Annotated in this window: 49 protein-coding genes and 1 tRNA gene; 32 read left to right on the top strand and 18 right to left on the bottom strand. The window is 64.9% G+C overall.

Features of this window, described 5'->3' with window-relative positions:
* Positions 1–107: 107 nt before the first annotated feature.
* Together JHD67_RS11765 and JHD67_RS11760 are read left to right on the top strand one after the other, a co-directional pair.
* Positions 108–353: a type B 50S ribosomal protein L31 gene (locus JHD67_RS11765; RefSeq protein ID WP_199099371.1), complete on the top strand. Its 246-nt coding sequence runs from the start codon at positions 108–110 to the stop codon at positions 351–353.
* 251 nt (positions 354–604) lie between these two features.
* On the top strand, positions 605–1,900 hold the full coding sequence (locus JHD67_RS11760; protein WP_199099370.1) for a citrate synthase: 1,296 nt from the start codon (positions 605–607) through the stop codon (positions 1,898–1,900).
* Between the two features lie 105 nt (positions 1,901–2,005).
* Here JHD67_RS11760 and JHD67_RS11755 read toward each other — a convergent pair whose 3' ends face one another.
* Both JHD67_RS11755 and JHD67_RS11750 read right to left on the bottom strand, forming a co-directional pair.
* Positions 2,006–2,680: a hypothetical protein gene (locus JHD67_RS11755; RefSeq protein ID WP_199099369.1), complete on the bottom strand. Its 675-nt coding sequence runs from the start codon at positions 2,678–2,680 to the stop codon at positions 2,006–2,008.
* Between the two features lie 85 nt (positions 2,681–2,765).
* Entirely contained in the window at positions 2,766–5,264 is a 2,499-nt protein-coding gene (locus tag JHD67_RS11750; protein ID WP_199099368.1) for a penicillin-binding protein 1A, read from the bottom strand.
* A gap of 250 nt (positions 5,265–5,514) precedes the next feature.
* Here JHD67_RS11750 and JHD67_RS11745 point away from each other — a divergent pair, with 250 nt between their 5' ends.
* The 11 genes from JHD67_RS11745 to JHD67_RS11695 all read left to right on the top strand — a co-directional run bounded on the left by JHD67_RS11745 (position 5,515) and on the right by JHD67_RS11695 (position 17,867).
* Positions 5,515–6,573, top strand: coding sequence for a pilus assembly protein PilM (locus JHD67_RS11745; protein WP_199099367.1), 1,059 nt, complete (start codon positions 5,515–5,517; stop codon positions 6,571–6,573).
* Positions 6,573–7,328, top strand: coding sequence for a PilN domain-containing protein (locus JHD67_RS11740; protein WP_199099366.1), 756 nt, complete (start codon positions 6,573–6,575; stop codon positions 7,326–7,328). The genes JHD67_RS11745 and JHD67_RS11740 overlap by 1 nt, the downstream gene beginning before the upstream one ends.
* A complete protein-coding gene (pilO, locus tag JHD67_RS11735) occupies positions 7,325–7,990 on the top strand; it encodes a type 4a pilus biogenesis protein PilO (protein WP_199099365.1) in 666 nt (221 codons plus the stop codon). The genes JHD67_RS11740 and pilO overlap by 4 nt, the downstream gene beginning before the upstream one ends.
* Positions 7,987–8,526, top strand: a complete 540-nt coding sequence (locus tag JHD67_RS11730) for a pilus assembly protein PilP (protein WP_199099364.1) — start codon at positions 7,987–7,989, stop codon at positions 8,524–8,526. The genes pilO and JHD67_RS11730 overlap by 4 nt, the downstream gene beginning before the upstream one ends.
* A 20-nt stretch (positions 8,527–8,546) precedes the next feature.
* Positions 8,547–10,709, top strand: a complete 2,163-nt coding sequence (locus JHD67_RS11725) for a type IV pilus secretin PilQ (RefSeq protein ID WP_233171828.1) — start codon at positions 8,547–8,549, stop codon at positions 10,707–10,709.
* Positions 10,710–10,862: 153 nt separating this feature from the next.
* Entirely contained in the window at positions 10,863–11,858 is a 996-nt protein-coding gene (locus JHD67_RS11720; protein ID WP_199099363.1) for a MoxR family ATPase, read from the top strand.
* On the top strand, positions 11,855–12,787 hold the full coding sequence (locus JHD67_RS11715) for a DUF58 domain-containing protein (protein WP_199099362.1): 933 nt from the start codon (positions 11,855–11,857) through the stop codon (positions 12,785–12,787). The genes JHD67_RS11720 and JHD67_RS11715 overlap by 4 nt, the downstream gene beginning before the upstream one ends.
* Positions 12,784–13,323, top strand: a complete 540-nt coding sequence (locus JHD67_RS11710; protein ID WP_199099361.1) for a DUF4381 family protein — start codon at positions 12,784–12,786, stop codon at positions 13,321–13,323. Before JHD67_RS11715 ends, JHD67_RS11710 begins: the two co-directional genes overlap by 4 nt.
* Positions 13,316–14,296, top strand: coding sequence for a VWA domain-containing protein (locus JHD67_RS11705; RefSeq protein WP_199099360.1), 981 nt, complete (start codon positions 13,316–13,318; stop codon positions 14,294–14,296). Before JHD67_RS11710 ends, JHD67_RS11705 begins: the two co-directional genes overlap by 8 nt.
* Positions 14,293–16,185, top strand: a complete 1,893-nt coding sequence (locus tag JHD67_RS11700; protein WP_199099359.1) for a VWA domain-containing protein — start codon at positions 14,293–14,295, stop codon at positions 16,183–16,185. The genes JHD67_RS11705 and JHD67_RS11700 overlap by 4 nt, the downstream gene beginning before the upstream one ends.
* Positions 16,182–17,867 carry a BatD family protein gene (locus JHD67_RS11695; protein WP_199099358.1) on the top strand — a complete coding sequence of 562 codons (1,686 nt, stop codon included), beginning with the start codon at positions 16,182–16,184 and terminating at the stop codon, positions 17,865–17,867. Before JHD67_RS11700 ends, JHD67_RS11695 begins: the two co-directional genes overlap by 4 nt.
* Here the strand turns inward: JHD67_RS11695 and JHD67_RS11690 are convergent.
* On the bottom strand, positions 17,851–18,375 hold the full coding sequence (locus JHD67_RS11690; protein ID WP_199099357.1) for an O-acetyl-ADP-ribose deacetylase: 525 nt from the start codon (positions 18,373–18,375) through the stop codon (positions 17,851–17,853). The two genes, JHD67_RS11695 and JHD67_RS11690, sit on opposite strands and share 17 nt — an antisense overlap.
* An 88-nt stretch (positions 18,376–18,463) precedes the next feature.
* On the opposite strand from JHD67_RS11690, the gene JHD67_RS11685 reads away from it, so the two are divergent.
* The 3 genes from JHD67_RS11685 (at position 18,464) to JHD67_RS11675 (ending at position 23,391) form a co-directional block, all read left to right on the top strand.
* Entirely contained in the window at positions 18,464–18,928 is a 465-nt protein-coding gene (locus JHD67_RS11685) for a MarR family transcriptional regulator (protein ID WP_199099356.1), read from the top strand.
* 213 nt (positions 18,929–19,141) lie between these two features.
* The gene (locus JHD67_RS11680; protein WP_199099355.1) at positions 19,142–20,272 is read left to right on the top strand and encodes an efflux RND transporter periplasmic adaptor subunit; all 1,131 of its coding nucleotides are present in this window, start codon (positions 19,142–19,144) and stop codon (positions 20,270–20,272) included.
* 17 nt (positions 20,273–20,289) lie between these two features.
* Positions 20,290–23,391: an efflux RND transporter permease subunit gene (locus tag JHD67_RS11675; protein WP_199099354.1), complete on the top strand. Its 3,102-nt coding sequence runs from the start codon at positions 20,290–20,292 to the stop codon at positions 23,389–23,391.
* Positions 23,392–23,455: 64 nt separating this feature from the next.
* On the opposite strand, the gene JHD67_RS11670 is transcribed toward JHD67_RS11675, so the two are convergent.
* The 3 genes from JHD67_RS11670 to JHD67_RS11660 all read right to left on the bottom strand — a co-directional run bounded on the left by JHD67_RS11670 (position 23,456) and on the right by JHD67_RS11660 (position 26,195).
* Positions 23,456–24,895 (bottom strand): M20/M25/M40 family metallo-hydrolase, encoded by a 1,440-nt coding sequence (locus JHD67_RS11670; RefSeq protein WP_199099353.1) that lies wholly within the window; start codon positions 24,893–24,895, stop codon positions 23,456–23,458.
* A 109-nt stretch (positions 24,896–25,004) separates the two neighbouring features.
* On the bottom strand, positions 25,005–25,415 hold the full coding sequence (mscL, locus tag JHD67_RS11665) for a large-conductance mechanosensitive channel protein MscL (RefSeq protein WP_199099352.1): 411 nt from the start codon (positions 25,413–25,415) through the stop codon (positions 25,005–25,007).
* Positions 25,416–25,508: 93 nt separating this feature from the next.
* Complete coding sequence (locus tag JHD67_RS11660) at positions 25,509–26,195, bottom strand: fumarylacetoacetate hydrolase family protein (protein ID WP_199099351.1); 687 nt, start codon at positions 26,193–26,195, stop codon at positions 25,509–25,511.
* Positions 26,196–26,436: 241 nt separating this feature from the next.
* On the opposite strand from JHD67_RS11660, the gene JHD67_RS11655 reads away from it, so the two are divergent.
* From JHD67_RS11655 to JHD67_RS11640, 4 genes are all read left to right on the top strand, one after another.
* Positions 26,437–27,684 (top strand): efflux RND transporter periplasmic adaptor subunit, encoded by a 1,248-nt coding sequence (locus JHD67_RS11655; protein WP_343214352.1) that lies wholly within the window; start codon positions 26,437–26,439, stop codon positions 27,682–27,684.
* A gap of 77 nt (positions 27,685–27,761) precedes the next feature.
* On the top strand, positions 27,762–28,448 hold the full coding sequence (locus JHD67_RS11650; protein WP_199099349.1) for an ABC transporter ATP-binding protein: 687 nt from the start codon (positions 27,762–27,764) through the stop codon (positions 28,446–28,448).
* Between the two features lie 10 nt (positions 28,449–28,458).
* A complete protein-coding gene (locus tag JHD67_RS11645; protein WP_199099348.1) occupies positions 28,459–29,625 on the top strand; it encodes an ABC transporter permease in 1,167 nt (388 codons plus the stop codon).
* 10 nt (positions 29,626–29,635) lie between these two features.
* Complete coding sequence (locus tag JHD67_RS11640) at positions 29,636–30,952, top strand: ABC transporter permease (protein WP_199099347.1); 1,317 nt, start codon at positions 29,636–29,638, stop codon at positions 30,950–30,952.
* A 48-nt stretch (positions 30,953–31,000) separates the two neighbouring features.
* Here JHD67_RS11640 and JHD67_RS11635 read toward each other — a convergent pair whose 3' ends face one another.
* The 4 genes from JHD67_RS11635 to JHD67_RS11620 form a co-directional block, all read right to left on the bottom strand.
* Complete coding sequence (locus JHD67_RS11635; RefSeq protein ID WP_199099374.1) at positions 31,001–32,389, bottom strand: TIGR00366 family protein; 1,389 nt, start codon at positions 32,387–32,389, stop codon at positions 31,001–31,003.
* Between the two features lie 110 nt (positions 32,390–32,499).
* Entirely contained in the window at positions 32,500–33,423 is a 924-nt protein-coding gene (yedA, locus tag JHD67_RS11630) for a drug/metabolite exporter YedA (protein WP_199099346.1), read from the bottom strand.
* 138 nt (positions 33,424–33,561) lie between these two features.
* Positions 33,562–34,443 (bottom strand): methylated-DNA--[protein]-cysteine S-methyltransferase, encoded by an 882-nt coding sequence (locus JHD67_RS11625; protein WP_199099345.1) that lies wholly within the window; start codon positions 34,441–34,443, stop codon positions 33,562–33,564.
* A gap of 88 nt (positions 34,444–34,531) precedes the next feature.
* Positions 34,532–34,804 (bottom strand): hypothetical protein, encoded by a 273-nt coding sequence (locus JHD67_RS11620; RefSeq protein WP_199099344.1) that lies wholly within the window; start codon positions 34,802–34,804, stop codon positions 34,532–34,534.
* A gap of 78 nt (positions 34,805–34,882) precedes the next feature.
* On the opposite strand from JHD67_RS11620, the gene JHD67_RS11615 reads away from it, so the two are divergent.
* A complete protein-coding gene (locus JHD67_RS11615) occupies positions 34,883–35,227 on the top strand; it encodes a Rieske (2Fe-2S) protein (protein ID WP_199099343.1) in 345 nt (114 codons plus the stop codon).
* Between the two features lie 120 nt (positions 35,228–35,347).
* A complete protein-coding gene (galE, locus tag JHD67_RS11610; RefSeq protein WP_199099342.1) occupies positions 35,348–36,322 on the top strand; it encodes a UDP-glucose 4-epimerase GalE in 975 nt (324 codons plus the stop codon).
* 12 nt (positions 36,323–36,334) lie between these two features.
* On the opposite strand, the gene JHD67_RS11605 is transcribed toward galE, so the two are convergent.
* The 5 genes from JHD67_RS11605 to JHD67_RS11585 all read right to left on the bottom strand — a co-directional run bounded on the left by JHD67_RS11605 (position 36,335) and on the right by JHD67_RS11585 (position 42,557).
* Entirely contained in the window at positions 36,335–38,152 is a 1,818-nt protein-coding gene (locus JHD67_RS11605; protein WP_199099373.1) for an SLC13 family permease, read from the bottom strand.
* A 258-nt stretch (positions 38,153–38,410) separates the two neighbouring features.
* On the bottom strand, positions 38,411–39,136 hold the full coding sequence (gene trmB / locus JHD67_RS11600) for a tRNA (guanosine(46)-N7)-methyltransferase TrmB (RefSeq protein WP_199099341.1): 726 nt from the start codon (positions 39,134–39,136) through the stop codon (positions 38,411–38,413).
* A 73-nt stretch (positions 39,137–39,209) separates the two neighbouring features.
* On the bottom strand, positions 39,210–40,010 hold the full coding sequence (locus tag JHD67_RS11595) for a thiazole synthase (RefSeq protein ID WP_199099340.1): 801 nt from the start codon (positions 40,008–40,010) through the stop codon (positions 39,210–39,212).
* Positions 40,011–40,070: 60 nt separating this feature from the next.
* A complete protein-coding gene (thiS, locus tag JHD67_RS11590) occupies positions 40,071–40,271 on the bottom strand; it encodes a sulfur carrier protein ThiS (protein WP_199099339.1) in 201 nt (66 codons plus the stop codon).
* 108 nt (positions 40,272–40,379) lie between these two features.
* A complete protein-coding gene (locus JHD67_RS11585) occupies positions 40,380–42,557 on the bottom strand; it encodes a DUF6600 domain-containing protein (protein ID WP_233171827.1) in 2,178 nt (725 codons plus the stop codon).
* Between the two features lie 352 nt (positions 42,558–42,909).
* Here JHD67_RS11585 and JHD67_RS11580 point away from each other — a divergent pair.
* From JHD67_RS11580 to JHD67_RS11550, 7 genes are all read left to right on the top strand, one after another.
* Positions 42,910–42,983 (top strand) — tRNA-Gly (locus tag JHD67_RS11580).
* Positions 42,984–43,041: 58 nt separating this feature from the next.
* Positions 43,042–43,497, top strand: coding sequence for a RimK/LysX family protein (locus tag JHD67_RS11575; protein ID WP_199099338.1), 456 nt, complete (start codon positions 43,042–43,044; stop codon positions 43,495–43,497).
* Complete coding sequence (rimK, locus tag JHD67_RS11570; RefSeq protein WP_199099337.1) at positions 43,494–44,372, top strand: 30S ribosomal protein S6--L-glutamate ligase; 879 nt, start codon at positions 43,494–43,496, stop codon at positions 44,370–44,372. Before JHD67_RS11575 ends, rimK begins: the two co-directional genes overlap by 4 nt.
* Positions 44,373–44,487: 115 nt before the next feature.
* A complete protein-coding gene (locus JHD67_RS11565) occupies positions 44,488–44,940 on the top strand; it encodes a hypothetical protein (RefSeq protein WP_199099336.1) in 453 nt (150 codons plus the stop codon).
* Between the two features lie 196 nt (positions 44,941–45,136).
* Positions 45,137–45,625: a hypothetical protein gene (locus tag JHD67_RS11560; protein ID WP_199099335.1), complete on the top strand. Its 489-nt coding sequence runs from the start codon at positions 45,137–45,139 to the stop codon at positions 45,623–45,625.
* A gap of 320 nt (positions 45,626–45,945) precedes the next feature.
* On the top strand, positions 45,946–46,632 hold the full coding sequence (locus tag JHD67_RS11555) for a response regulator transcription factor (protein WP_046972192.1): 687 nt from the start codon (positions 45,946–45,948) through the stop codon (positions 46,630–46,632).
* The gene (locus JHD67_RS11550; RefSeq protein WP_199099334.1) at positions 46,616–47,899 is read left to right on the top strand and encodes a HAMP domain-containing sensor histidine kinase; all 1,284 of its coding nucleotides are present in this window, start codon (positions 46,616–46,618) and stop codon (positions 47,897–47,899) included. Before JHD67_RS11555 ends, JHD67_RS11550 begins: the two co-directional genes overlap by 17 nt.
* A gap of 81 nt (positions 47,900–47,980) precedes the next feature.
* Here JHD67_RS11550 and JHD67_RS11545 read toward each other — a convergent pair whose 3' ends face one another.
* The 3 genes from JHD67_RS11545 to metF form a co-directional block, all read right to left on the bottom strand.
* Positions 47,981–48,898 carry a branched-chain amino acid transaminase gene (locus JHD67_RS11545; RefSeq protein WP_199099333.1) on the bottom strand — a complete coding sequence of 306 codons (918 nt, stop codon included), beginning with the start codon at positions 48,896–48,898 and terminating at the stop codon, positions 47,981–47,983.
* 82 nt (positions 48,899–48,980) lie between these two features.
* A complete protein-coding gene (locus JHD67_RS11540) occupies positions 48,981–49,592 on the bottom strand; it encodes a DUF4124 domain-containing protein (RefSeq protein WP_199099332.1) in 612 nt (203 codons plus the stop codon).
* Positions 49,593–49,620: 28 nt separating this feature from the next.
* A complete protein-coding gene (gene metF, locus JHD67_RS11535; protein WP_199099331.1) occupies positions 49,621–50,448 on the bottom strand; it encodes a methylenetetrahydrofolate reductase [NAD(P)H] in 828 nt (275 codons plus the stop codon).
* A gap of 149 nt (positions 50,449–50,597) precedes the next feature.
* Between metF and JHD67_RS11530 the strand changes: the two genes are divergently transcribed.
* The 3 genes from JHD67_RS11530 to JHD67_RS11520 form a co-directional block, all read left to right on the top strand.
* The gene (locus JHD67_RS11530) at positions 50,598–51,506 is read left to right on the top strand and encodes a LysR family transcriptional regulator (RefSeq protein WP_199099330.1); all 909 of its coding nucleotides are present in this window, start codon (positions 50,598–50,600) and stop codon (positions 51,504–51,506) included.
* Between the two features lie 137 nt (positions 51,507–51,643).
* A complete protein-coding gene (locus tag JHD67_RS11525; RefSeq protein WP_199099329.1) occupies positions 51,644–52,483 on the top strand; it encodes a type 1 glutamine amidotransferase domain-containing protein in 840 nt (279 codons plus the stop codon).
* A 269-nt stretch (positions 52,484–52,752) separates the two neighbouring features.
* Positions 52,753–53,631 (top strand): M23 family metallopeptidase (locus JHD67_RS11520; protein WP_233171826.1); only part of this gene is annotated, 879 nt, incomplete at its 3' end.

The following is a 53,631-nucleotide window of genomic DNA, read 5'->3' as shown; positions in this document are numbered from 1 at the left end:
ACGCCCCTTTTGGCGGGTTGAATCGGCCAAGTCACTGACCGACTTGCCAATGGTGCCTGCCTATGGTTAAAATGCCGCTCTTTTCACCCACCGCTTTCGAGTTAGTCATGAAGCCCGATATCCATCCGAATTATCGCCCGGTGGTATTCCAGGACCTGTCGTCGGACTTCGCGTTCCTGACGCGTTCCACGATCTCCACCAAGGAAACCGTCAAGTGGGAAGACGGTAACGAGTACCCGCTGGTCAAGGTGGATATCTCGAGCCATTCCCATCCGTTCTACACCGGCAAGCAGAAGACGCTGGACACCGGCGGCCGCGTCGACAAGTTCCGTCGTCGCTACGCGCAGAAGTAATCGCGCGAACCGCTTGCGGTCACGTCGTGGCAACGCGACGTTCGCGAACGAATCACACGGGGCGAGCCCAGGCTCGCCCCGTGCTTTTTTGCACCTGCAATCCGACCATCCGCTAGGGCATGTTGGCGGGGTGATATGTGATAATGGGCGGCGAGGTGTTGCAGCCATCCCCATTTGCGACATCAACCCTACTTCGCCGGCCTTTGGCCCTAGGCAAGCCGGCGATGACCATACGTGTAAGGAGGTTTTCCGTGTCCGATTCCAAGATCGTCAAGTTGGTGGATGAGTCGACCAACCGCAGCAGTGAACTGCCCCTGCTCAGCGGCACGCTCGGTCCCGCATGCATCGACATCGGAACGCTGTACAAGGACACGGGGCATTTCACCTACGACCCGGGTTACGGCAGCACCGCTAGCACCAAGAGCGCCATCACCTATATCGACGGTGACGAAGGCGTGCTGCTGTATCGCGGCTACCCGATCGAGCAGCTGGCTGAGAAGTCCAATTTCCTCGAGACCTCGTACCTGCTGCTCAATGGTGAGCTGCCGAACAAGGATCAGTTCGCCAAGTTCGAAGACCAGATCACGCATCACACGATGATGCACGAGTCCCTGAAGGACTTCTTCAAGGGCTTCCATCACGACGCGCACCCGATGGCCATGCTGGCCGCTTCGGTGGCCTCGCTGTCGGCCTTCTACCACGACGACATCGACGTCGATAACGCCGAAGACCGCAAGCTGGCCGCGATCCGCCTGATCGCCAAGATGCCGACCATCGCCGCCGCCTGCTATCGCTACTCGATCGGCTGGCCGTTCCGCTATCCGCGCAACAACCTCGAGTACGTCGAGCGCTTCCTGCACATGATGTTCGAAGTGCCGAGCGAGCCGCTGGAAATGAATCCGGTGGCCGCCAAGGCGCTGGACCTGCTGTTCATCCTGCACGCCGATCACGAGCAGAATGCGTCCACCTCCACCGTGCGTCTGGTGGGTTCGACCGGCGCCAACCCGTATGCTTCCATTGCCGCGGGCATTACCGCGCTGTGGGGTCCGGCACACGGCGGCGCCAACGAAGCCGTGCTGAAGATGCTGGAAGAGATCGGCACCGCCGATAAGGTGGAGACGGCCGTCAAGCGCGCGAAGGACAAGAACGACAACTTCCGTCTGATGGGCTTCGGCCACCGCGTGTACAAGAACTTCGACCCGCGCGCCAAGATCATCCGCGAGATGTGCCACAAGGTGCTCAACGAGCTGGGTGTGAACGACCCGCTGCTCGACGTGGCGATGAAGCTGGAAGAGGCGGCGCTGAAGGACGACTACTTCGTCGAGCGCAAGCTGTACCCGAACGTCGATTTCTACTCGGGCATCATCTACAAGGCATTGGGCATCCCGACCGAGATGTTTACCGTGATGTTCGCCATTGCGCGCACGTCCGGCTGGATCTCGCATTGGATCGAGCAGCATGAAACCCCGGGTTCGCGCATCGGCCGTCCGCGCCAGATCTATACCGGCGCCGATGTTCGCAACTACGTGCCGACCGATAAGCGCTAATCGGTCCGCAAGACGCAACAAGAAAACGCCCCGGTGATGCCGGGGCGTTTTTGTTTGTGCGGTGACGAAGCGAAGCGAGCGATCGCTACGGGTCTCGCGGATGGCTTACTTCAGTGCGGCCGAAAGCATTCGTTCGAATTCATCATCGTTACCGGCGGTAGCTAGCAACTCTTCCACCATCGCCAGGGAGGCACGACGCATCGGCTTTTCATCGATGCGGTCCAGTGGCGGTTGCCGCAGGGCATCCTTGGGCAGCACGGTGATGTCGAAGGGCAGACCGTCGGCATTGAACAGCAGCACGGGGTATTCGTTCTGTTCATCGCGAGATATGCGCAGGCGGCGTGTTTGCTGCGTCAGTGGTACGCCGTGTTCTTCAAGAAACAGCACGACGGTTTCCGCGGTGTCACTAAACACGTGCAGGCAGACGGCCGAATGAGTGTCTGCGGTGCCCTCCAGTACGGCGCCGACCAGTCGCGGCTCGAACGCGTGCAGGAAGCGCATCGCCTCGACGGCGGCTTCGCGGCGCTCCTGTAGCAGCTGAGGCTGCGTGTCGGCGTGGAAGATGCGCTGATGCTCGCGCAGCGCTTCTTCGATTTCATTGTTGCGCGGCAGTGCCTGCGCTTCGAAGATGCCTAGCCGCTCGGCGGCCTTGAGCTTGGCGTGATGGAAATCGCGAATGCCGTGCTCGCTCATCAGGCGCGCTGCCTCTTGGGCGACGCGCAGACGATTGCGCTGCAGGCGATCCTGCGCGTGGATGCGGTGATGTTCGCCTCGTGCCATGCCTCATTCCTCCGGCAAGCGGGCGCTCGCTACAGCGAGCGCGGGCGGCAGGACGGGGAAAGGGCGGATCCCGCGCTGCCGACGGTCAGAAGATATCGTAGGCGTGTTGCTGGTCCTGGTCCTCCTGCTGCTGATTCGCCTGGTTGCGCAGTCGATCCACGTCCTCGACCTTGAGGATCTCGGACATGCCGTTCGGGTCGCCCGCGCCAGCGGGCAAACCGCTCGAGCGGTCAATCACCACCGTACTGATCCCGGGCGGCATCGGCAAGGTGGTCGAGGGCAGGTCCTTGAGCGCGGCCCCCATGTAGGATATCCAGATGGGCAGGGCAGCCTTGGCGCCGAATTCGCCCTTGCCGAGCGGGCTGAAGTCGTCGAAGCCCACCCACACCGTGGTCACCAGGTCACCATTGAAGCCGGCGAACCAGGCATCACGATGGTCATTGGTGGAGCCGGTCTTACCGGCCAGGTCGTCGCGACCCAGCGACATCGCGGCGGAGCCGGTGCCGCGCTTGATCACATCCTGCATCAGCGACGTAATCAGATAGTCGTTGCGTACGTCGATCACCTGCGGCGCCAGCACCGGCGGGTGTGCGCCAGCGTCATGAGCGTCGGCGGGCAGCACGGCGTCGCCCACGCCGGCAACGCTGCCGGAGGTCGCGGGGGCGCTGGTCGAACCGGCCGTGGCCACGGCGTTGACCGGGGCGGCGCTCGCGGCCGGGGGCGGGCCGGGTGGACGGGTGTCGAGCAGGCGCTCCGCACAGGTGCGGCAGGCGCGGGCCGGATTGGCCAGGTAGACCGGCTTGCCGTCGCGGTCATCGATCTCGCTGATGAAATACGGCGTGACCAGGTAGCCGCCATTGGCGAACACGGCGTAGCCGCGCGCCATGCTCATCGGGGAGACCGAGGCCGTGCCTAGCGCCATGGAGAGGTTGCTCGGCAGCGCGTCGAGGGTGAAGCCGAAGCGGGTCACATAGTCGCGCGCGTAGCGCACGCCGATGGCGTCGAGCAGGCGCACGGAGACCAGGTTCTTGGACTGCACCAGCGCCTCGCGCAGGCGTATCGGGCCATCAAACTTGTCGTCGTCGTTCGAGGGCGTCCACAGGCCGCCCGGACGCGAGGGGTCGGGCAAGGCGATGGGGGCGTCGTTGACGATGGAGGCGGGGGTGAAGCCACGCTCGAAAGCCGCCGAGTAGATGAAGGGCTTGAAGCTCGAACCGGGCTGGCGCGCGGCCATCACGGCGCGGTTGAACTTGCTGCGCAGGAAGTTGAAGCCGCCGACCAGGGCTTGCAGCGAACCGTCCTCCGGGTTGATCGAGGTCAGCGCAGCCTGGGCAGCGGGGATCTGGGTGAGCTGCCAGTTGCCCTTCTCGTCGCGTGCTACGCGTACGATATCGCCCCGCTTGAGCAGGCTGGACGCACTCTTGGGGCGCGCCCAACTCATCGCCTCGGCACCGAGTTTCACTTGCTCACGGCTGGCCAGGTAAATGCTTGCCTCGCCGCCGGCCACGCCGGTAACGATGCCCGGCTGCATGCCCGAAATATCGGTATAGCCGGCCAGGGCACGGTCCAGGTCGTCGTTACTGGCGTCGGCGCCCAGCTCCTGATGAGCCTCCGGCCCGCGCCAGCCGTGCCGGCGGTCATATTCGACCAGTCCGGCGCGCACGGCATCCACGGCGGCTTGCTGGCGATGGCTCTGGATGGTGGTCTTGACCACATAGCCTTCGGTGAGCGCGTCATTGCCCAGACGGTCGAGCACCTGCAGGCGCACCATTTCGGCCAGGTAGGGGGCATCCACCTCGATCGACGGTTCATGCGGCGACGCGTTGTTCGGCTCGGCAACCGCCTGCTCGTACTCCGCCTGGCTGATGTAACGGTTCTCCAGCATCTGACCCAGCACCCAGTTGCGGCGGGCAATCATGCGCTTGGGGTTATTGAGCGGATTGACCACCGAGGGCAGCTGGAAGGTGGAGGCCAGGGTGGCGCATTCGGCCACGCTGAGCTGGTCCAGGGTCTTGCCGTAGTAGTACGAGGCCGCCGCGGCTACCCCGTAGGAGCGGTGGCCCAGGAACATCTTGTTGAGATAGAGCTCCAGGATCTGGTCCTTGGTCAGCTCGCTCTCCATGCGCAGGGCGATGAAGATCTCGGTGAGCTTGCGCGAATAAAGCTTCTCCGGGCTCAGGAAGAAGTTGCGCGCCACCTGCTGGGTAATGGTGGAGCCGCCCGGGCCTTTGTCGCCGCCAGAGGTCACCACATGCCAGCCGGCGCGGGCGATGCCATGCCAGTCCACGCCGGGGTGCTTATAGAAGCTGGCATCTTCGGCGGCCAGTACGGCGTGCTTGAGCCGCTCGGGCACGTTGGCGATGCCTACCGGGATGCGCCGCGTCTCACCGAAGCTTGCGATGAGCTTGCCGTCGGCAGTCAGCACCCGCAGGGGAACCTGCATGTGGTAGTCCTTCAACACGGCTACCGAGGGCAGGCGAGGGGATATCAGCCAATAGGCGACGCCGACCGCCGCGACACCCAGCAGCAACCCTGTGAAAGCCAGGATAAGGATCCAGCGCAGCAATCGCTTCAGAATTTGCATGGTGTGGGTGTTTGCGAGACGTAAGTCAAAACAAGACAGAGTATAGATGTAGCAGTATCCCCGGCATGAACCGGGTAGGTGGCAGCAAGAAGCGGGCCACCGGACCGGATGGCCCAAGTGTGGATGCCGTCACGCGAACGTGTCGAGAAAAAGCTCGTAGGCCGTTGCCAATACATTAATTTTTGGTTTTAATGCCAACGCGCATCCCGCCGATAACAGGTGTGGGCGTCCAGGGGCAAGGGGGAAAATCGTGGGGCTCTTTACACCCAAGAAGCCGCCGCTTGTTGGGGTCGACATCAGCTCGACCGCCGTCAAGTTGCTGCAGCTCAGCCAGGCCGGTGGTCGCTATCGCGTAGAACACTACGCGGTCGAGCCGCTGCCCCCCAATGCGGTGGTCGAAAAGAACATCGTCGAAGTCGATGCCGTAGGCGAGGCTATCCGGCGCGCGCTCGCGCGATCCGGTTCCAAGCTCAAACATGCATCGGCTGCAGTGGCCGGTTCGGCGGTCATCACGCGCATCATCCCGATGCCCAGTGATCTTTCCGACGACGATCTCGAAGGCCAGATCCAGGTCGAGGCGAACCAGTACATCCCGTATCCGATCGAGGAAGTGAGTCTCGACTACGAGGTGCTGGGCCCGGTCCGGGACAACCCGGAAATGAACAATGTGCTGCTCGCGGCCTCGCGTACCGAGAACGTGGACATGCGCGTGGCGGCGCTCGATCTGGGCGGTCTCTCCGCCAAGGTGATCGACGTCGAAGCGTTCGCGATGGAAAACGCGTTCGCCATGGTGGCCGACCAGCTCAACGTCGGGCGCGATGCGCTGGTGGCGGTAGTCGACATCGGCGCCACCATGACCACGCTTTCGGTGCTGCGTAACCAGCGAACCATCTATTCGCGCGAACAGGTGTTCGGCGGCAAGCAGCTCACTGACGAAATCATGCGCCGCTATGGTCTTTCCTACGAGGAAGCCGGTCGTGCCAAGCGCAAGGGTGGCCTGCCGGAGTCTTACGAGAGCGAGGCGCTGGAGCCGTTCAAGGAGTCGCTGATCCAGCAGATCAGCCGTCTACTTCAGTTCTTCTTCGCCGGCAGCGAGTACAGCAAGGTCGATCAGGTGGTGCTGGCGGGCGGCTGCGCTTCCATCGAAGGCATTGGCCCGATGCTCGAGCAGCAGCTCGGCGTGCCTTGCGTCGTGGCCAATCCGCTGGCGCGCATGTCGCTGTCGCCGCGCGTGCAGGCACAGTCGCTGGCTCAGGATGCCCCCGCGTTGATGATTGCGGTCGGCCTCGCGCTGAGGAGCTTCGACTGATGGCACACATCAATCTACTTCCGTGGCGCACGGAGCGGCGCAAGCAGCGCGAACGCGAGTTCTTCATGCAGCTGGCGGCGGCCTTTGTGGCGGCACTGCTGGTGGTGTTGCTGTGGGTGTTCTGGATGGATCAGCGCATCGACAGCCAGAACGAGCGAAACGCTTATCTGCAGGGCGAGATCAAGCAGCTCGATGAGCGCATCAGCAAGATCAAGGATCTCGAGAAGGTGCGTGAGCGCCTGCTGGCTCGTAAGCAGATCATCGAACAGTTGCAGGCCAATCGTTCGCAGATGGTGCATCTATTCGATGAGCTGGTGAAAACCATTCCGGCCAGCGCGCGTCTCGACGGCCTCAAGCAGACCGGCGACTCGATGACGCTCGAAGGCGTGGCCCAGTCCAATGCCAGCGTGGCCGAGTACATGCGCAACATCGAGAGCTCGCCATGGATGGGGCACGCCGATCTGCGCAAGACCGAGAACACGCATGGCGATCTGCGCCTGCCGTACTCTTTCGGCCTCGATGTGGCTCTGAGTCGTCCCAAGACCGACGAAACGCCTGACGACGACCATACCCCGGTGATCCCGGCGAGCGCGCCTGCGCCCGCGCCGGCAAGCAGCGCACCGGCACCGGCGGCATCGGTGGCACACCCCGCACCTACGCCAGCCGCTCAGCCGGCCGCAGCCGTTCCGGTTACCACGGCTAACGCCGAGGGCAAGAACGCCAGCCCGGCAGGTCATCGGGGAGCCGACAAATGACATTCCTCAAAGATCTGCAGAGTCTTGACCGCAACAACATCGGCGGCTGGCCGCAGTCGATCAAGCTGTTCTTCACCGGCCTGCTGTTCGCGCTGATCGTGCTGCTTGGCTGGTACCTCTACGTGAGCGACCAACAAGACGCGTTGGAGCAAGCCGTCGCCAAGGAGCAACAGCTCAAGCAGGAGTTCTCGCAGAAGCAGGCCAAGGCCGTGAATCTGGAGGGCCTGACCCAGCAGCTCGACGAAATGCAGGACATGCTGCGCCAATTGCTGCGTCAGTTGCCCAGTAAGACTGAGATGCCTGAGCTGTTGGTGGATATCTCGCAGACCGCCTTGTCGGCGGGCCTGGAGACCGAGCTGTTCCAGCCGGGAGCCGAGGCGCCGAAGGATTTCTACGCCGAGAAGCCGATCCAGCTGCGCATGGTGGGTACCTACCACCAGTTCGGCACCTTTATCAGCGGCGTTGCCTCACTGCCACGCGTGGTCATCCTGACCCTGCATGACGTGTCGCTGACCCCGAAGAACAAGGACGCGAAGGGTGGCGGCGGCCTGCTGGTGCTGCAAGGCACGGTAAAGACCTACCGTTACCTGGAAGACGATGAAAGCGTCGAGGCCAAGGCCGCCAACGCCAAGTCGGCAGCGACGACGGGAGGCCAGAAATGAGCAAGTTGATTGCCATCAGGTCCACCGTTGCGATCAAGGGCTCCCTCGTACTCTGTGCCTTGCTGAGCCTTGCCGGTTGCAGCGGGCAGGATGACCTGCACCAGTGGGTGGCGCAGGAAAAGCAGAAAAAGGGCGCGCCGATCCCGCCGTTGCCGGTGATCAGGACCTTCGAGACGTTCCAGTACAACGACCAGGATCGTCGTGACCCGTTTAGCCCCAGCACGGCCGAGCTGCAGCAGGGCAATGCCAATGCAGGCTCGCGTCCGGACGAGAACCGGCCCAAGGAGCCGTTGGAAATGTTCGCACTCGACAGCCTGAAGATGGTTGGCACCGTCGGTGCTGGCAATGGACTGGAAGTCCTGGTGAAGGATCCGGGGGGCGTCATTCACCGCGTCCATCGCAATGAATACATGGGCCAGAACTACGGTCGGGTCACCGCTATCAGCGACGATCACATCGACTTGGTGGAGCTGGTTTCCAACGGTAATGGTGGCTGGATGGAGCGTCCCGCCAGCATCGCGCTCGGCGACAAATAAGAAACACAGGGGCTGATGCAATGAGCAACCAAATCAAACCTGTTCGGGGCCGTGTCATGCGCCAGGCGAGTCGTTATGTGATCGTGGGCCTGTTGACGCTCGGCGCCGCCTGGTCGAGCGCCGCAGCGGCTGCCACCAGCACCCTGAAGGCGATCAGCTACGACACGCTGCCCGGTGGCCGCGTGGAGCTGCATCTGAACTTCGCCCAGGGTCCGGTGCCCGAGCCCAAGATCTTCACCACCGGCAATCCGCCGCGCATCGCGGTCGATTTTGCCGACACCGACAACGCGGCTCCACGTCACATCGACATCGGCAAGGGGGCCGCCACTGGCGTGTCGGCCGTGTCGGCGGGCGGTCGTACCCGTGTGGTCATCGAGTTGGTGCGCGACTCCACCTACCGGTCTCGCGTGGAAGGCAACAGCCTGGTGCTTACCGTGAACAACGGCACCGATGCGGCGACCACCACCACGGCGGCCACCATCGATCCGTCCAAGGCGCTGCCATCGGCGGCCAACGGTCCGTCGGTGTCCAACATCGACTTCCGCCGCGGTCCCAATGGCGAAGGCCGCGTGCTGATCGATTTCAGCGCGCCCGGCGCCAATGCCGACATGAAGCGCCAGGGCGACAAGGTGTTGATCGACATCGATCACGCCAACCTGCCCAGCAACCTCGCCCAGCGCCTGGATGTGCTCGATTTCGCCACGCCGGTGCAGTCCATCACCACCAAGGCCGGCGTGCGCGGTGGTGTGCATCTGGAAGTCGCCGTCAAGGGCGCGGTGGATACCTCGGCGTACCAGAGCGGCAACCAGTACGTGGTCGAGGTGGCACCCAAGAAGAAGGACGACAAGGCCGATGCGAAGCTCGGCAAGACTCAGGAGCCGGTCTATACCGGTAACCGCGTCACCTTCAATTTCCAGGATATCCCGGTGCGTTCGGCCCTGCAGTTGCTGGCCGATATCTCTGGCCTGAACCTGGTCGCTTCCGACACGGTGGGTGGCAGCGTCACGCTGCGCCTGGTCAATGTGCCGTGGGATCAGGCCCTGGACGTGGTGCTGCGCGCCAAGAGCCTGGACAAGCGCCGCAACGGTAACGTGATCTGGATTGCGCCGCAGGAAGAACTGGCCAAGTACGAGCAGAGCATTGCCGACGCCCGCATCAAGGCGGAAGACAACGCCGAGCTGGTCACCGACTACGTGCCGATCAGCTATGGCAAGGCCAAGGACATCGCCAAGCTGCTGACCCAGGGCAGTCTGACGGGCATCGGCGGCGGCGGCGGAGCCGCAGCCGGTTCGCGCGGTTTCCTCTCCACGCGCGGCAGCGTTTCGTTCGACGAGCGCACCAATACCCTGCTGATTAACGACAACCCGCAGAAGATCCGCGAGTTGCGTGAGCTGATTACCGTGTTGGATCGCCCGGTGCAGCAGGTGCTGATCGAGTCGCGCATCGTCATCGCCACCGATAACTTCACCCGCGAGCTGGGCGCCAAGTTCGGCGTACAGGCCAAGCGCACCAACCCGAGCGGCCAGGTGATCTCGACCGGCGGCACGGACCAGGGCAACGGCACGGTCACCGGCACGAATGTGAACCTGCCTGCATCGGGTGCTGCCGGTAGCCTGGGTCTGGCCATCCTTGGCAAGAACTACGCGCTGGATCTGGAGTTGTCCGCCGCACAGACCGAAGGTCGTGGTGAAGTAATCTCCAGCCCCCGCGTGATTACCGCCAACCAGCAGGAAGCGGTGATTCGCCAGGGTCAGGAGATCGGCTACGTCACCTACCAGAACAGCACCACCGGTGCGGCCGGCAGCGGCACGGCCACGGTGCAGTTCAAGGACGCGGTGCTGGAGCTCAAGGTTACGCCGACCATCACCGCGGATAACCGCGTGTACCTGATGATCAACGTCAAGAAGGACGCGCTGGCCTCGTTCATCACCGTACCGGGCAGCGGCCAGGTGCCGCAGATCGATACTCGTGAGATCAACACCTCGGTGCTGGTCGACAACGGGCAGACCGTGGTGCTGGGTGGTATCTACGAGATCACCAAGCAGAATACCGCGACCAAGGTGCCGGGCCTGGGCGATATCCCGGGTATCGGCATCCTGTTCCGCAATACCTCGCGTGAGAGCGACAAGGCTGAGCTGCTGATCTTCGTCACCCCGCGCATCCTGAGCGACAGCCTGCAGTAATCCGGGGCTGGGGCAGTATGGGAGAAGGGCGGCCTCGGCCGCCCTTTTTCTTTGCTCGGTTCAACGGCCGCCACCGGCCAGAAGTCACGGGGACTAAACTTCCGGAGCGCTTTAAGGTCTGTGGTTACGCACGACTCCGAGATGGACCCAACGATGGATATGCCCCAAGCCCTCCCCACCCCGCGCCTGCAGCAGGCGTTCCTTGATGTCCGCGATGAACTGCGGCGCAGCGTCATCGGGCAGCCCCACCTGATCGATTGCCTGCTGGTGGCCTTGCTGGCTGATGGCCATCTGCTGGTCGAAGGCGCACCCGGCCTGGCCAAGACCACCGTCGTCAAGGCTTTGGCTGCCTATATCGAGGCGGATTTTCACCGCGTACAGTTCACTCCAGATCTGCTGCCCGCCGATCTCACCGGCACCGACGTTTTCCGCCCGCAAGCGGGCAGTTTCGAATTCGAGCGAGGGCCGCTGTTTCATAACATCGTGCTCGCCGACGAAATCAATCGCGCGCCGGCGAAGGTGCAGTCCGCCTTGCTGGAGGCCATGGCCGAGCGACAGATCACCGTGGGACGCAGCACCTGGCGTCTGCCAGAGCTGTTCATGGTGATGGCGACGCAGAACCCGATCGAGCAGGAAGGCACGTTCGCCTTGCCCGAGGCGCAGCTCGACCGCTTCGTCATGCATGTGACCATCGGTTATCCCGATGCCGAAGCCGAGCTAGCCATTCTCGCCCTGGCGCGCGAGCAGGCACGACGCAGTCTTCATCCCGTATCGCCTGTGCGCCCGGTGCTCACTCAGGCCGATGTGTTCGATGCCCGTGATGCCGTGCTTGCCGTGCACATGGCGCCGGCACTGGAGGAATATCTGGCGCAGCTGGTGCTCGCCACACGCCATGCCGAAGCCTACGGGGCCGAGCTCAAGCGCTGGATTGCCTGGGGCGCAAGCCCGCGCGGCACCATTGCGCTGGATCGCTGTGCACGCGCGCATGCGTGGCTGGCCGGTCGCGATTACGTACTGCCGGAAGACATCCATGCCATCGCCCACGAAGTGCTGCGGCATCGTGTACTGCTCAGCTATGAGGCGGAAGCGGAGGGCGTGCGCAGCGATCAAGTGATTCGCCGAGTGCTGGATCTCGTGCCGCTACCGTGAACGCCGTCGTGAATCCTGTTTTCGCCGGCGACGGGCGCACGCGCCCTCAACTCGCTGAACTGGTCGCTTTGCGCAGCCGTGTCGCCAAAGCGGCATTGCCGCGCCTGGAAAGCCACGCCGCGCGTGCGGGTGCGCAATCCAGTCGTTTGTACGGACGTGGCATGGACTACGCCGAATCGCGCATCTACCAACCAGGCGATGACGTGCGTCGGCTCGACTGGCGTTTGACCGCGCGCAGTGGTCGTTTGCACACCAAACTGTTTCAGGAAGAGCGCGAAGGACGCTTGTTGATCCTGCTCGATACCAACCAAAGTATGCGCTTTGGTACGCGTGTGCGGTTCAAGTCGGTGCAGGCGGCGCGCGCCGCCGCCCTGGCCGCGTGGTACGTGGTGCGCGCGGGCGAGCGTGTGGGTTTGATGGAATTTGGTTGCGTCGACCGCTTGTTGCGTCCCGACGCCGGTCCGCGTGGCGCGTTGGCGGTATGCGGTGCGCTGTCCGATGGGGGCGCCGACCGGATGCGTGAACGCGGCGAATCTCTCTCCGATGCGCTGTCGCGCGCGCATCGGCTGATGCATGGCGCCAATCGCGTCTTGCTGATCAGCGATGGCTTGGAGGCCGACGATGCGGCCAAGGGCCGCCTGCTCGACCTCACCCGCAAGGCGGGCGTGCGCGTGCTGGTGGTGGCCGATGCGCTCGAGCTCAGCCTGCCTCCGCCGGGTCGGTACCCGCTGGAGCACGAAGGCGAGCGGCGCGAAGTGGCATTGTTTGGCGAGCGCCAGCGTCGCGAGTTCCAACAGCGGCTGGGCGCCGGTCAGGCGCGTTTGAACGCGATGGCCCAGAGCCTGGGCATTCCTCATCGCACAATCGACACTACGGCAGATCCACTGGATGCCATTCTGGCTTTATTGGCACCGGGCGTGCGGCGATGAGTACGCCTGCCAGCGCCGCCTCCGTCGCGCCCGGTCCCGAACTGCGCGATATCCACCTGCCGCCCGCCCCCGCATGGTGGCCGCCGGCCCCCGGTTGGTGGGCCTTGGCCTTTCTTCTGTTAGTGGCGTTGGGCATCAGTGTCTGGCTGTGGCGGCGGCGACGTCGGCAGCGCGCGGACGAGCATGCCGTGCTGCTTGAGCTGGACGCGCTGATGCAGCGCTGGCGGGATCAGCCTGCCAAGCTCGCTGCCGCCCTGCATCAGTTGCTGCGCCGCGTAGCGCTTCGCTATGACGCCAGTGCTGGTCAGCGTCAGGGTGTGGCCTGGCGAGAGACGCTGGCGCAGGTGCCGGTGACTACCGCAACCCTCGACCAGTTGATGACGATTGAGCAGGCGATGTACCGGCCCGATGTGGTGCTGGACGTCGACGCCGTGGTGACGGCGACTCGCCAGTGGCTTCGCGCAGCCTGGCGTCACGCGAAAGCTGGCGCATCGGCATCGTCGCCGCGCGCGCGACAGGAGCCCGGACGTGCCTGAGTTCGCCTGGCCTTGGGTCTTTCTGATGCTGCCACTGCCGTGGCTGGTGCGTCGCATTTGGCGCGCCGCTTCGCCAGGGCAAGCCCTGCATTTACCGCATCCTGGCTTGCATCTGGCGACAGCGCGGGGAGAGCGTGCGGGAACCTGGCGCACTGTATTGCTGACCTTGGCGTGGCTGGGGCTGCTTGCGGCGGCAGCGCGTCCACAATGGGTAGGGCCGCCGCAGGCGCAACAGCGCAGCGGGCGGGCGATGCTGCTGGCCGTGGATTTGTCCGGCAGCATGCGTACCGATGATATGCATTTGGGTGGCCAGCCGGTCAGCCGCTTTGGGGCGGTGGAAGCGATCGCCGGCGACTTCATTGCGCGCCGCAGTGGCGATGAAATGGGGCTGGTGCTGTTCGGTAGTCGCGCCTTCCTGGTGACGCCATTGACCTACGACCTCAATGCGGTGCGCGCGCAATTGCAGGGTGCCGCCGTGGGTCTGGCCGGCACCGAGACGGCCATCGGCGATGCGATTGCGGTAGCGGTCAAGCGATTGGCCAGCCTGCCGGAGCAAGCACGCGTGGTGGTGCTGTTGACGGACGGCGTCAACAACGCGGGCAGCATGGCGCCCTTGGAAGCCGCTCGTGCGGCGAAGGCCGCCGGTGTGCGCCTCTACACCATTGGCATTGGTGCGACGGAAATGCGCGTGCCTGACTTGTTCGGGACTCGCGTGATCAATCCATCGGCCGACCTGGACGAAGGCATGCTGCGCAATCTTGCACAGCAGACGGGGGGGCGCTACTTCCGCGCGACGGATGCCAGCGAGTTGGCCGATGCGTATCGCGCCGTCGATGCGTTGGAGCCGATTTCACAACAAGGGCCATCGCTGCGTCCCCGCCACGAGTTGTTCCGCTGGCCGCTGGCGTTGTCGGCATTGGCATGGCTGCTGGCGATGGCGCCGCGCCCGCGTCGCAAGGAGGCGCGGGCATGATCGCGACATGGCAGCAGTTCCATTTCCTGCGTCCGCTGTGGCTCTTGGCCTTGCTGGCGCTGCCGGTGTTGGTGGCCTTCGCCTTGCGACGCAACGGTGAGCGCGAGGCCCTCACCCGCCTGGTAGACCCTGAGCTGCTGCCGCATCTGCTGCAAGGGCGGGCTGTCCATCGACGCGCGCCCGCCTTGTGGTTCGCCCTGGGTTGGTTGTTGGCCGTGCTCGCCATGGCGGGACCTACCTGGAGTCGCGTGACGCAGCCGTTGTACGCGCAGCGTGCGGCGCAGGTGGTGGCGCTGTCTTTGTCGCAGCATATGCTGGCGCGCGATGTAGCGCCCAGTCGACTCGATCGCGCGCGCTACAAGGCGCGCGATCTGCTAGCCGCCAATCACGATGGGCTCAATGCGCTGGTCGCTTATGCCGGCGAGGCTTTCGTGGTGGCGCCGCTCACCTCGGATGCCGCCAGCCTGCACGATCTGCTGGAAGCGCTGGCGCCCGACACCATGCCGGTGGATGGCAACAATGCGGCGCGGGCGATCGAGCGCAGCGTCGCATTGATCCAGGGCGCGAAAGTCGGCGGCGGCTCCCTGGTGCTGGTGACCGACGATGTCGATGAGGCCGCACTCGCGGCGGCGCGCAAAGCGAATGCCGCGGGTGTGCGCGTGTCGGTGCTTGGTGTGGGCACGACGCAAGGCGGCCCGGTGCCGCTCGGTGCGGAAGGTTTCCTGCGTGATAGTCACGGCGACATGGTGATGGCCGCGCGCGATGATGCGGCACTACGCGCATTGGCGGATGCCGGTGGCGGCGTCTATGTCGCCATGCGTGATGACCATGCCGACATCGATGCCTTGCACGGTCTGTTGCGCAACGAAGGGCATCCCTTGTTGGCCACGGATCAGCAAGGGGATGACTGGCAGGATCGTGGGCCGTGGCTATTGCTGCCGCTGCTTCCGCTGGTCGCGTTGTCATTCCGACGTGGCTGGTTGGCGTTGCTGCCGCTGGTGCTGCTGCCTTGCCTGCCGAATGCAGCGCATGCCAGCGCCTGGAGCGATCTGTGGCAGCGTCCCGACCAGCAGGCCGACGCGGCATTGCGCGCCGGCCACGCGAAGCAAGCCCAGCAACTGGCGCGCGACCCCGCGTTGCGGGGCGCCGCAGCGTACCGCGCGGGTGACTACGCGGCAGCGGCGGAGGCCCTGCGTCAGGTGCCGGGCAGCGATGCCGCCTACAACCTGGGTAACGCGCTGGCTCGGCGTGGAGACTATCAGGGCGCGTTAGAAGCGTACGACCGCGTGCTTAAGGCCGATCCTGCCAACGCCGATGCACGCGCCAACCACAAGGCTGTCGAGGATTGGCTGCATCGCCAGCAACAGCAGAACGGCGGTGCACAGAACGACCCGAGCAAGGGTGGGCAGGGCGCTTCCAGCACGCCGCCGGACAACGCGCAAGGCAAGCAGGGTCAGCAGGGCGACAAGGACGCGCAGCAGAAGCAGGAGGAAGGCAAGCCATCCGCCGACGCGCATGGCGACAACCAGGGCGCCGGTAACCGTCAGCAGGCTTCACCATCGCCCGCCGACAAGAACGAGGCCAGTGCGGGCACGCAGCCCAAGACGCCCGAACAGCAGGCGGCGGAGCGCGCGCGGGAAGCCCAGGCTCAGCAGGCGCTGCAGAAGGAGATGGATCAGGCCTTGGGCAAGTCGTCCTCTTCGCGCGCCCCCGCCCGGCACGACCTGGGGGCCATTCAAACCGACGATGCACAGGCGCGCCTGCCCGCCGAAGTGCGCCAGGCGTTGCAGCGTGTACCGGATGATCCGGGCGCACTTTTGCGTCGCAAGTTCGATCTTGAATATCGCCAGCGCCACGGCGGCGTGAGCGCAGAGGATGATTCGCCGTGAAGTCTCGTTCCTTACTACTCCTGCTTTGGGTGCTGCTTGCACTGAGTCCGTTGGCGACGCTGGCCGCTGAGGTGCAGGCCACGCTTGATCGCACGCGTGCCGAGCTGGGCGAAACCGTCACACTCAATCTGCGCGTGAACGGTGCCGGCATGGTGCAACCGCCGGACCTTAGCGCGCTATCGCAGGACTTCGCCGTATTGGGCAGTTCCAGCAACACCAGCATCAGCATCATCAACGGCAGGCGCTCGGCGCAGCTCACCGTGGGCGTGGCCTTGCGCCCCTTGCATGTCGGCGCGCTCACCGTTCCGGCGTTGTCGTTTGCCGGCGGTACCACCGCGCCGCTGCAGCTGGAGGTGGTTGCACCCGATCCCGCGGCGGCGGCGGCAGGCAGTAAAGACGTCTTTCTCGAAGCGATGGTGGATACGCCATCGGTCTACGTGGGCCAGCAGTTGATCTACACCGTACGGCTGTATTTCGCCACGGACCTTACCAATGGTGCGCTGGAAGACCCGCAACTGGCGGGCGCGGATGTGCGCCGCCTTGGCAACGAGACCAATTATCAGGCGGAGCGTGGCGGCCGGCGTTTCAACGTGATCGAGCGACGTTACGCGCTTACGCCGCAACGCGAAGGCCATCTGACCATTCCCTCGGTGGCCTTCCAGGGCGACATGGTGGACATGGCCGACCCGGACTCTTTCTTTGGTCATGCCACGCCGGTGTCCACGTCCTCACCGCCGGTCGCTATCGACGTGCGCCCGGCCGCGATAAAGGACCCCAACGTCGCGTGGCTGCCGGCGCGCGAGCTCAGCCTCAAGCTGGATGGTGGGCCGGGCCAGGGCGTCCTGCGCGTAGGTCAGCCGCTCAATCTGGTAATGAGCGTTCAGGCGAGCGGTCTGCCCTACGAGGCCTTGCCCGCGTTGAGCTTGCCCACGATCGATGGTGCAACCGTGTATCCGGACAAGCCTGTCAATGGCACGCGCGTGGATGGACAGTGGTTGCAGGGCAGTCGTCAGCAGGGCTTCGCCGTGGTGCCTGGCCAGCCGGGCACCTTGAGCATTCCGGAAACGACGCTGCGCTGGTGGAACGTGGTGACCGACAAACCCGAGATCGCCACCATCCCGGCACGAACCTTCACGGTGCTTCCGGCGCTGGGCAAGGCCGCGACGCCGGCGTCGACGCAGCCCGAGCCAGTCGCCGCGCCGCAACCGCCTGCGGCGATTCCGGCGGCTTCCACCGACAGCCTGCCTTGGCGTTGGTTGGCGCTGGGGAGTTTTGGCCTATGGTTGATCAGCGCCCTGTGGTGGTGGCTGCGGCGCCAACGGCCGTCCGTCACGGTTCGCACGCCTGCAACGGCACCTAATGCGAGCGAGGCGCGAGCCATCTTCCTGGCCGCGGCGCAGGGCGGCGATGTGGCGGCGCAGGCATCCACGCTGCTGGCTTGGGCGCGGACCGAGCGACCCGCGCTGCAGAACCTGGGGGAGCTGGCGCAAGCGCTGGCGGCCATGCCGCAGGTGGAGGCCATTGCCGCGCTTCAGCGTAAACACTACGCCGGCGCCGACGCACCCGCGCTGGGCGAGCAGTTGGCGGCGGCGTTCCGCGCTGGCTTTATGTGGCGTAGCGCGGGCGCGACAGGAGAGGCCTCACCGTTGGCACCGCTGTATCCATTCAAGGTGGAGCGTTGAGTGCGCCCTGCCAGATCGCGGCCATGGATGGGCTAAAGCAGCACAGCAGCATGCGCATGGCGGGAGCGTCGCCCCCCGCCGATTGCAAACTACCCAGCGCCACGGGGGCGGCCAGCTCGGGCGGGTAGCCGAAAACCCCGCAGCTGATAGCGGGAAAGGCGATTGAGCGCAGGCCATGTTCGATCGCCAGCGCTACGCTTTGCCGATAGCAGCGGGCCAGCAAGCGTGGCTCGTCGTGGTCCCCGCCGCGCCATACCGGGCCGACCGTGTGGATCACATAGCGAGCCGGCAGTGCGAAGCCCGGGGTGATGCGCGCCTCGCCGGTGGGGCAGCGCACGCCTGCCGGGTGCTGGGGCAGGGCGCGGCACGCCGCGAGCAGCTCGGGACCGGCGGCACGATGGATGGCGCCGTCGACTCCGCCGCCGCCAAGCAGGGTGGAGTTGGCAGCGTTGACGATCGCCTCTACGCTGAGCCGAGTGATATCGGCGACGACGATCTCGATCGACATGGCACTGGCTCTAAAGATGTGGCTTTCGCAAGTATTTGCGACATATGCTTGACCCTACATTTGGCCCGCCTGGACCGACTCCGCATCTATGACTAAGGCAGAAGACATTTCCTTCGGCTACCTCCTCAACGACGTGACCTTGCTGTTCCGCAAGCACTTCGACAGACGAGCCGTGAAATTCGGGTTGACCCGTGCGCAATGGCGGGCCACCAAAATGCTGTATTACCGCGAAGGGTTGCGCCAGACGGAGCTGGCCGAACTGCTCGAGATGGAACCCATCGCGGTGGGACGCGTGATCGATCGCCTGCAAGCCGCCGGCTTCGTCGAGCGACGCCACGATCCCAAGGATCGCCGTGCCTGGCGCCTCTATGTCACCGATCAGGCTCGCGCCGTCATCGCCGACATGGAACAGATCGCCAAGGGCTTGCGCAAGGACGCCACGCGCGGCATCGAAGTGGCCGATCTGCAGCAGGCGCTCGATGTCATGAATCGCCTCAAGGAAAACCTGCAGGCGCTGGACGGCCCGGTGTCGCTGGACGACGAGGACGTCTGAGTCGCTCGCGGCGCCACCTGCCGCATAGCGATGCTTTTGCCAAGTGCTGTCGGTCGTGCCGGGGAGGCGCAACCGCTGCTTCACAATGGCCGGTGCAACGCACCGGGGTGAGGCAAGGTGCAGTGTCGGTCCGCATGGCTTGCGGAGCCGGCGATGGGGCTGCGCGCCAACACTGAATCGGCGCGCGGCCTGCGGTCGATGGTCGGAGAAAACATGCAGCGTTCGTCCCGTAAGAAAGTCGTGTTGCTTGCGGCCGTGCTTGTCGCGGTCGTGGTGGCGCTCCCGTTGTTTCGTGGCGGCGAGCGCGCCGCCGCCAAGAGTCCCGTCGCGCCCGCCGAGGTGCCGGTGAAAGTGGCCAATGCGCATCGCGGCGACCTGGAGCTCACGCTCAAGGTGATCGGTCGCGCCGAGGCCTTTTCCACGGTCAACGTGCAGGCACGCGTGAGCGGGCAATTGCAGGCGCTGCTGTTCAAGCCCGGTGGGCGCGTGAAAAAGGGCGATACCATCGTGCGCATCGATCCCAGCCTGCTGCAGGCGCAGCTGGACCAGGCGCAGGGCAACCTCGCCAAGGATCAGGCACAGCTGGATAACGCGCGCACCGTGCTCAAGCGCTATCAACCGCTATTGGGCAAGGGCTATGTGGCGCAGTCCGACTACGACACCTATAAGGCCAACGAAGGCATCTATGCCGCTTCGGTCAAGGCGGATCAGGCGGCCGTGGAACTCGCCCGCACGCAGGTGAGCTATGCGCAGATCCAGGCGCCATTCGATAGCCTGGCCGGCGCGCCGCTGGTGTATCCCGGCGCGCAGGTCAACGCCAACGACACCTCGATTGTGGTGCTGAACCAACTGCGCCCGATTCACCTGACCTTCGCCATTCCCGAAACTGCGCTGGCCGATCTCAAGGCGAGCATGGCGCGCGGTGCAGTGCCGGTAACAGCGAGTGTGCCGGGTACCAAGGCGCCGCCGATGTCGGCCGAACTGGATTTCATCAATAACGCCGTGGATGCCGGTACCGGGACCATCCAGTTGAAGGCGCGTTACGCCAACGACGACGACCGCCTTACGCCCGGCCAGTTCGTGGAGGTGGTCTTGCCCACCACGCGTCTGGCCGACGTGGTGACCGTGCCGGTGGTTGCTCTGCAGAATTCGCCGCTTGGCAGCTTTGTATTCGTGGTGAATGCCGATGGCACGGTGCAGCAGCGCATGGTGACGGCCGGCCCCAGCAGCGGCGCACAGATCGTGATCGAGAAGGGGCTGGCCGGCACCGAGCACGTCGTCACCGACGGCCAGCTATTGCTGGCGGACGGCACGCGCGTGCGCATAGTCACCGACCCGAGCTGAGTGGCGGAGCCTAGCCTATGAATCTACCCGCCCTGTGCATCCAGCGGCCGGTGATGACCACGCTGTTGATGGTGGCGTTGCTGGTGTTCGGTATCGCCGCTTATCCCAAGCTGCCGGTCAACGAACTGCCCAACGTCGACTTTCCCACCATCACGGTCAATGCCAGCTTGCCAGGTGCGGCGCCGGAGACCATGGCGACCGCGGTTGCCACGCCGCTGGAGAATCAGCTCTCGACCGTCGCCGGCATCCAGTCGATGACCTCGACCAGCGCGCTCGGCTCTACATCGATCACGCTCACCTTCGAGCTGGATCGCAGCATCGATGGCGCGGCGCAGGACGTGCAGGCGGCGATTTCCTCGGCTCAGCGCCAGCTGCCCACCAACATGCCCACGCCGCCGACCTTCCGTAAGGTCAATCCGGCCGATGCGCCCATTCTGTTCCTTACCCTGCGTTCGGCCACGCAGCCGCTGTCGGTGGTCGACGACTACGCCGAAACGCAGCTGGCGCAGCGCCTGTCGATGATCGATGGCGTCGCTCAGGTGAGCGTCTACGGCGCGCAGAAGTACGCCGTGCGCATCAGCGTGGACCCGCAGAAGCTGGCCGCCAATGGCATCGGCATCGATACCGTGCAGAACGCCATTGCCGATGCCAACGTCAACCTCGCCACCGGTTCGCTCAACGGCAATCGCCAGTTGCTGTCGATCCGTTCGGACGGCCAATTGCAGCGCGCCGAGCGCTACAACCACATCATCGTCGCCTACCGCAACGGCGCCCCGGTGCGTTTGGCAGACCTTGGCAAGGCCGAGGACAGCGTGCAGAACGACCAGGTCGCCAGTTGGTACAACGGCGAGCGCGCCATTGTGCTGGCAATCCAGCGCCAGCCGGGGTCCAACACGGTGGCCACCATCGACCGCATTCGCGCGGTGCTTCCCAGCTTCGAGGCGACCTTGCCGCCATCGATCAAGCTGGCGGTGCTGTATGACCGCTCCGAGTCGATCCGCGCCTCGGTGGAGGACGTGCAGTTGACCCTGCTGCTGGCCGGTGTGCTGGTGGTGTTGGTGATCTACCTGTTCCTCGGCAATGCCTCGGCTACGCTGATTCCTGGCCTGGCATTGCCGGTATCGATCGTAGGCACTTTTGGCGCCATGTTTGCGCTGGGCTACAGCCTGGACAACCTCTCACTGCTGGCGCTGACCCTGGTGGTCGGTTTTGTGGTGGACGACGCGATCGTGATGCTGGAGAACATCGTGCGCCATGTCGAGGACGGCATGGACCCATACGAGGCTTCGCTCAAGGGTGCCAGCGAAATCGGCTTTACCATCTTCTCCATGACCCTGTCGCTGGTGGCTGTGTTCCTGCCAGTGATGTTCATGGGCGGCATCGTGGGGCGTTTGTTCCACGAGTTCGCGGTGACGCTGAGCGTGGCGATCCTGATTTCGGGTTTCGTTTCCATCACGCTCACGCCCATGCTGTGCAGCCGCTTCCTGCGCCACGCGGAACATGAAAAAAAGGCGCGTGTGGTGTTGTGGTTCGACCGTGGCTTCGAACGGGTACGCCAGGGTTATGCCACTACCCTGGGCTGGGCGGTATCGCACCCGCGCACCATCCTGGGCGTGTTCTTCGGCAGCCTGCTGCTCACCGGCCTGTTGTTTGTGGTGGTGGACAAGGATTTCATTCCCGCGGGCGATTCGGGTCAGCTCAACGTGAATGTGGAAGGCCCGGATGACACCTCGGTCAAGGGCATGGCGGTACGCCAGCAGGCCTTGGCCAAGATCGTCGAGGCCGATCCGAATATCGAGGGCTACATGTCGTCGGTGGGCAGTGGCGGCGCGCGTACCACCACCAACAACGGCTCGATCCTGCTGCGCCTCAAGCCGGCCAGCGAGCGCTCGCTCGATCCCAATGGCATCATTCAGGAGTTGCGCGCCAAATTTGCGCAGGTGCCCGGCCTTCGTGCCTATATCCAGAACCCACCGTCGCTGCAGGTCGGCGGTCGCCAATCCAAGGCGCAGTACCAATACACACTGCAGTCGATCGATACCGATGCACTGTATGGCTGGTCGGGCAAGGTCATCGACGCCTTCAGCAAGCTGCCGGGTTTCCAGGACGTGACCAGCGATCTGGATCTCAACGGTCCGTCGGTGGTGGTCAACGTCAACCGCGACAAGCTCGCCACACTGGGCTTGACCATGGAGCAGGTGCAGACGGCGCTGGGGTCGGCCTTCGGGGCAAATCAAATTTCCACCATCTACGGCGCGTCGGCGCAGTACTGGGTGATCCTGCAGGTGTATTACGCGCTGCAGAACGATATGGACGTGCTGTCCCAACTCTATGTCACCTCCAGCACGGGCACCCTGGTGCCGCTGAATGCCGTGGCGGATTTCGAACGCAAGCCGCAGGCACTCACGGTCAATCACCAGGGCCAGATTCCGGCCGTCACGGTGTCGTTCAACCTGGCGCCTGGCGTGAGCCTGAGCGAGGCGGTGTCGCGCATCGATGGCGCCATGAGGCAGCTCAACTTGCCGCCGTCGATCACCGGTAGCGTGCAGGGCACGGCACAGGCGTTTCAGGACTCCATGCGCGGCATGGGCGTGCTGCTGGTGTTGGCTTTGTTCGTGATCTACCTGGTGCTGGGCATTCTCTACGAGAGCTTCATTCACCCGCTGACCATTCTCTCGGGCCTGCCATCGGCGGGTGTGGGTGCGCTGCTGACGCTGATGCTCTTCCGCGCGCCGTTGGATCTATTCTCCTTCGTGGGCATTGTGATGCTGATCGGCATCGTGAAGAAGAACGCGATCATGATGATCGACTTTGCGCTGGAAAAGCAGCGCAACGAGGGCGTATCGCCGGCTGCCGCCATCGTGGAGGCCTGCCATGTGCGCTTCCGCCCGATCATGATGACCACCATGGCGGCCTTCGCTGGCACCTTGCCGATTGCGCTGGGCCTGGGGGCGGGCGCGGAAACCCGCCGTCCGCTGGGCCTGGCGGTGGTGGGCGGCCTGCTGGTATCGCAGGTGCTCACCTTGTACCTCACGCCGGTGATCTATCTGTACCTGGATCGCTTGAATGCGCGGTTCTCGCGCAAGCCTTCGTCCGTGATGAGTCCGGTATCGCCCTGAGGGGGCGTCGCATGCGGACAAAAAAAAGGCGGCCTGGGGGCCGCCTTTTTTCATGCCGCAGCGATCAGTCTTCTGCGCCGTCGCTCTTGAAGGCATTCGGCGCGGAGCCGAAGTCGCCGTTGGCCTGCGCAGCCATGTACGAGAAGGCTGCATACACCGCCACGTTCTGCGCCAGTTCCTTGGGATCGATCTTGTCGAGCGTGTCGTTGGCGGTGTGGTGATAGTCGAAATAGTCGGTGCCGTCCTGCGTCAGGCTGAGTGCCGCCATACCCTTGGCATGCATCTGCGAGAGGTCGGAGCCGCCGCCGCCGGGCTTGCTGGCGTCGTAGTCCACGCCGATGGGCGCTACTACCTTGGCGATCTGCTCGATGGCGCCACGTGCCTCGGGCTTCACGCTGGCGGTCATGCGCCAGATCTTGCGCGCGCCAAAGTCCGACTCGGTACCGAGCTGGAACCTGGACACCTCCGATGCGTGCTTGTCGGCGTAGGCGCGGCCGCCCCAAAGGCCCATTTCCTCGTTGGCGAAGGCGATTACCCGAATGGTGCGATCCGGACGCTGCGGCAGGTCATGGATGAGCTTGCCCGCGGCCATGGCAATGGCGACACCCGAGGCATCGTCAATCGCGCCCGTGCCTGGGTCCCACGAATCGAGGTGACCGCCAATGGCCACCACCTGTTCGGGATGCTTCTTGCCGGTGATCTCGCCGATCACATTGGCGCCGGTATAGGTGCCGGTGATGCCGCAATCGAGCTCCAGCTTGATGCTGACCGGCTTGCCGTAAGCCAGTACGCGGGTGAGCTGATCGGCATCCGGGTTGGACAGTGCGGCGGCGGGGATGGCGTCCTTGGCATCCTTGAAGCCGGTCACGCCGGTATGCGGGGTGCGGCTGTTGGCGTCGGTACCGGCCGAGCGCAGCAGGAAGCCCGCAGCGCCCATCCTGGAGGCGATCACCGGGCCGCCTACGCGCACCGATGAGCCGATGGCGTAATCGTGGCCGTCCTTGTGGCGCTCCATATGAGCGTCCACGTACACAATCTTGCCCTTGACCGTGGCCGGGTCGGCCTTCTTCAGCGCGTCGAGGCTGTCAAAGCGCACCACTTCCGCGGTGAGGCCGCCCTTGGGGGTGCCGGCCGAATAGCCCAGCGCGATCAGGTCCAGCGCCTGCGGGAAGGGCGCCACGATCTCCGCGTGCTCGCTGCGGCGTTCCCATAATGGGTAGGTCACCGTTTCGGTATAGACCTTGTCGTAGCCCAGCTCCTTGAACTTGGCGATGGCCCACTCACGACCGCGTGCGTCGGCCGGGCTGCCGGCCAGGCGGGCGCCCACTTCGGTGGTAAGCGATTCCACGATCTGGTAGCCCGTGTTGTCGCCCATGGCCTTGTCGCGCAGCTGTTCGGCCGTCTTTACGGCTGCGGCGGGAATGGTGGTCTGGCTGGCGGCGTTGGCCGTGCCGATGGCAAGCATCAGGCTGGCAGCAAGCAGGGAAAGAGGCAGGCGACGCATCGGGGACTCCTTGGGCGGAAACCTCGATTATGGACTGCCGCTAGGCCTACGCTTAGGCCAGAAGTCATGAAACCCGGACACCAAGGCGGCGTCCGGGCCGAAGGCCTTGTTACGGCTTGCTTTTAAGCAGGTCGCGAATTTCGGTGAGCAGCACCACGTCGGCCGGCGGTGCCGCGGGTGCGGCTTCCTGGCGACGGCTGAGCTTGTTGATGGCCTTGACCACCAGGAAGATCGCAAAGGCGATGATGATGAACTGGATCATCGTGTTGATGAAGCTGCCGTAGCCGATGGCCACTTCGGCGACCTTGTGCGCCGGGTCGCTGTTGTCGGCGGCCTTGAGCACCCACTTCATCTGCGAAAAATCGATGCCACCGGTGAGCATGCCGATCGGCGGCATGATGATCTGGTCAACCAAGGAGGTGACGATCTTGCCGAACGCACCGCCGATGACCACACCGACGGCCAGATCGATCACGTTGCCACGCATGGCGAATTCTTTGAACTCTTTCAGCATGCTCATGCTTTCACTCCCTCGATTTGATTGGCGAGGGGAACTTTAGCGCAGGCGGCCCAAGGCGCGACAGGCGTGGCGCCATCGCGCATCGGCGCAAGTTCAGGCGACGCGACCGTCCAGCGTTGCCACGCCGGCCAGTTCGGCGTGGAAGCGGTCGCCGCGATGCAGCGCCGAGACGCCGGCCGGGGTGCCGGTGAAGATCAGGTCGCCGGCTTTCAGCTCGAACAGGGTCGAGAGAATGGCGATGATCTCGGCTACGCCATGCACCATGTCGCCGAGCCGACCCTGTTGGCGCAGCTCACCGTTGATACTGAGTGTCAGCGTGGTGTCAGCATCCAGCGATGCGTCCGCCGCGGGGCGTAGCGCCGAGACCGGGGCGGAGTGGTCGAAGGCCTTGGCCACGTCCCATGGATGCGCCTTGGCCTTGGCCACGGCCTGCAGATCGCGGCGGGTCAGGTCCAGGCCCACGCCGTAGCCCCAAATGAGCGAAGCGGCCTGGTCGACCGGGATGTCCCGTCCGCCCGCGCCGAGCGCCACCACCATTTCGATCTCGTGATGCAGATCATGCGTGGCCTGCGGGTAGGGCACGTCGGCACCGTCGGTGACCACCGCATCGGCGGGTTTGCAGAAGAACAGCGGCGTGTCCTTGTCCACGGTAGCGCCCATTTCGCGGGCGTGTTCGGCGTAGTTGCGGCCGATGCAGAAGATGCGGCGGACCGGAAAACGCTGCTCGCTGCCAACGATCGGCAGGCTCGGAAGGCGGGGGGGCGTAATGGCGTATGACATGGTCGGCAAGCCTAGCATCTGGCGGGGCCGGAGCGATTCCCTGTCGCGTCAGCTTTTTTTGGTGGACGCTTGCAGTACAACCGGCCGGCGGCCGTGGGTCATCGTGTCGCCGCCCGAAAGCGCGGGTCCATCGGATGACAGCTGTCATCGCCAATGGCTGATGCAGCGCCCTGTCCGGTACATGCCCGCTCCATCATCGTGTGCCATATCGGATCACCGGCGGGGCCGGCAGGGAGTGGCTGTGGCGAATGCGGATCTTCTAAAAGAACTGCGCATCGAGAAGCACCAGCGCGAGGAACACGGCGGAGGTCCAGGGCGCTGGCTGTGGATCGTCGGCGGCGTGCTTGGCGTGGTGTTGCTGGTGGGTCTGGGTGTCTGGTGGGGCGCGGGCAAACGCGCCATGGTGGTGCAGACGGCGCAGGCGCAGCCGGCCGCGTCCAACGCATCGGCCGGCGCCGTGCTGCAAGCCACCGGTTACGTCACCGCGCGCCGGCAGGCTACCGTCTCCGCCCAGATCACTGGCACGCTTACCCAGGTGTTGATCGAAGAAGGCGATCACGTCAAACAGGGCCAGATCGTGGCCCGTCTTGATGATGCGCAATACAAGGCAGCCCTGGACGCCGCCCGCACCCAGGCGGCCGCCGCGCATGCCCTGGTGGCGCAGTACAGCTCGCAACTGGCTCAGAACGAACGCGATGCCGTGCGTGCCGAAACCTTGGCCAAGCGTGGATTGGTAACCGAGCAAAGCGCCGAGCAGGCGCGCACCCAGGTCGATGCCACGCGTGCCCAGTTGATTTCTCAGCGACGCACGGCCGATTCGGCTGATGCGCAGGTGGCCGTGGCGCAGGTCAATTTCGACTACTGCGTGATCCGCGCCCCGTTCGACGGCGTGATTACCACCAAGGACGCGCAGATCGGCGAAATCGTCTCGCCGTTTTCGGCCGGCGGCGGCTTTACCCGCACGGGCGTGGGCACCGTGGTGGACATGGATTCGCTGGAAGTGGACGTGGACGTCAACGAGGCCTATATCGGCCGCGTGAAGCCCGGCATGCCGGCCGAGGCCGTGCTGGATGCCTACCCGGACTGGAAGATCCCCGCGCACGTCATCGCCATCGTGCCCGCCGCCGACCGCGGCAAGGCCACGGTGAAAGTGCGCGTGGCGCTGGAGAACAAGGACGCACGTATCGTGCCCGACATGGGCGTGCGCGTGTCCTTCCTCGAACAGAAGAACGCCAGCGTCAGCACGGCGCCGCTGCAAGGCGTACTGGTGCCGGCCACCACGCTGGTGGAGCGCGAGGGGCACACCGTGGTGTTCATCGTGACCAATGACACCGCGCACCAGCGCGCGGTATCGCCTGCGGCGGGTGGGCAGGGTGAGTTGCGTCTGCTGCCGTCGGGCGTGGAGGCAGGCGACACCCTGGTGATCGCCCCACCGGCTGAGCTGCACGACGGCATGCGCGTGGAACAGGCAGGCAAATCCAAGGAATAGGCGGTTGTTCGACCGCCAGGCGTGATCGGGTGCATCGCACGGCGCGATGCGTAGCGAACGATTCGGGAGCACTGAGCATGGGCACGTTGATCGAAACCCGCGACCTCTCCAAGGTCTACCAACGCGGCAAGCAGAAGGTAGAGGTGTTGCATCACATCAACCTGGATATCGCCGAAGGCGACTTCCTGGCGCTGATGGGCCCTTCGGGCTCCGGCAAAACCACCTTGCTCAACCTGATCGGCGGCCTGGATACGCCCACCGGCGGCGGCATCACCGTCGCCGGTCAGCGCCTGGACCAGCTCAGCGGGGGCGCGCTGGCCAAGTGGCGCGCGTCGCACGTGGGCTTCGTGTTCCAGTTCTACAACCTGATGCCGACGCTTTCGGCGCAGCGCAACGTGGAACTGCCCTTGCTGCTGACCAAGTTGTCGGCGGCGCAGCGACGCAAGAATGCAGGCATCGCGCTACAACTGGTGGGCCTGGACGACCGCGCCACGCACAAACCCAGCGAGTTGTCGGGCGGCCAGCAGCAGCGTGTGGCGATTGCCCGGGCCATCGTGTCTGACCCCACCTTGCTGGTGTGCGATGAGCCCACCGGTGACCTGGATCGTCAGTCCGCCGAGGAGGTGCTGGGACTGCTGCGTGTGCTCAACCGCGAGCACGGCAAGACCATCGTCATGGTCACGCACGATCCCAAGGCGGCCGAGTACGCCAATCACACCCTGCATCTGGACAAGGGCACGCTGGTCGAACAGGCACTGGCGTGAGGAGGCGGCGATGAAATATCTCCATCTCATCTGGGCGGCGCTATTCCGGCGCAAAGCCCGCACGGTGCTCACCCTGGTGTCGATCATCGCCGCGTTCCTTTTGTTCGGCATGCTCGACGCGGTGCGCACTTCGTTCAATCAGGCCGGGCAGAGCGCCAACGGTGCGCAACGGCTGCAAACCGGCTCCAAGCTCTCTTTCATCCAGACCTTGCCGCAATCGCTGGAGTCGCAGATTGCGCAGGTGCCGGGTGTGAAACTGGTGACCTATGCCAACTGGTTCGGCGGCGCCTATCAGGACCCGCACAACCAGGTTTTCAGCTTTGCGGTGGAGCCCAACTACATCGATCTCTACCCGGAGATCGACGTGAGCGCGGCCGAGCGCAAGGCCTTCGACGATACGCGTACCGGCGTGCTGGTGGGCGAGAAGCTGGCCAAGCGCTTCAACTGGAAAGTGGGCGACAAGATTCCGCTGCAATCGACCATCTTCCCCAATCGCCAAGGCAGCAAGAACTGGACCTTCGACGTGGTGGGCATCTTGCACTCCAAGGACAAGAAGGCCGGTGGCTTCTTCGACCAGATGCTCCTGCTGCATTGGAAATACTTCGATGAAACCACGCCGTTCAATCGCGGCCAGGTGGGCTGGTACGTCACCCGCGTCACGGACGTAAATCAGGCTGACCGCGTGGCCAAGGCCATCGATGCCATTTCCGCCAACTCCGATCACGAGACACGCACGCAGACCGAGCAGGCCGCGACCGCGAGCTGGATGAAGCAGCTCGCTGATATCGGCCTGATCGTGGGCTCCATCATGGGTGCGGTGTTCTTCACCCTGCTATTGCTCTCGGGCAACACCATGATGCAGGCCGTGCGTGAGCGCACGAGTGAGCTGGCGGTGCTCAAGACGATTGGCTTTTCCAATCACGCCGTGCTTGCCATCGTGCTGGCCGAGTCGGTGCTCTTGCTGCTGCTGGGCGGTGTGATTGGGCTGGGGCTCGCCTCGCTCATCGTGCCAATCGTCGGCGCGGGCAGCGGCGGCATGTTGAACCTGCCGCCAGTGGGCGCCAACAGCTGGTTGCTTGGCCTGACGCTGATGATCCTGATCGGCCTGCTGGTGGGTGTGTTGCCCGCGCTGCGCGCCATGCGCCTGAACATCGTCGACGCCCTGGCCGGACGCTGAGGAGCACACCATGAATTTCCTGATCAATCTTGCACTGTTGTTGCTGGTGGCGGCATTCCTGGCGTTATGGATCGTCTTGCCTTGGCAGGGCGTGCTGGTGCTGGCGGTGTTGTTCGCTGCGTGGATGCTGTTCACGCGGCGCGGTCGCCAGGCCGCGTCGGTCACCAACGTAGGCATCAGCACCTTGCGTCAGCGCCTGGGCTCTTCCGCGGTGATCGTGGTGGGTATCGCCGGCGTGGTCGGCGTGCTGGTGGCATTGCTGGCGATGGGCGAGGGCTATGCCGAAACGTTGCGCAAGACCGGCAGCGCGGATACCGCCATCGTGATGCGCGGCTCATCCGCCGCCGAGGTAATGTCGGTGCTCGATCACGACAGCGTTGTGCTGATCCCGCAAGCGCCAGGCATTGCCAAGGACGCCAAGGGGCAGCCGATCGCTTCGCCCGAGCTGGTGGTGGCCGCGAACCTTCCCTTGCGCGGTGGCAAGGCGGAGGACGAGGGCAGCGTGCAGTTGCGCGGCGTCAGCGAACAAGCCTGGGCGGTGCGCCCCAACGTGAAAATCGTGCAGGGCCGCAACTTTCAGCCCGGCATGCGCGAGTTGATCGTCGGCAAGGGCGCCGCCAAGGAGTTCGCGGGACTGGAGCCGGGGCATGCGGTGCGCCTGGGTAACCAGCAATGGACGGTGGTGGGCGTATTCGCTTCCGGCGATGCGATGGACTCGGAAGTATGGGGCGACGCCAATGTGGTGGCCGACACCTATCGTCGCGGCAGCAGCCGCGCCTCGGTGGTGGTCAAGCTCACCGACCCCAAGGCCTACGATGCGTTCAAGGCCGAGCTGGAAAGCAATCCGCAACTCAAGGTGGATGTGAACACCACACTGGACTACTTCAGCAAGCAGTCTGAAGGCATGACCAAGGTGATCCGGATCATCGGCATCACCGTGGGTGTGATCATGGCGATCGGCGCCATGTTCGGCGCGCTCAACACGATGTTCGCGGCCGTGGCGACCCGCGCACGTGAAATCGCCACGCTGCGCGCCATCGGTTTTCGCGGTCTGCCGGTGGTGGTGGCGGTGATGCTGGAGACCATGCTGCTGGCCCTGATAGGTGGCGTGCTGGGCGGCGTGCTGGCTTGGCTGATCTTCAACGGGTACAGCGCGTCCACCCTGGCGGCGGGCACCGTTGGCAAGCTCAGCTTTGAGCTGAGGGTGTCGCCTGCGCTGATGTGGACGGGCCTGAAATGGGCGCTGGCGATCGGTTTTATCGGCGGGTTGTTCCCGGCCATGCGGGCCGCGCGTTTGCCGGTGACCACGGCACTGCGCGAGCTTTGAAGACCAAGGCGTGTGCGCCCACGGGGCGCACACGCTCCGCCAGGCCTCTCAGGGCATGACGGGCGGCAGGTAGGTGAGTGTGAGCCCCAAGGCCCACAACAGGCCGAGCACCAGCGGCAGATGCACCAGCAATTGCATGAAAGTGAAGCCGACCACGTCGCGCGCCTTCAGTCCCAGCACGCCGAGCAGCGGCAGCATCCAGAAGGGATTGATAAGGTTCGGCAGGGCTTCGGCGGCGTTGTACACCTGCACCGCCCAGCCGAGGTGCACGTGCAGATCGTTGGCGGCCTGCATCACATAAGGTGCCTCCACCAGCCACTTGCCGCCACCCGACGGCACGAAGAAGCCGAGGATCGCCGAGTACACGCCCATCACCAGCGAGAACGTTTCGGTGGAGGCAATGTGCACGAATAGCCCCGACAGGCGATGCGCCAGCGTCGCATCGGCAAAACCCGGCGCATGGGTCAGCAGCGAGGCAATGCCGCCATACAGCGGAAACTGGATCAGCACGCCTGCGGTGCTCGGTACCGCGAGTGACACAGCATTGAGGAAACTGCGCGGGCGCCAATGCAGCAGCAGGCCGAGCGTAAGGAACAGGAAGTTATAGGTATTCAAGTTGGCGATGGCGGTTACCGCTGGCTTGGTCGCGAACTCGTAACCCAGCCAGCCCAGCCCGAGCAGGCCGATCAGCAGCGAGAGCAGCGGGCTGTATTCCAACCACTCTCCCGGCCGCTGGCGCGGCGGCAAGGCGGGCGTGGCGGTGTCGGTGACACCGAAATCCTGGGCGGTACGCGCGTTCCGCTCCGAGGGTGCGGTGAACCAGCAGATCACCAGCGACACCGCAATCAAAACGGCGGTGAGCACGATCGACTGCCACAGGAAAATGGTCTGGCTGAAAGGCAATACGCCGGTGATATTGAGCAGGCCCGGCGGCATGCTCTTGGGGTTGGCCTGCAATTGCGCCGCCGACGAGGAGAGGCCCATCGCCCACACGGCGCCCAGGCCCAGATACGCGGCCGCGCCGGCGGCGCGGTAATCCATGCGCAGGTCCTCGCGCCTGGCCAGTGCGCGCACCAGCAAGCCACCGAACACCAGCGAAAAGCCCCACGACAACAGTGAGGCCAGCATGCTCACCAGGCCCACATAGCAGACCGCGCCACGGCCCGTACGCGGTGCACGCGCCAACAGTTCGATGAAGCGCGCTACCACCGGTGCTGTGGCGACCACATAGCCGCCGATTACCACGAAGGCCATTTGCATGGTGAAGGGAATCAGGCTCCAGAAACCATCGCCAAACGCATTCACCGTCACCGCCGGCGAGGCGCCGAAGGCGAGCGCCGCCACCGCCACGATGATTACGCCCAGCGCCGCGAACACCCATGCATCCGGAAACCAGCGTTCGGACCACGCAGCGCTGCGCAATGCGGCGCGCGCCATCCAACCTTCGTTTGTTGCGCTCATGGGCATCCCCGACCAGATATCGGGGCATGGTGAGCGCGCCCGACGGAGCCAGGCAAGCCGACCAAGGTCGTACGGGCGGAAAGCTGTCAGCGACCCGCGCGACGCTGGCGCGCCAGCGTGATCGCACCCACGCCCAGCAGAATGATGGCCATGCCGGCGAGGTCATAGGGCCCCACGGTTTCGCCCGCCAGCAGCACGCCAAACAGCACCGCCACTGGCGGGTTTACGTAGGCGTAGCTGGTCGCCAGCGCGGGGCGCGCATGCTTGAGCACATAAAGGTAGGCGCTGAACGCCACAATCGAGCCGAACACGGCCAGATACAGCAGCGCCGCCGTAGCGCGAGGGGTGGGGTGCGCCGGCAGGTGTTCGCCGGTGGCGTAGCCTACCAACAGCATGGCCACGCTGGCGCACAGCATCTGCGCGGCGGTGTTCATCGGGCCGGAGGGCATATCCTGGCGACGACTCCAGGCTGAGCCGAAGGCCCAGCTCATGGCCGCCACCAGCAGCGCCAGCGCGCCAATGCGTGAGCCGGAGAGGCCGGTGCCGAGGTTCAACACGATCACGCCGACAAAGCCGATCACCAGGCCCACGGTTTCGCGACGTGTCGGCCATTCGCCGTACATGCCCGAAAACAGTGCCGAAAACAGCGGCATGCTGGCCACCGCCACGGCAGCGATGCCCGAACTCACGCGCTGCTCGGCAAAACACACCAGGCCGTTGCCAAAGCCCAGCAAGAGCACGCCGGTGACCGCCGCATTGCGCCACTGGCGCGGGGTAGGCATGGCGATGCCACGCAGGCGCAGGAAAGCGAACATGGCGATGCCCGCGCCAAGAAAGCGCACGCCGGCCAGCAGGAACGGCGGGTAGCTTTCCAGCGCGTAGCGAATGCCCAGATAGGTCGAGCCCCAGACGACGTAGAGCACCAACAGCGCCAACGGCACCATCACGCGGGCGTCGGCAAAAGCAGCAGGTGCCGCGGTAGCGGCAGGCGTCGTGGAGGTATCGTTCATGGCGGGCACGCAGGGAGGCATCGCGGGGCGGATGCCTGCCGTAGTTTACAGGTAGCTGCACCTTAAACCGGCGCGGCTGGGGGCAGAAGCGAGGCTTATGCAAGGCAGCCTTGAGACGGCCTCAAGCCAAATCCGCACTCAGGCCACGGCATGATGCGCGCGACCGTCGTGGGAGTTGCGTCGCTCGCCGTCCAGCAGATCGCGCTTGCGCTCCACGCCCCAGCGCCATCCGCCCAGCGAGCCATCCTCGCGCACGATGCGGTGGCAGGGCACGATGAGCGCCAGCCGGTTGCTGCCGCAGGCGCGCCCGATGGCCCGCGCTGCCTTGGGTATGCCCAGTTCGGCGGCCAGCGCGCCGTAGCTGCGCGTTTCGCCACTGGGAATACGCGTGAGCGCATTCCACACCCGCCACTGAAAAGCGGTGGCGGCCACGTCCAGCGGTGGCAGTGCGGGGGCATCGGCCTTGGCCCAACCCAAATCGTGCGCGATACGGGCGATGACGGCATCCAGCCATTCCTCGCGGCCGGCATCCACGCGCTGACGCGTGGCATGGGGAAATTCCCCGGTCAGCCGTGCTTCCAATGCCGCGTCATCGTCGCCCAACGTGACCGCGCAAATGCCGCGCGAGGTCGTGGCAACCAGCAGGCGCCCCAGCGGCGTGTCGGTGGTGGTGTAGCGGATATCGGCGCCCGCGCCACCCGAGCGGTAGCTGGCCGGTGTCATGCCAAGCAGCCGATCGCTGTGCTCATACACCCGGCTGCCGGAGCCGAAGCCGGCGTCATACACCGCATCGGCCACGGGTGCGCCGTTGCGCAGCGCGTTCTTCAAGTGACCGAAGCGGCGCGCGCGGTGGTATTCGGCGGGGCTCATGCCATAGCGGCGGCGAAACGCACGCTGGAGATGGCTGGGACTCAGTTGTACGGAGTCCGCCAGCGCCTGCAGCGTGGGCGGCTCCTCGGCACGTTCCACCAGCAGACGAACCTGTTCCAGCAGGGTATCGGTAGCGAGACGGGCGTTCATGGCGAGATCCGGGAGGCGATGGACGCAGCCTAGTCCGGCTGCCGTGCCGTCACCATCCGGATCTTGTGCCTTAGCGGCAACGCGGTGTTTAGCGCGTGGCGTGACGGCTCTGCTGCAGCACCACGAACTCGCCCTCGATCACTTCGGGCTGGTGTGCGCGACGCGCGGCAGGAGACACGGCGCCCCGCTTACGCGACCATTGGCGCAGACCGAACACCAGCGCGCCACCAACCAGCAGCACACCGGCAACGACCAGGCCAAATACCAACAGCACGCCGACCACGGCCAGCCCCACGAGGAGCGACAGGGCACGCACCAGCGGGTGGCGGGAACGACGCGGAAGGGGCAGCGAAAAACGCATGTGTTAAAAATCCGTGTGGTAAAATCAACGACTTACGTGCGTAACGATGGGGCCTTTGGGCTAAAGAGGCAAGTGCCGATGGATACAGCAACCCCCGACCAGGCGCTCTGCCGGTTGGACGATATTCCCGATGGCGGCGCGATCGCCGTCGATGCCGCCCTGCGCGATGGCGAAGAAAACGTCATCGTATTGCGACGCGATGACGCGGTGCACGCCTATCTGAACATCTGCCCGCACGCGGGCCGCCGGCTGGATTGGGCACCGGGCAAGTTCCTGATCAAGGACCATTTGCTGATCTGCGCCGCGCATGGCGCCACCTTCAACGACAACGATGGCCTATGCGTGGGTGGCCCGTGCCGCGGCGAACATCTGCGCGCGGTAAACGTGCGCATCGCCGATGGCGCGGTCTGGCTCGACGACTGAGTCGTGGCGATGGTGTAGCGTGCCGCTCCAACAAGCTGGGGATAGCCCATGGCTGGGCGTCGACGGGGGAAAGATGACAGCGATACTTTCGCAGAAGGGCCTTGCGCGCGAGGCATCCGCATGAACGTGCTGCTTTGTGGCGGGGCCGGCTATATCGGCAGCCATATGGCCCGGTATCTGGCAGGTGAGGGCGTAGGCGTCACCGTGCTGGACAACCTTTGCACCGGGCATCGCGAGGCGGTGCAGTGGGGCGATCTGATCGAAGCGGATTTGCTCGACAGCGCAGCACTGGATCGCGCCTTGGGCAGCCGCCGTTTCGATGCGGTGATGCATTTCTGCGCCCACTCGCTGGTGGGCGAATCGATGGTGTCGCCCTATCGCTACTATCAGAACAATGTCACCGGTACGCTCAATCTGCTCGAAGCCATGCAGCGACATGGCGTGCAGCGGCTGGTGTTCTCATCCAGCGCGGCCGTTTACGGACAGCCCAACAGCGCGGTGATCGATGAGGATCACCCGAAGGCGCCGATCAACCCCTACGGCGCGAGCAAGCTGATGGTCGAGCGCGTGTTGGCGGATGCGGCCGTGGCCTACGGTTTGCGATCGGTGGCGCTGCGCTATTTCAATGCGGCGGGTGCCAGTGCGGATGGTTCGATCGGTGAGTCGCACCAGCCCGAAACCCATTTGATACCGAATGTCCTGCGCGCCGTGCTGGGCTCCGGGCCTGCGCTGAAAGTGTTCGGCGACGACTATCCCACGCTTGATGGCACGTGCGTGCGCGACTATGTGCATGTGGAAGATCTGGCGCAGGCGCACCAGTTGGCGCTGAGCTACCTGAGCGGGCGCGAGGGCGCGCACGTATTCAATCTCGGCAGCGGGCATGGTTACTCGGTGCGCCAGGTGATCGCCGCGGCCGAGCAAGTGACGGGCCGGCCAGTGCCGCACACGTTGGCGCCGCGGCGCGCGGGCGATCCGGCGGTGCTGGTGGCCTCCAGTGAGCGTGCCCAGCAAGAATTGGGCTGGCGGCCGCGCCACGCCGGGTTGCAGGTGATGGTGGAGAGCGCCTGGCGCTGGCACCGCCAAGCCAAGTTCTAAGTGCGTGCCCGGTCAGTGGTACATCAAGTTGATGGCTACCAGGGTGAGCACCAGCACGATGCCGGTGAGCGGCAGGCCCACGCGGAGGAAATCCTTGCCGCGGTAGCCGCCGGGGCCGGCCACCATCATCAGGGCCGGGTGGCCTGAGCTGAGCAGGAAGGTGTTGGACGAGGACACCGCCACGATAAGCGCGTACGCCGACGGGTTGCCGCCCGTGGCGACGGCTACGCTGATGGCGATGGGCACCATCATCACGGTGGCGCCCACGTTGGACATCACCTGCGAGAACAACAGGGTGAGCACGGCCAGTGACAGCTGCAAGATCCAGTGCGAGGTGTGCCCCAGGTGCTGCAGCACGACCTGGGCCAGCCATGCGGCGGCGCCGGTGGCGTCCATCGACCAGCCCAGCGGGATCAGGCAGGCGGTGACGAAGATGGTCTTCCAATTGATCGCCTTGTAAGCCTCGTCCATGTTCAGCACGCCGGTAAGCAGCATGCCGATGGCGCCGGTCATCATGGCGACGGAGAGGTCAAGGTGGGTGAACAACGCCAGGCACTTGGCCAGCAGGAAGAAACCCACCGCCTGCCAGATCTTGCCGGGGCGCTGCTCTTCCTTGGGAATGTCGGTGACCACCACCAGGTCTTTGTCTTCGGTGGCCAGGCTCAGGTCGCGCCAGTTGGAGTGCAGCACCAAGGTGTCGCCCGCGCGCAAGCTCACCGAGCGCACATCATCGCGATACACCTGGTCGCCGCGATTCACCGCCAACACCGAAATGCCGTAGCGCTTGCGCAGGCGCAGGTCACCCACGCTCTGCTTGATGAAGCGCGAACTGGGCGGAATCACCGCCTCGGAAATGCCCGCGCGCGACGGATTGAACAGTTCGCCCAACTGGCGCATGCGCGGGCTCAGCTTGCATAGCTGGTTATTGGCGAACTGGCCCAGCTGTTCGCGCGGACCCAAGACGCCGAGCACCGAGCCCACCCAGATTACGTGGTCGGCCGGCGGCGCCATGCGCGCGTCATTGCCGCTCTTGATGGCAAGTATCAAGGGCGCGCCGTAGAGCTGCTCCACCTCGCCAATGCTCATGCCCACCAGCGGGCTTTCCGCGGTGACGGTGAGCTCGGCGGTTTCGCCGACGATGCCGTAGGTGTCGGCGAAGTAGCTCTCGGTGCGACCAGGCGTCACCTTCAGGCGCTCGTCCTCGCGCTCGGGCAGCAGCTTGGGGCCGAAGAAATAGAAGAACGCCACGCCCGCCAGCGCCAGCACCAGGCCTACAGGCGTGACGCTGAACAGGCCGAACTTCGGGATGGTGTGCGCACCGGCCGGCAGGTTGGCGTTGGAGCTGGCCACCAGGTCGTTCAGTACGATCAGTGGCGAATTGGCGATCAGCGTGGTGTTGGTGGCCGTGAGGATGCAAAACGCCATCGGCAGCAGCAGCCGTGAGATCGGCACGCCAGTGCGCGCCGCCAGGCGACTGGTAACGGGAATCATCAGTGCCGCCAGCGCCTGGCTGGGAATCACCGCGCTGAACAGGCTGGTGACCAGGTTGATCACCAAGCCCAGGCGCGATTCCACGCCGCGCGCCATGCGCATGACAAAGCTGGCGGTGAGGGTAAGTACGCCGGCGCGGTCCAGGCCGGCGCCCATGATCATGATGGCGATGATGGCGATGACCGCGTTACCGGCGAAGCCGTTGAACACGCGCTCGGAGGGAATCAAGCCGGTAAGGCCGATCACCACCACCACCAGCAAGGCCACCATATCGGCGCGGATCCACTCCAGCACCAGCATCAGCATGGTGAAGCCCACCAGCCCCAACACCAGGACCATTTCGGGGGTGAGGGCGAGTCCCACTACGGTGCGCCCCCGAGGCGGGCGTCCTGGCGATGGATGGATGTGGGCAGTGGGAACATCACGCTGCGACGACTCGTCCCTGTTTGAGACGTGAGTATAAGCGGGTCGCGATGCGTGCTGGTGAACCGCGTCCGCACTAAGAACGGTCGAGGATGCGCTTGTTCCGTGAGCGCGAGGCGCGTGTCCCGCTCACCATGCCCCTCGCGCTACGACGCGGGAGGCATGGAGGTGCGCTCAGGCCCTGCGGTAAAGCAGATCCCACACGCCGTGGCCGAGCTTGAGGCCGCGACGCTCGAAATGGGTCTCGATGCGCCATTCGGGTTTCTCGGCATACTGGCCGGGGCCGAGGTCATTGCGCCAATCGGGCGCAGCTTCCATCACCTCGAGCATGTGCTCGGCATAGGGCTGCCAGTCGGTAGCCAGGTGCAGCAAGCCGTTGGGCGCCATGCGCGAGGCGAGCAAGGCGACGAATTCCGGTTGGATGATGCGCCGCTTGTTGTGGCGCTTCTTGTGCCAGGGATCGGGGAACCAGATGCGCGCTTCGGCCAGCGTGCCGGCGGCGATCTCATTCTCTAGCACTTCCACCGCGTCGTGCTTGTACAGGCGTACGTTGCGGGCCTCGCGTGAGGCCAGTGCGTTCATCAGGCGGCCGACGCCCGGGCCGTGCACTTCCACGCCGATGAAGTCGCGTGCCAGGTCGTGCTCGCTGGCCCACGCCAACGCCTCGCCGTTGCCGAAGCCGATCTCCAGCACCAGCGGCGCAGGGCGCCCGAAGTGGCTGGCGAAATCCTGCACGCTGCCACGATAGTCGATGCCATAACGCGCCCAATGGTCATCGAAGGCCCGCTGTTGCGCCGGCGTCATGCGGCCTTCGCGCAGCACAAAGCTGCGGATGCGGCGCATGTATTCAGGCTTGCTGGCGTCGTCGTGATCGTGCGTCATGGGTGTTTCCGTGGACATGGACAAATCCTTCCCCGCACGGGCGGGGAAGTGGTGGCCTTGCTGCCTCCCCGACCGCAGGCCGGGCAGGACCTCAGCCGATGGTGCCGTCGATCGGGCTGGAGGCGGAGGCAAAGCGCTTGCGCGGAATGCGGCCGGCTTTGAAGGCAGCGCGCCCGGCCTGGATCGCCAGCTTCATCGCGTGCGCCATCAGCACCGGATCCTTGGCGCCGGCAATGGCGGTGTTCATCAGCACGCCGTCGCAGCCCAGTTCCATCGCAATGGCGGCGTCCGAAGCGGTGCCCACGCCGGCGTCGACGATGATCGGCACCTTGGCGTTCTCGATGATTTCCAGCAGGTTGTAGCGGTTCTGTATCCCCAGGCCCGAGCCGATCGGCGCGGCCAGCGGCATCACCGCGACGCAGCCGATATCTTCCAGGCGCTTGGCCAGAATCGGGTCGTCGCTGGTGTAGACCATCACGTCGAAACCGTCGGCGACCAGGATCTCGGCGGCCTTGAGCGTTTCCACGACATCCGGGAACAGGGTGCGTTGGTCGCCCAGCACTTCCAGCTTGACCAGCTTGTGGCCGTCCAGCAGTTCGCGCGCCAGCTTGCAGGTGCGCACCGCGTCCACCGCGTTGTAGCAACCGGCCGTGTTGGGCAACAACGTGAACTCCTCGGGCGGCAGCGCATCCAGCAGGTTGGGCTGGCTGGCGTCCTGGCCGATATTCACGCGGCGGATGGCCAGCGTGACGATCTCGGCGCCCGCGGCCTGGGTGGCGCGGCGCGTCTCGTCGAAATCCTTGTACTTGCCGGTGCCGGTAAGCAGGCGCGAGCCATAGCTCTTGCCGGCAATGACGAGCGAATCGGCGGTGTCGAGCGTCTTGGTATTCATCGTCAATGTCTTGGGCTACGGGCGTTGCCTTGGGGCAGCGCGGGGAAAGGGGAGCGACGTTCAGCCGCCGCCGATGGCGTGGACGATTTCAACCTGGTCGCCCTCGACCAATACGTGGGTGGCGTGCAGGCTGCGCGGGACGATCTCGTGATTCACTTCCACGGCCACGCGGCGGGTGCCGTAACCGGCTTCCTGCAGCAGTTGGATGACGGTCGTGGCGGGGGCGCAGTCGCGTGGGCTGCCGTTGAGCGTGATAAGCATCCGCCTATTGTAGCGGCTAAGCGTCCCATCCTGATCCCGGCGCATAACGGGGCGCCCCCATCGGGCGCTGGGTAAGCCAAGGCCCGGCGGTGCCGGGCCTTGGCGGGGTCAGTGTTGCTGCTCGTCCTTCTTGGGCGGCGCGCGGTCTTCATGGTGCGGCTGCGGGCGCTGTTGCGGCTGGCCGCCGTTCTCCGGGCGCGGTTGCGGCGCGGGGTTGGCGCGGGGCGCCTCATAGCCCCGTGGCGGCTCGTAACCGCGCTGCTGGGGCTGTGCCTGCGGCTGGTAACCCTGCGGCGGCACTTCGCGCGGTTGCTGCACCTCACGCGGCTGCGGCACAAAGCGCGGCTCCTGCGGCAACGGACGCGCGGCGGCGTCGTCACGCTGGAAGCGCATGCTGTCCTGCGCGTCGCGTTGGCCGGGCGGCGCGCGTTCGAAGCGAGGTTCATTCGGCAGCGTCTGGGGCGCCGCTTGATTGCGCATGGCGCGATCCGTGTTGCCGCTCGGGATATAGCTCACGCCCGGGCGCGGTGTTGGGGGCGGGTTTGCTGGGTTGTCGCCATTGGAGGGTCGGGCAAAGCGCGCGGAGGGCAATTCGCCCGGACGCGTCGCGACGGGTTCGTTGTCACGGAACGCGGGTTGCCGCTGGGCCTGCGCCGGGACGCCGTTGCGCAGGGTGGGCTGCCCTGGCTGGCGCTCGGCCGGCATGGGTCGATTGGGCTGGCCGGAACCGTTGAGCAAGCGCACCTGGGTCGGGCCTTGCACCGGGCGCGGTGCATTCGGCGCGCCGGCGGCACGTCCGGCGAAGGCCGCCATCGGCGCGTTACGAGCCACTACTTCGCGCTGGAAGCCGCCCGTGGGCAGACTACGTTCGTTGGTGCTGCGTGGCGGGGCGAAGCTGGCGTGCCCCGGCTGCACGCCGGCACCGCGAGGCATCACGGCCGCACCGGCCATGCGTTGCGGGTCCACCGTCATCATGTGGCGTTGCGCATTGCGCGCGGCGGCAAAGTCCTGGCTCGACATGGCCGTAAACGCGTGCGGTGCCTGTCGGTTGAAGTAACGTTCGTTCGGTATCGGCCGGCCGTCGCGGAAATAGTTGTAGTGGTTGTTGATGTTGTTGATCACCACGTTACGGTCATTGCGCACGTAGATGTTGGTGATGTTGACGTTGGTGTAGTAGTTGCGGCTAGCGCGATACCAGGGGTTGTAGACCTCGCCCGGGCCCAGCGGGAACCAGCCGACCGGGCCGCCGCCGATGCCTACGGAAACCCCGAAGCCGGCGCCGCCGACGAAAGCGACCAGGGCCGGCGCATAGACCGGACGCACGGCGATCGGGCCGGGCACCCAGCACCAGCGGCTGCGCACATAGGCCCAGCGGCCATAGTGGTAGGGCGCGAACCCCCACGGGGAGTCGTCCACCCAGCTCCAGCCCCATGGACCGACATAGGCCCAGTGACCATCCCGATACGGAGCCCAGTCCGCACCCACGTTGGCCGGATACCACACCTGGCCGTAGTCGGGGTCGGCCTGCCAGTTGCCGTATTGGTCCAGATCCTGGTAGCCCACCACATCGCTGGATACATATTCACCCGAGCGTGAGCGGTCGTAACGCTGATCGCGGCTGTTGCACCAGTTGTCGAAATCGTCGCCGCCGTCCACATCGCTGATGGCAACGCTGTTCAACGAGGAATCGCTGAACTCGTAGCTACGGCCGCCCGCAATGGTGCGCTGGGCGTTGCCTTCGCCATAGACCGTGGCGCGGCCGTTCATGGCGATGATGCGGGTGGATTTGCCGTCGTCGCTGATATCCACGCGGAAGGTGCCGGGCTGGTCCACCACCAAGGCGACGGTCGGCGTGTCGATCTCGTAGCTCTGGCCTTCATCGAGGTCGCGTACCGACAGGTTCAGCGTGCCCTTGGTCAGCTCGACCTGGGTCAGGTGGTCGTTGAGCGTGAGAAAGCCAAAATCGGAGTCGTCCGCCATGCGCAGCGTGCCGCCGCCGATTTCCAGCTCGGCGCGTGCGTTCTCGCCGGTGGAGAGTCGATCGCCGGTGGTCAGTGGGCGGTTGAGGCTGGCGTCGCCCCAATCCTTTTCACCCGCCGGCAGCAGGCCAACATCGCCCGTGCGATAGGACAGGCGCGCGGCCCGTGACGGCGGATCGCCGGCACCCTGGTCGTCCGGTGCCGACTGGGCTTGAGCCTGCAGCAGGCAGCTGACGCCGATCATCAGCGCCGCCGCCAGCCATCGCCAACCCCTTGGCGACGTCAGGGAAGCAGAAAGCACACGCATCGAAGTCTCCGGAGTAGAGCGCGACCTTGAGATCGCGCGTGAAGATGGCCTCACCCGTTGCGGCGTCCAGCGCATGCATGGGTGTCGTGTACGCATTATGCGGACGGCGGCTCCGCCCCCTGCAAGCTCCCTGCGGTTCGCCGCCTCCCTATGGTTCAGCCGGCCGCCATGTCCGGTTCATCCCGGGTTGGGCTGATAGGGGCCTGGGCATGGTCAATCCTCCGTCGCTGTTGAGTGGCGCATGCGAGGCCCGTGCGGTCGGGGCACGCGTTGATCCCGAGTGGCGGATCCTGAGCGTATGCGACGGGCGGTTCCCAAGTCCGTGGATGCCGGGTTACCATCGCCCAGCGTTGCGGGTGTAGCTCAATGGTAGAGCTGTAGCTTCCCAAGCTACTGACGAGGGTTCGATTCCCTTCACCCGCTCCACCCAACGCTCCCAACCCCACCGACTCCCTTTTTCGTAACCCTGCGGCGTGCGCTGATAATGGCGGATGTGATCACCCTCGGCTGGCGGGAGCGTCTGGCATTGCCGTTGCTCGGCATCCCACTGCTCAAGGCCAAGCTCGATACCGGCGCGCGCAGCAGTTCGCTGCATGTGGATGCGCTGGAAAGCTTCGAACGTGGCGGCGACACCTGGTTGCGCTTTGCCGTGAGTGTGGGCGGTCGCCAGCGCATTTCGGTGAGCTGTGAAACACCGGCGCTCGATCGGCGCGCGGTGACCGATACCGGCGGCCGTCGTACCCTGCGCTGGTTCATCCGCACCGAGGTCATGCTGGCCGGCGAGCGCTTCGCGGTTGACGTCAATCTGACCGATCGCCGCCATATGCTTTTCCCCATGCTGCTGGGTCGCACCGCTCTATACGGCCGTTTCGCCGTCGACCCTGCCTTGTCCTACACACAGCCCCGGCCACCCATGGCAGGGCCGACGGGTGTTTCATGAAGATTGCCATTCTTTCCCGCAACACGCGGTTGTACTCGACCCAGCGCCTGGTAGACGTGGCGCGCGAGCGCGGCCACGTGGTGCGTGTGCTCGATCCGCTGCGCTGCTACGTGCGCATCGCGCCGGGCAACATGTCCATCCGCTACAAGGGCAAGGCGCTCAAGAGCTTCGACGCGGTGATTCCGCGCATCGGCGTTACCAGCACCTTTTACGGCACCGCCGTGCTGCGCCAACTGGAGATGATGGGGGTTTACTCGCCCAACCCTTCCGACGCCGTACTGCGTGCGCGCGACAAACTGCGCAGCCTGCAGATTCTCTCCGCCAAGGGCCTGGACATGCCGGCCACGGTGTTCGGTGACAACCCCGACGATACCGCCGACGTGCTCGCCATGCTGGGCGACCCCCCGCACGTGATCAAGCTCAACGAAGGCAGCCAGGGCACCGGCGTGGTGCTGGCCGAGAAGAAGAGCGCCTCGCAAAGCGTGATCGAGGCATTCCGCGGCCTTTACGCCAACTTCCTCGTGCAGGAGTTCATCGGCGAGGCCAAGGGCAGCGACCTGCGTTGTTTCGTGGTCGGCAAAAAAGTCGTGGCCGCCATGCAGCGTGACGCGAGCCCGGGCGAGTTCCGCGCCAACCTGCATCGCGGTGGCACGGCGGTTGCCGCCACGCTGACGCCGGAGGAGCGCCGCATTGCCGTACAGGCCGCGAGTGCATTGGGCCTGGGCGTAGCCGGCGTGGACATGCTGCGCTCCAAGCGCGGTCCGTTGATCCTGGAGGTGAACGCTTCCCCGGGGCTGGAGGGCATCGAGGCGACCACGGGCGTCGATGTGGCTGGGGCCATCATCGCATTACTGGAACGCCGGGGCGGAGCCTGACAGCCAGTAGCTGATTTTGCGGACTACAGGCGATCGATAACGGGCCGGTAGCCTCCTTTCGAGTCTCGTAGGAGTTCCTTAGGTAGGGACGGCGGGACAGGGGAGGAGAATTGAAATGAAGCTTCAATGGTCATTGGTTTTGGCGGTTGCCGTGGTCGCGGCGTCTCCGGTATCGACATCGTTGGCCGGGCACGGTCAGCCGCTGCCTGCCGTCAAGGTGGCTACGCGGGATCAGTTTGTGGCGTTGAAAGAGCAGGTCGACGGCCAACTGCAGTCGGGTGGGCGCTTTGAGTTCATCACGCACGAGGATCGTGTCGCGCTTACCCGGCGCTTCGATCACATGCAGTCGCTGTTCGACAAGTTCGGCAGCACGCAAGCCATGGACCCCAAGTCCAAGTTCGCCCTCACCCAGGATCAGTCGGAAGTGAAGGCCATCCTTTCGCGTCATGATGGCGAGCGTCAGATATGCGAAAGCAAAACGTTGAGCGGCGCCACCGTCCGACGCAACGTATGTCGCCATCACAGCGACGTGGCACGTGAGAAACTGAACGAACAGAAGGACCTGTAAGCGGCGGCCATTAGCGGCCGCTGGCGGGCTGACCCTTGTGTAAGCAGCGGTCAGCCACGCTGCATCAGGCCCGGCCAGCGGGCGCGGACGCCCCAATGCGGCGCTTTGACCTGTCGTTCACGCAGCCCTACCATCGAACGATCTCGCGGGGTGTCTCCCCATGCCGGGGGGCAGCGAGACCAGGGAGGGCGGCATCATGAAGCTCAAGCTTTCGTTGCTTTGGGGAATCGCAGTTGCTGTAGCACTACCGGTATCGCCGTTGTTGGCCAAACAGCCGCCGCTGCCGGACGTCAAGGCGGATACGCGGGACAAATTTGTCGACATGAGGGCGCAGATCGATAAGCAGATGCAGCCCGGCGGTCGCTTTGAGTTCGTCGAAAATGGCGAGCGCGCCACCGTCTCCAAGGACTTCGACCAGATGCAGTCGCTGTTCGACAAGTTCGACAAGATCGACGCCATGGACAACGAGTCCAAGCTGGCGCTCTACAACGATCAATCCGAGATCAATGCCATCCTCACTCGCCGCGATGGCGACCGTGAGGTATGTGTCAATGAGAAGCCGACCGGCTCCATCATCGCCAAGAACGTATGTCGCAAGTACAGCGATATGGTGCGTGAGAACAGCGACACCCAAAAGCTGTTGATGGACAACAAACGCACGCAGACTCCGACCGGTGGGCATTGAGGCGCACCAGGCAAGCAGGTGGGGGCGGTTAACGCCGGCGTGAGCACGGGTTAACCCCGGTGTAACTGGTCCACCTCTATAAAAGGCCCACTGTAATTTGCTCGTGCACTTCAACCGCAAGGTCTGGTGACAGCAGATTTCGGTATCGGGGCAGTAGCTTGGGCCCAGGCGAGCGACGCAAGTCGTGGCGCCTGGGCTTTTTTCTTGCCCGCGAACCATCTTGTTCAGCTGGATGCGGGTCTCAACCCCCTATGACCCTGGCAAGCTTGTTAAGCTTGAGACCTCGGCCGGCCCTTATGCCGGCTGCGTGTGGAGGACGCATGCGCGTACTGGTAATCGAAGACAACAGCGATATCGCGACCAATATTGGCGATTATCTGGAAGATCGCGGCCATGTGGTCGATTTCGCCGGTGACGGCGTCACCGGCCTGCATTTGGCTGTCGTGCATGACTTTGACGTGATCGTGCTGGACCTCACCTTGCCCGGCATGGATGGTCTGGACGTGGCACGCAAGTTGCGCCACGAGGCGCACAAGCAGACGCCCATCCTCATGCTCACCGCGCGCGACGCGCTGGAGCAGAAGCTCACCGGCTTCGAGTCGGGCGCCGACGACTACATGACCAAGCCCTTCGCGCTGCAGGAACTGGCGGCGCGCCTGGAGGTGCTGGCCCGTCGCGGCAAGGGTCCGCAGAGCCGCGTGCTGAAAGTGGGCGACCTCACCTACAACCTGGACACGCTCACGGTCACCCGCGAGGGCAAATCCATCCAGCTCAACCCCATCGGCCTCAAGCTGTTGCAGGCGCTGATGGAGGCGAGCCCGTCAGTGGTGACGCGTCAGGATCTGGAGCAGCGCGTGTGGGGTGAGGAGCTGCCGGACAGCGACTCGCTGCGCGTGCACATCCACGGCCTGCGCGCCGCGATCGACAAGCCGTTCGACAAGCCGCTGATCCACACGCGGCATGGCATTGGATACCGCATGGTCGAACCGGATGCGGTCCAGGCGTAAGCTCCGTTTTCGCCTGATCGTTTCGTTCGCGCTGTTCGGTTTCGGCCTCAGCGCGTTGTTTGCGTTCGCCGCGCTCAACATCCGCTCGCGGGTGGAGGACCAACTCGTCACCGCGGCGCTCCAGCAAGACGTGGATCAGGCGGTCGAGCAGACCCATACGGATCCGAGCAAGCCGCTAGGCTCGCAGATGATGGAAGCATGGATGCGCAGCGAGCGCACCATCTACAACATGCCCATGTCCTGGCAGAACCTGGACACCGGTGTACACGACATCTACGAACAGGGGCCGGACGGCAAGACGCGCCATTACAAGCTGGCCGTGAGCCGCAAGTATGGCCTGATCGGCTTTATCCGCTACGACGTCACCCGCGAAGAACTGGGCAAGCAACAGCTGCTCTTCAGCGTTATCAGCGCGGTATTCCTGTTCGGCCTGTTGTCGCTGGTGCTGGGCTTCTGGCTGTCGCGCAAGGTGCTCAAGCCGGTGAGCGAGCTGGCACGTCGCCTGCGTGACTTCCGCAAAAGCGGTAAAGCCGAGCCCCTGGCGCCGCACTTCGCCGATGACGAAGTGGGCGAGTTGGCCTTGGCGCTGGACGAATACTCGCAGCGACTCACCGCCATGGTGGAGCGCGATCGCGAGTTCAACTCCGACGTCAGCCATGAGTTGCGCACACCGCTGGCAGTCATCGCCAGCACCACCGAATTGCTGCAAGGCTCGCCCGATCTCACCGACAAGCTGCGCGAACGCCTCAAGCGTATCGAGCGCGCTTCGCGTCAGGCCACCGAGCTGATCGAGGCGCTGCTGCTGTTGTCGCGCGCCGAGCGCCGTGGCCCCACGCGTGGCGAAACCACCGATGTGGCCAAGGTCGCCTCGGACGTGATCGAAAGCCAGCGTCCGCAGATGCGCGACAAGCCGCTGAGCGTGGACCTGGTGGTCAAGCAGCCAGTCAGCGTGAACGCGCCGGCCTCGGTGCTGGCCGTGGCATTGACCAACCTGATCGGCAACGCCATCAAGTACACCCTGGAAGGCTCGGTGACGGTGGAAGTGGGTGGCGATCGCATCGAAGTGATCGATACCGGCCCCGGCATCAAGCCGGAAGACGCCGAGCGCCTGTTCCAGCGTGGTGTGCGCGGTGAGGGTGCGGGTGGCAGCGGTGCCGGCCTCGGCCTGGCGATCGTGCGTCGCCTGTGCGATCTGTACGGCTGGGATGTCTCCATGCGACCGCGCACCGACACCAACGGCGCCATCGCCAGCATCGTGTTCTCCTGATTCGCCATACAGAAACGCCCGGCCTGGGCCGGGCGTTTTGCCGTGTGCGACGGGGCGCTGAAAGGCGCCCCCGCATCGACCTTAGAGCGGCTCCAGCCAGCCCCATTGGTCGTTGGTCTTGCCGTTGAACAGGCCAAAGAACAGCTCCTGCAGGCGGCGGGTGACGCGACCGCCCTTGCCGCTGCCGATCTGCTTGCCGTCCACCGCGCGGATCGGGGTGATCTCCGCCGCCGTGCCGCACATCAGCAGCTCGTCGCACAGGTAAAGGTATTCACGCGGGATGTCGCGCTCGACCACTTCAATGCCGTCTTCGCGTGCCAGCGTCTTGAGCGTGTCGCGCGTAATGCCGGTGAGAATCGAAGCACTTGCCGGGGTGGTGTGCAGCACGCCGTCGAACACCAGGAACAGGTTCTCACCCGCGCCTTCGCTCAACAGGCCGGAGGAGGCCATCGCAATGCCCTCGCCAAAGCCCAGGCGACGCGCTTCGCGGGCGATCAGCTGGCCCGAAAGGTAATTGCCGCCCGCCTTTGCACCAGCCGGGATGGTATTGGGGGCAAAACGCTGCCAGCTCGACACGCACGCTTCAATGCCGTTTTCCAGGGCCTCGGGGCCAAGGTAGGGGCCCATCGGCCAGGCCGCTACCGCCACGTCGATCGGCGTTTCGGCGGAAAGGCCAAAGCCACCCAAGCCACGGTAGGCCACCGGGCGCAGATAGGCGGCGGAGAGGCCGTTCTTGCGCACCACCTCGCGGCAGGCAGCGGCCAGCTCGTCCTGCGTGTACGGAATGGCCATGTCGTAGATCTTGGCCGACTGGTACAGACGCTTGAGGTGATCGGTGAGGCGGAAAATCGCCGCGCCGTCGGGCGTCGCATAGCTGCGGATGCCCTCGAACACCGAGGAGCCGTAGTGCAGCGCGTGGGACATCACGTGCGTGGTCGCTTCCGGCCAGGGCTTGATCACGCCGTTCTGCCAGATCCAATCAGGATATTGCTGCGCCATGTGGGGACTCTCTGGGGAAAAAAACGCACCATGATAACCCGTGGCTACACGGAGCGATTTTGCGCAGCAGCAGAAATCGGCGCTAGCCCGCGCCTTGAAGCCACAGGCAGCCGGAACGCCGCACCACGCTGAAACGGGTTTCGCGCGCGTTGCCGCTGCCGTCGTCCGAGGTGGTACGCACGATAAGTTGGCGTTCGCCACCCCTCGCCGGCGCTGCGGGCGCATGCGCGCTGGCGGATGCGCCCGGGGCCTGACTGAGGTCGAGCATGGGGTCGAGCGATGGCGCGGAGGTGGCGGTTTCCTCCGCCTCGGTCACTTCCAGCAATGGGCGCTGCATCAGGCCGGTGAGCGAGCGGATATCCGCCACCACGGCCTGTTGTCCGTAGCCGCCCCACAGCATCAAGCCGGCGAGGCGATTGGGGTCGCGGTTGGCAAACGCCTGCAGCACGCTTTCGCGCAATTCTGCCACGCTGGCGGCGCACAGGATGGGCGGTGGCGCGGCAGGTGCGGTGTGGGCTGCCGCGTCTGCGGGCGCGCGGGGCGTGGCCGTCACCGGTGTGGCCTGCAAGGCGGCGCATGGTTGATCGGTAAACAGCGGGTTGCCATCGGCGCCCATGCAGCGATGGATGCCATCCTGGGCGAGCACGCCCAGGGGCAGGGATAGCAGCACGAGCAGCAGCAACAGACGCATCATCGGTCGAGCATACGCGCGAGCGCGTTGTTCAACCGTGCAATCGATCGAGGATCGCGCGGGTGGCCTTGGCCCGGTTCAGCGTATAGAAGTGCAAGCCCGGCGCGCCGCCTTCCAGCAGGCGGCGACACAGCTGCGCCACCACATCCGCGCCCAGTTCGCGCACCGACGCCGCATCGTCGCCATGCGCTTGCATGCGCTTGGTGATCCAGCGCGGAATCTCCGCGCCGCAGGCGTCGGAAAAGCGCTTGAGCTGCGAGAAATTGGAGATCGGCATGATGCCCGGCACGATCGGCACCTTCACGCCCAGGCGCTGCACGTCGTCCACGAAGCGGAAATACGCATCGGCGTTGAAGAAGTACTGGGTGATCGCGCCATTGGCGCCGGCATCCACCTTGGCCTTGAAGTGCCGCAGGTCCGCCAGCGCATCGTCGGCCTGCGGATGCGTTTCGGGGTAAGCCGCCACTTCGATATGGAAATGATCGCCCGAATACTCGCGGATAAAGCGCACCAGCTCCGCCGCGTAGCGGAAATCGCCGGGGCTGGCCATGCCCGAGGGCAGGTCGCCGCGCAGCGCCACGATGCGGCGATAGCCGGCCGTGCGATAGGCATCGAGCAACTCGGCCAGTTCGGCGCGCGTACCGCCCACGCAGGACAGATGCGGCGCCACCGGCAAGCCATGCCGGGTATGCAGCCGGTTCACCGTCTCGCCGGTGTAGCTGAGGGTCGAGCCGCCGGCGCCGAAGGTCACCGAGACGTATTCGGGGGAATGCTGCTTGAGCAGCGCGGCCACCTGATCGAGCTGCGCACGCTGCTCGTCGGTCTTGGGCGGAAAGAACTCAAAGCTGATGGACGGCATGGGACAAGCCCCTGGCTGGCGATGGGGTGATTATATATATCTCCGTTTCGCGATAAAGAGATATTTAACCGGTTCAGCCGTCATCCTTGGCCAGCCTGCAACAAACCGCGCCGGCGATATGCTTGGCGTTTACCCATGCGATAGCGCTTATGAGCCGCCGTTTCGATTATCTGGATGACGTGGAAGCCTTCATGGCGGTGGTCGAGCACGGCTCCTTCACTGCGGGCGCCGCCACCTTGGCCACCACTGCATCGGTACTCAGTCGCGCGGTGGTTCGCCTGGAAACGCGACTGGGCCAGCAACTGCTACGTCGCACCACGCGACGCCTGGGCCTGACCGAGGTGGGCCGCCAATACCTGGAGCAGATGCGTGCCGCCTTCGGCTTGATCGACGAAGCCGAGCGCGACCTACAAGGCAGCGGTGCCGCCCTGAGCGGACGGGTGCGCCTGAGCGCGCCCACCACCTACGGCCACTATCGCCTGCCGCGCTTGTTGGCCCGCTTCGCGCAAGCGCATCCGCAGGTAAAGGTGGAACTCAACATCACCAATCGCAATGTCGACCTGGTCGCCGAAGGTTTCGATCTGGCCATTCGCCTGGGGCGTCCGCCGGACAGCTCGCTGGTGGCTCGCACGCTGGAAGAGGCGCCCTTGCGACTGGTGGCGTCGCCGGATTACCTCGCGCGCAAGGGCGTGCCCGATACGCTGGATGCCCTGGCGCAGCATGCGTGCCTGCCGTTCGTGATGCCGCGCACCGGTCGCCTCGCGCCCTGGGTGTTCCGTGATGGCGCAAAAGACGTGGAGTGGATGCCGCAGGCTACCATCGAAGTTTCCGAAGATGTCCTCGGCGTGGTGTCGCTGGCCGAGCAGGGCATAGGCATCTGCCAAAGCTACGACTTCATCGTGAGCGAACGTATCGCCCAGGGCCGGCTGGTGGAGGTATTGCCGCAGCTGCAAGGACGCACCCGGCCGTTTTCGCTGATCTATGCACCGCACCGGCGCCAATCCGCCGCGGCGCGCGCCTTGATCGAAGTGCTGGTATCGGCGGCGCGTGGCGAGTAGGGCTGAGTAACCGTCGGCGCGATTATGTCCGGCAACGCAAAACTGCATGCCGGTTGCGTGGGTTTTTCCGAGTGGGGTCGCTCCCTAAAGTAGCGCCATCCCCGAGCCGCCCTTGGCTCCCCATCGAGAAAAAGCTCATGTCCCTTTTGCGAAAGCTCCCCGTGATCGCCGCGCTGGGCCTCACTGCCTTCCAGGCCCAGGCCGCCCATGTGCTGGTGGTGCTGTCCGATGCCAATCACCTTGACCTGAAAGACGGCAAGGTGTTCTCCACCGGCTTCTATCTCAACGAGCTGATGCAGCCGGTAAAAATGCTGATGGACGCCGGCCATCAAGTCACTTTCGCCACGCCCCAAGGGCGCGCCCCCACCCTGGACAAGGGGTCGGTAGACAAGGTGTATTTCGGTGGCGACGAGGCGGCCCTGCAAAGCCATCGCGCCATGCTGGACAAGCTGCTGATCACCTCTGCCACCCAGTCGCCGGTGATCAGCCTCGCGCGTGTCGAGCAGATCGGCTACGACAAGTTCGATGCCGTCTACGTGCCCGGCGGTCACGCCCCCATGCAGGATCTGCTCACCAGCCCCGCCCTGGGCAAACTGTTCGCTAACTTCCACGCGCATGCCAAGCCCACCGCGCTGGAATGCCACGGCCCCATCGCCCTGCTGTCCACCCTCGGCGACGCACCCGGCTTCACCCAGCGCCTGGCGAAGGGTGCCACCGTCGCCACGCCTAAGCAGTGGATCTACAGCGGCTATCGCATGACGGTTTTCAGCAACGCCGAAGAAGAACTTGCCAAGGGCCAGCTGGGCGGTGAGATGACCTTCTATCCGCAAACCGCCTTGCAGAAGGCTGGCGCGCAGTTCAGCAGCGAATCGCAGGCCTTCGCCCCGCATGTGGTCACCGACCGCGAGCTGATTACGGGCCAGAACCCGGCCTCGGCAGTGCAAGTGGGCAACGAACTGCTCAAGCGTCTGAAGTAAGCGCTGTCATCAACGCCGTGTTGATGGCAAGAGGCCGCCCCAGGGGCGGCCTTTTGTTATGGGCGGCGTGAGTGGGGCGCCCCTTGGCCGCCATGTCATCACCATCAGACGTGACGCTAGTCCTTTGGCCCACGCAACGCCCGGCATTTGCCCGATGGGCGCGCGGGGCGCTGTTCTTCAGGCTGCGACTGATTGTCCTATGCCTTTGCATGGCATCAGCGGCCCGCTGGCCCCTTCTTTGACCAACGCCCCTCGCCAAGGATTGCGACATGCTCATCAGCCTTCCGTTTCTCTCCGGCACCCAGCCCGACCAGGACACCAGCGGCACCACCCTGGGCGAATCCTCCGGGCAAGGCGCGTTTCCGCTGGGGCGCGACATGAACTGGCATGGCGGCCTGCACTTCACGGCGCCGGGTGGCACGCGCAACCCCGAACACGTACGCGCCATCGCCGATGGCGTGGTGGTGTATGCGCGCGACAGCAACGCCATCCCCGCACACGATACCGACCCCGCCATCATGGCGGCCCATCCCTTGCTCTACTACAAGGGCTGGACCAGCAACGGCGTGGTGATTCTTCGGCACGACACCGAGATCGGCGAAGGCACGCCCGTCACCTTCTACTCGATCTACCAGCACCTGCACCACGTGCACCGCACGCCCGTTGCCACCAAAGACGCCAAGGGCAAAGCCGTCACCGAGGACGTTGCCCTCAAGAAGGGCGACAAGGTGTACCGCAAAGACCCTATCGGTGCGGCCGGCGCCATCTACGGCCGCATCGGCCGCATCCATCTGGAGATCGTCGCGGACGAGGCCAATGTCGCCGCCCTGATGGGGCGCAGCAGCGGCCCCCTGCGCCAGGGCCGCACGCACTGCGTGTGGGGCGACACGCACCTCACGCTCCCCGCCAACACCGCCCTGTACGCCACCGATCCGCGCACGGTGCAACTGCGGTATGTGGTGCGCGCGTACAGCGCCGCCTATCCCGGCGCCACCGAAACCCTGCAAAGCGTGGCCGCGCAGTTCCTCACCACCCCCGAGAAGCTCCAGCAACTCAATGCCGCGCTATTCGCCGAGGTGCGCACGCGCTATCCGGCGTTGTCGGCGGACCAGTGGTTCAGCGCCGTCAGCGGCAGCTATCAAGCGGCC

Origin of the sequence: Dyella sp. ASV21 (genome assembly GCF_016428975.1) — a bacterium.
GTDB lineage: Bacteria > Pseudomonadota > Gammaproteobacteria > Xanthomonadales > Rhodanobacteraceae > Dyella.
This window is presented reverse-complemented; position numbering and strand designations above follow the sequence as displayed.

What these genes read in the sequence shown, in the direction of transcription:
- JHD67_RS11680 (WP_199099355.1), top strand. Translation starts at nt 19,142, where the DNA reads ATGCAGCGTTCGTCCCGTAAGAAAGTCGTGTTGCTTGCGGCCGTGCTT.
- JHD67_RS11670 (WP_199099353.1), bottom strand. Translation starts at nt 24,895, where the DNA reads ATGCGTCGCCTGCCTCTTTCCCTGCTTGCTGCCAGCCTGATGCTTGCC.
- galE (WP_199099342.1), top strand. Translation starts at nt 35,348, where the DNA reads ATGAACGTGCTGCTTTGTGGCGGGGCCGGCTATATCGGCAGCCATATG.
- JHD67_RS11555 (WP_046972192.1), top strand. Translation starts at nt 45,946, where the DNA reads ATGCGCGTACTGGTAATCGAAGACAACAGCGATATCGCGACCAATATT.
- JHD67_RS11625 (WP_199099345.1), bottom strand. Translation starts at nt 34,443, where the DNA reads ATGAACGCCCGTCTCGCTACCGATACCCTGCTGGAACAGGTTCGTCTG.
- JHD67_RS11650 (WP_199099349.1), top strand. Translation starts at nt 27,762, where the DNA reads ATGGGCACGTTGATCGAAACCCGCGACCTCTCCAAGGTCTACCAACGC.
- JHD67_RS11675 (WP_199099354.1), top strand. Translation starts at nt 20,290, where the DNA reads ATGAATCTACCCGCCCTGTGCATCCAGCGGCCGGTGATGACCACGCTG.
- JHD67_RS11710 (WP_199099361.1), top strand. Translation starts at nt 12,784, where the DNA reads ATGAGTACGCCTGCCAGCGCCGCCTCCGTCGCGCCCGGTCCCGAACTG.
- JHD67_RS11530 (WP_199099330.1), top strand. Translation starts at nt 50,598, where the DNA reads ATGAGCCGCCGTTTCGATTATCTGGATGACGTGGAAGCCTTCATGGCG.
- JHD67_RS11545 (WP_199099333.1), bottom strand. Translation starts at nt 48,898, where the DNA reads ATGGCGCAGCAATATCCTGATTGGATCTGGCAGAACGGCGTGATCAAG.
- rimK (WP_199099337.1), top strand. Translation starts at nt 43,494, where the DNA reads ATGAAGATTGCCATTCTTTCCCGCAACACGCGGTTGTACTCGACCCAG.
- JHD67_RS11730 (WP_199099364.1), top strand. Translation starts at nt 7,987, where the DNA reads ATGAGCAAGTTGATTGCCATCAGGTCCACCGTTGCGATCAAGGGCTCC.
- JHD67_RS11615 (WP_199099343.1), top strand. Translation starts at nt 34,883, where the DNA reads ATGGATACAGCAACCCCCGACCAGGCGCTCTGCCGGTTGGACGATATT.
- JHD67_RS11595 (WP_199099340.1), bottom strand. Translation starts at nt 40,010, where the DNA reads ATGAATACCAAGACGCTCGACACCGCCGATTCGCTCGTCATTGCCGGC.
- JHD67_RS11645 (WP_199099348.1), top strand. Translation starts at nt 28,459, where the DNA reads ATGAAATATCTCCATCTCATCTGGGCGGCGCTATTCCGGCGCAAAGCC.
- JHD67_RS11740 (WP_199099366.1), top strand. Translation starts at nt 6,573, where the DNA reads ATGGCACACATCAATCTACTTCCGTGGCGCACGGAGCGGCGCAAGCAG.
- JHD67_RS11525 (WP_199099329.1), top strand. Translation starts at nt 51,644, where the DNA reads ATGTCCCTTTTGCGAAAGCTCCCCGTGATCGCCGCGCTGGGCCTCACT.
- JHD67_RS11720 (WP_199099363.1), top strand. Translation starts at nt 10,863, where the DNA reads ATGGATATGCCCCAAGCCCTCCCCACCCCGCGCCTGCAGCAGGCGTTC.
- JHD67_RS11690 (WP_199099357.1), bottom strand. Translation starts at nt 18,375, where the DNA reads ATGTCGATCGAGATCGTCGTCGCCGATATCACTCGGCTCAGCGTAGAG.
- JHD67_RS11635 (WP_199099374.1), bottom strand. Translation starts at nt 32,389, where the DNA reads ATGGCGCGCGCCGCATTGCGCAGCGCTGCGTGGTCCGAACGCTGGTTT.
- JHD67_RS11685 (WP_199099356.1), top strand. Translation starts at nt 18,464, where the DNA reads ATGACTAAGGCAGAAGACATTTCCTTCGGCTACCTCCTCAACGACGTG.
- JHD67_RS11700 (WP_199099359.1), top strand. Translation starts at nt 14,293, where the DNA reads ATGATCGCGACATGGCAGCAGTTCCATTTCCTGCGTCCGCTGTGGCTC.
- thiS (WP_199099339.1), bottom strand. Translation starts at nt 40,271, where the DNA reads ATGCTTATCACGCTCAACGGCAGCCCACGCGACTGCGCCCCCGCCACG.
- JHD67_RS11605 (WP_199099373.1), bottom strand. Translation starts at nt 38,152, where the DNA reads ATGGTCCTGGTGTTGGGGCTGGTGGGCTTCACCATGCTGATGCTGGTG.
- JHD67_RS11725 (WP_233171828.1), top strand. Translation starts at nt 8,547, where the DNA reads ATGAGCAACCAAATCAAACCTGTTCGGGGCCGTGTCATGCGCCAGGCG.
- JHD67_RS11660 (WP_199099351.1), bottom strand. Translation starts at nt 26,195, where the DNA reads ATGTCATACGCCATTACGCCCCCCCGCCTTCCGAGCCTGCCGATCGTT.
- JHD67_RS11540 (WP_199099332.1), bottom strand. Translation starts at nt 49,592, where the DNA reads ATGATGCGTCTGTTGCTGCTGCTCGTGCTGCTATCCCTGCCCCTGGGC.
- JHD67_RS11550 (WP_199099334.1), top strand. Translation starts at nt 46,616, where the DNA reads ATGCGGTCCAGGCGTAAGCTCCGTTTTCGCCTGATCGTTTCGTTCGCG.
- pilO (WP_199099365.1), top strand. Translation starts at nt 7,325, where the DNA reads ATGACATTCCTCAAAGATCTGCAGAGTCTTGACCGCAACAACATCGGC.
- JHD67_RS11565 (WP_199099336.1), top strand. Translation starts at nt 44,488, where the DNA reads ATGAAGCTTCAATGGTCATTGGTTTTGGCGGTTGCCGTGGTCGCGGCG.
- JHD67_RS11750 (WP_199099368.1), bottom strand. Translation starts at nt 5,264, where the DNA reads ATGCAAATTCTGAAGCGATTGCTGCGCTGGATCCTTATCCTGGCTTTC.
- JHD67_RS11640 (WP_199099347.1), top strand. Translation starts at nt 29,636, where the DNA reads ATGAATTTCCTGATCAATCTTGCACTGTTGTTGCTGGTGGCGGCATTC.
- trmB (WP_199099341.1), bottom strand. Translation starts at nt 39,136, where the DNA reads ATGTCCACGGAAACACCCATGACGCACGATCACGACGACGCCAGCAAG.
- metF (WP_199099331.1), bottom strand. Translation starts at nt 50,448, where the DNA reads ATGCCGTCCATCAGCTTTGAGTTCTTTCCGCCCAAGACCGACGAGCAG.
- JHD67_RS11560 (WP_199099335.1), top strand. Translation starts at nt 45,137, where the DNA reads ATGAAGCTCAAGCTTTCGTTGCTTTGGGGAATCGCAGTTGCTGTAGCA.
- JHD67_RS11585 (WP_233171827.1), bottom strand. Translation starts at nt 42,557, where the DNA reads ATGCGTGTGCTTTCTGCTTCCCTGACGTCGCCAAGGGGTTGGCGATGG.
- JHD67_RS11765 (WP_199099371.1), top strand. Translation starts at nt 108, where the DNA reads ATGAAGCCCGATATCCATCCGAATTATCGCCCGGTGGTATTCCAGGAC.
- JHD67_RS11575 (WP_199099338.1), top strand. Translation starts at nt 43,042, where the DNA reads ATGGCGGATGTGATCACCCTCGGCTGGCGGGAGCGTCTGGCATTGCCG.
- yedA (WP_199099346.1), bottom strand. Translation starts at nt 33,423, where the DNA reads ATGAACGATACCTCCACGACGCCTGCCGCTACCGCGGCACCTGCTGCT.
- JHD67_RS11620 (WP_199099344.1), bottom strand. Translation starts at nt 34,804, where the DNA reads ATGCGTTTTTCGCTGCCCCTTCCGCGTCGTTCCCGCCACCCGCTGGTG.
- mscL (WP_199099352.1), bottom strand. Translation starts at nt 25,415, where the DNA reads ATGAGCATGCTGAAAGAGTTCAAAGAATTCGCCATGCGTGGCAACGTG.
- JHD67_RS11755 (WP_199099369.1), bottom strand. Translation starts at nt 2,680, where the DNA reads ATGGCACGAGGCGAACATCACCGCATCCACGCGCAGGATCGCCTGCAG.